A 44,372-nucleotide genomic window follows, 5' to 3' on the forward strand; every position below is an offset into this window, starting at 1 on the left:
ACGCGGCCGGCGAGACCGCCACTTTGGTCAAGCTCATCCGCGTCACCATGCTGGCGCCGGTGGTGCTGGTGTTCACGCTGGTGTTCCGCGCCACCCACAAGAGCGAGGCTGAGGCCGGCAAGCGGCCGCCGCTGATCCCCGGCTTCGTGCTCGGCTTTCTGGCGCTGGCCGCGCTCAACTCCTTCGGCCTGATCCCCAGGCAGGCGGCCGACATTACCGCCGACGTCTCCGGCTGGGCGCTCTTGTTCGGCATCGCCGCCGTCGGCATGAAGACCGCGCTGAAGAGCATCCTCGCCGTCGGCCGCGAGGCCGTCCTCCTCGTCGTCGCCGAGACCGTCTTCCTCGCCGCCTTCATCCTCATCGGCATCAAGTATCTCGGCTGAGCGGACGCCGTGTGCTGAACGGTCGTCACCGACATTTTAAGCCCGATTTATCCCCGCGCCGCCGCGCTCGCTTAGCCTGAACCCGTCACGAGACGGGGAACGGCGCGGATGGAGCAAGGAAACGCATACAGGATCGGCCCGGATTCTCTGGGAGAGCTGCGCCGCGGCTTCGCGGCCTTGCGCCTCCATCTGGCGGCCGCGCGCTTCGCGCTCCGGATCGAGACCCGCTACGATCCGAACCAGCCGCGCGTTCCGGCCGGCAATCCCGACGGCGGTCAGTGGACCCGCATCGGCGAACGCGTCGCGCAGGCGCGCGGGCCGAGAGGTACATCTCCCATTCGCGTCGGGGGACGACTACTCCACGCGACTCCGGCGCAACAGATGCGCCTCGCAGTCACAAACCGAGACCGTTTAGATGCGCTACGCCGACTACGCGGGGTCGATCCAAATTGGCGACCAACGCCGCAGCTCTATGAGACAATCGAAGGGGCGATCGCGGCAAACCATGCCATCGCGCGCGAGGCACGTGAACGATATTTGCTTTTGCGAGGGCAAGGCATTGGGTTTGGGCAATATTACAGAGAATCCAGCCCCGCACGGAATTCCAGTAGGAGTTTCACGCGGACGGAACGGGAGGAGATCAACGATCTTGGGAGGAAGTACGGCTGTCATACCTGCGGGACGAAAGACCCTGGAACCTTGTCAGGTAATTTTTTCATTGATCATCAACTCCCGACAGCTTGGAATCCCGTCGGCCGCCCACAGCGATTAGCGCCACAATGCAAGACCTGTAGCGCGCGACAGGGTGGGTGGCTCAGAAATAACAAGAGGGATCGATAATGACGGATTCCATTCAACTCGCTCCTCCAAACTCCCTCTTTTTTCTGTCGGACATAGAGGATGACGGAGCAGGACCGGAATTCGTCGCGGATCGCCTGATCCTGTCGACCCCATCCTGCATCTCGATCGGATGTCTCGCCTTTGTCGACGGCAAGACGACGTTGACGCTGGCGCCATCGACGGAACTCGATCTGAAGCTGCCGCCAGCGTTCACCGGCTTCCTGAAAACACCCAATCGTGGTGTGCGTATCTCGACGGTCGAGCATCCGTCGCTGCTGAGACTGACAACGGGCACACTGTCGAGCAAAGTCCGAATCTGGGTCAATCGGCCCATCGAACCGGACCGCATTATCATCGGGGTTGGAGCGGCCTCCTGAGAAATGCTCCCCCGCGTGACCCGGCCGCCTTACGTACTCTCCGGCACGAACGCCTGCTCCATTTCGCGGCGCAGGTCATAGGCCCTGGAGCCGGTGGGCGCCTCGATGTCGGCGTAGGTCACCGGCGAGCCCGCATCGACCGGCCGGGTCAGCGTCACGCGATGGGCGAGGCCGATCGGCAGCGCGCCGTTAGCGAAGCTCCGGGCCGCCGGTATAGCCTTGCCGTAGACCGTGTAGCCGCCTTCCCCGTCGAGAACCTCGCCCGCGCGAAGGTCTCGCTTGGCGATCGCCACCGCGTCGCCGCGCCAGGTTTCCGACACGCCGGTCGCCTCGCCGCGCAGCGCCGCGTTGAGCACCGAGATCGACAGCTCCAGTCCGATCAGGTGGAAAGGCTTGTACATCGCGGCGTAGCGGCCGGTGGCGTCGGTCGGCAGCCCATATTGCTTGAAACAGGCGGCGGCGTAGTCATTCGGCGCTTTCAGGACGACATAGACGCCCCAGCGCAGATCCCGATAGACCGGCCGGCCGTCCCGCTCCAGCGAGGAGACGACCTCGACCATTCCGTCGCGGTCGAGTTGCCCGCCAACGTCCCGGGGGCGAAGGATGTGGGCGAGATCGTCGACGCCGCAGGGCGGAAATGTCAGCCCGTCATCAGGCACCGACAGATCGCAGGCATTGGCGATGGCGGCCATCTCGATCGCCGACTTGGTGCCGTCGAGAAAGGAGTTGAACATCTGTGGGTTCATGCCGGCCGCGGCCGCCTCCTCCGGCGACAGACCATAGTGGGTCCAGACGTCGTCGGGCGTCACCTGGTGATAGGCTGGCAGATATTTCGTACCCTTGCCCGCCGCCGCGATGGTGAAGCCGGCCGAGCGCCCCCAGTCGACCATCTCGGCGACCAGCGCCGGTTGGTCGCCATAGGCCATCGAATAGACCACACCGGCCTCGCGGGCGCGCCGGGCCAGAAGCGGACCGCAGAGAACGTCCGTCTCGACATTGACCATGACCAGATGCTTGCCCGCGGCGATACATGCCAGCGCATGGGTAACGCCGGCCTCCGGCATCCCCGTCGCTTCGATCACCACCTCGACCCCCTCGGCCGAACAGGCATCGACGCCGGAATCGACGAACCGCGTTTCGCCGATCCGCGCCTCGTCCCAGCCGACATTCCGGCAGGTCTGACGCGCCCTGTCGGTGTCGAGGTCGGCGATGACCGCGACCTCGAGGCCCGGAATTGTCGGCACCTGCGACAGGAACATCGAGCCGAACTTGCCGGCGCCGATCAGCGCGACCGTAACCGGCCGGCCATCCTCACGGCGGCGGCGAAGCAAATGTTGCAGATTCAAGCGGTCGGCTCCTCTCCTCCCGGCGCGTCTCGACCTCCATCGAACGAAGCGCCTGTCTTCCCCGACCGGACGGTACGCGGAGCTTACGTTTCAGGCAACGGGGCGCGGTCTAGCGGAATCGCGCCGCCAGTTCCGCCGCCAGCGCCGCGTCCTCGGAATCCCGTTCCACGCTATTCGAGCGCACCAGACAGGCTTCCGACTTTAGGATCACCCCATCGGTGAGGATCTTCAGATGGTTGGCGGTCAGCGTCGATCCGGTCGAGGTGATGTCGACGATGATGTCGGCCGAACCTGCCGCCGGCGCACCTTCGGTAGCACCCAGGCTCTCGACGATCCGATAGCTCTGGATGCCATGCAGGCGGGTGAAGAAGCTCTGTGTCAGCCGCCAGTATTTGGTGGCGATCCGCAAGCGCCGCCCATGCCGGGCGCGGTAGGAGCCGGCGACGTCGCTCAGATCCTCCATCGTCTCGACATCGACCCAGGCATCGGGGACGGCGACGACGACGTCGGCATGGCCGAAGCCGAGCCGCGCGACGATCTCGACGGCACTGTCGGGCTCGGCAATCGTCTCGCGGACCAGATCCTCGCCGGTGATGCCGAAATCGATCGCCCCGTCGCGCAGCTCGCGCGCGATCTCCGAGGCCGACAGAAGCAGCACCTCAAGCCCCGGCGCGCCGCTGACCACGGTGCGGTAACTGCGGGCGTTTTCGGCCGTCGCGACGCCGATGCCGGCCGTGCCGAGCGCCGCGATCGCCTTTTCGTTTAACCGCCCCTTGGACGGGATCGCCAGCGATACGGTCATGATTGGCCTCCCGCCTGGCCGGTCGCGGCGCCGATGCGGTCGAGCCAGAGCGCGAAGCCGACGGCCGGGATCGGCGCCGGCGCGCCCAGCATCGTCAGCAGACGATCGTAGCGCCCGCCGCCGGCCAGTGTCTCATCGGAGCCCTTTTGCCGCGCCTCGAAAACCAGCCCGGTATAATAGTCGATCGGCCGGCCAAAGGCGGCGCGATAGCGCACCGACGCCAGATCGACGCCGGCGGCGCGCAGCGCCAGATTGCGGGTCTCGAAGAACACAGCCGCGCGGCCGAGATCGAGATCGGCCGATTCCGCCACACCGCGAAGCCGGTCGCCGGCCTCCCCGAGCGGGCAGTCGATCGCAAGGAACTGCCGCAAAAGGTTCAGCGGCGCGTCGTCGAGCCGCGCCTCGGCGACGGCAAGCTTTTCGATCAGCCGCACCGCGACCTCGCCGGGCGAGCGGCCGGCATGGGGCGGCAGGCCGGCCTCCTCCATCCGCGTGCGGATCGTGCGTGTCAGCGCCCCCTCCTCGCGGCGGCGGGCGAGATCGGCAAGCTCCGGATTGAGCCGCTCCAGCGTGCCGGCACCGCCGGTTGCCAGCGCGTTGAGCGCCGCGTCGAGCAGCCCGTCATGGCCGAAAGTGCGCACCAGCCGGCGCTGCCAACCCTCGGGCAGGCCGAGCGCCTTCAAGAACGCCTCGAACAGACCCTGATCGCCGAGCACGATGTCGAGGTCGGCCGGATCGACGCCGCAGGCGGCAAGCCCCGCCAGCGCATCGGCCAGCGCCCTTGCGTCGGCGGTGGCGCGGTTGGCCTCGCCGAGATCCTCGATGCCGGCCTGGAAGAACTCGCCCGGCCCGCTCGGCCGCTGGCGGAAGACGAGGCCGCAATAGGAATAGCGGCGCGGCAACGCCTCGCCGGCGCCGACATGGCCGAGGCAGACGGGAATGGTGAAGTCGGGGCGCAGGCACAGATGCTCGCCGGCCTCGCCGCGGGTGAGGAAGATGCGGCGGCGCAGCGCCTCGCCGGCGGTGTCGAGATAGGGGTCGGCCGGCTGGATGATCGGCGCATGGACGCGGCGCGCCCCGCGTGCCTCGAACAGGGCGCCGAGCGCGGTCTGGAACGGAGCGGGCGCGGTGTCGCTCACTGGCTCAGGCTCCGGAAGCGCCGGACGCGCGACCTTCGGCGTGGCGCGCGAGAATGCGGCGGACGGCCTCGATCATCTCACCTTCGTCGACCATCTCCTGGCCGGCGCGGGCCTCGCGCCATTCGGCGTTGTCCTCGATGGTTTCGGCGATGCGCTTGCCTTCGATCAGATCCTTGATCTGAACCTTTCCGGCCGCCTTTTCGTCGCCGCCCTGGATGATCACGACGGGCGCGTTGCGGCGGTCGGCATATTGCAGCTGCTTGCCGAACTGTTTGGGGTTGCCCTGGAAGACCTCGACCGGCACCGGCGGCTTCGACGGATCGTCGTTGAGCGCGTCGCGCAGCTTCGTCGCCATGGCCTGATAGTCGGCCATGCGGTCGCGGTCCATCACCGTGACGACCACCGGGCCGGGGCGTTCCGACACGTCGAGACGGCCGAGATTCTTCAGCGCCGTCTGCAGCCGCGAGACGCCGATGGAAAAGCCGGTCGCCGGCACCGGCTGGCTCATGAAGCGCGAGACGAGACCGTCATAGCGCCCGCCGCCGCCGACCGAGCCGAACTGGACCTTCTGGCCCTTGTCATTGACGACGTCGAACAGGAGCTCAGCCTCGAACACCGGGCCGGTGTAGTATTCGAGCCCGCGGACGACGGATGGGTCGATGCGGATGCGGCGGCTTCCATAACCAGCCTTTTTAAGCATAGACGCGATAGATTGAAGCTCCTCTATGCCCGACATACCAGTATGAGAGTGGCCGACGATGTCCTCCACGCTGCCGGCAGCACTGATGTTGTCGTAATACCGGCCAGGTTTGTCGGCCGACGTCCATTCATCAGCGAATTTGTCGGCAGAAAGTGCTGCGATCGCCTCCTGCGTCTGATCCTCGAATGTCTTTCCATCAAGCGCGCCGTCGGCGGTGGATGACCAAGCTCCTTCCAAAGTCAGCAACGTCAGAAGAGGTTTGACTTGGCTATCCGCGAGTCCGGCCCCCGGCGTGAAATCGCCCTCGCCTTCCCTGCCGCCATCCCACCGCCCCGTCCCGAGCAGTAGCCGCACGCCCTCGACACCGAACTTGTCGAGCTTGTCGATCGCCCGGAGCACCGTGAGCCGGCGGCCGGCGTTCTCCTCGCCGCCGAGGCCGATGGCTTCGAGCACGCCATCCAGCACCTTGCGGTTGTTCACCCGGATCACATACTGGCCGCGCGGAATCCCCAGCGCCTCCATCGTGTCGGCCATCATCATCGCCATTTCGGCGTCGGCCGAGACGTTCGGCGCGCCGACGATGTCGGCGTCGAACTGCATGAACTGGCGGAAGCGCCCCGGCCCCGGCTTTTCGTTGCGGAAGACAAGCCCCGCCCGGTAGCTGCGATAGGGTTTCGGCAGGGTCTCGTAATTTTCCGCGACATGGCGGGCGAGCGGCGCGGTGAGGTCGTAGCGCAGGCTCATCCACTGCTCGTCGTCGTCCTGCAGCGAGAACACGCCGGCATTCGGCCGGTCGGCATCGGGCAGGAATTTGCCGAGGGCGTCGGTGTATTCGAATAGCGGGGTCTCGACCGGCTCGAAACCGTAGGTCTCGTAGACCCGCCGGATGGTGGCGAGCATGTCGGCCTCGGCGCGCAGATCGTCGGCGGTCCGATCGACAAAGCCGCGCGGCACCCGCGCCTGCACCCTCGTCGGTTTCTTCTTCTTTTCAGCCATGATGACGCAGCGATCCGGATGGGTTCGATGGGCGCGTGGGGCGCCGACAGTTGCGGGCGTTCCCGTAACCCGTGCTGCAAATTTCGGCAAGGCGACGGGTTTGGGTGGGGGCGCCATCGGGCATGGCTGGGTGACATCGGATGGCTGGACGTCGCCGAGATCGGCGCCTTCTCGCCCCTTGTGGGAGAGAAAGCCTTTTCGCGGCCTTATGTATCAAAAGCACCAACTCTGAAATAGCACAAAAGCCTTGAATCCCATAGCCTAGAGGCATGGGAGAACCACACGTTATATCGGCATTGGTAGCCAAACGAGCCGAACTGGACGGGCAAAGCATTGCCTTTGATAAGCAGAAAGCCAAAATCCGTGCCGACATTCGCCACATCGACAATGCGCTGGCCATATTCGGCTACAGAGACCCGCCAAGAGCAATCAAGCCGAAACAGCACAAGACCTACAGGTTCAAGCGGCGCGAACTGTCTATGCTGATACGTGAGTATGAGGGCGGTACCAATCGGGACGTTGCCTTGAGGATCATCCAGCGCAAGGATTGGGATGCCGAGGACCGAGAGCTTGTCGCAAAGATTTCCGATAGCGTGAAAAGCGCGAAGCAGTATCAGGCGCGGATGGCAAGGTGCCGCCCGTAGGGTGGTTGGCTTAGGCCGCCGCCCGCTGCCAATACCCCTTCCAAACCCGGCTGACACCATGCGCCATCACCTTTCCGAGAACGTCGGCGGCGTTTTCGCCGTTTGAGTTGCGGCGGTTGTCTTCCAACCATGCAGCGTGGTTTGCGTACTGGTGCAGGTACTGCGGCGAAACGTGGTGGTGCTGGCCGGTCACCATGCGGCGAAGGCGCGAGAAATAGCTCTCCACCCAATTGGTGTGCTTGCCGTGGTCGCTGTAGCACTCGGAATGATTGACCCGTTCGGTTTCCCATCCGGCGTGCAACATATCCCAATGGCTCGCCTCGTCGGCGTGCATGATGGCCAGCCGGTCAACGTGACGTTTTGCCAGTGCAACGCCTTCGGCTTCTGACATGGTCACGAAAGGACGGGTGCGGCCAAGGCGCTCACGGAAGGCCACCACAACGCGGCGCTTGCCGGTCTGGTGTTCCGCAAGGCGGCGATCAACGCGGTTTTCCTTGCGGTTCTCAGGGCGGATTTTGCCCCCGAAATATGCGCCATCAACTTCAACTTCACCGTCCAGCGGCGCATTGTCCTGAACTTCCAGCGCCAGAGCTTCACGCAGCTTGTGAGCCAGCACCCATGCGGTCTTGTATTGCACGTCCAGATCGCGGGAAAGCTGGAGGGCCGACAGGCCCTTCACGGCATTGACGAACAGGCAAACCGCGCCAAGCAGATCGACAAAGCCAAGCTTGCGGCTGGCAAAGATCGTGCCAGAGGTCACGCTGAATTGCGAACCGCAAGCGGCGCACTTGAACTTGCGGCGGGTGTTGATTTCGTAATGGTCAAGGCAACCGCACTTCGGGCAAACCGGAGCGCCGTCCGTTGCGGCCCAGCGCAGCTTTTTGAAGACCTGATAAGCCTTGTCCTCACCACCCTTGTAGATTTCCTTGAGGGAGAGTGTGCGGGCTTGAGCCGAGAGAAGAAAGTGTTGTGCCATTGTCATCGTTTCCAGTGCTTATACACTAGATATGATGATTGTGTGTCATCTTGTCAAGGGTTTTAGCATCATATATGATGACAATATCACTATGGAGAATGACAAATGGTAGAGCGGACAGACTGGGAAGCGAAAGCACGCGGTATCTTACGCGCAGAAATGGCAAGGCAGAACGTCAGCTATTTACAATTGGTTGAAAGGCTGGAATCCATTGGTGTCACTGAGGATGAACGCAATCTGAGGAACAAGGTTAGCCGTGGGAAATTCACAGCCGCCTTTATGCTGCAATGTCTAAGCGCTCTTGGTTCGCGGGACTTGCGCTTGGGCTGATATTTCTAGCCTGGCTAGGATACTTCGCTTGGAATGGTTGGAGGGGATATCAAGTCTATCAATTGGAACACGCTGACCAGCGCGACAAAGCCGCCGATTACCAAAATGAAGGTACAGATCAGTATATAAGGGCTTGTTCTGACCATCCCGATTTTTTTCTCAAGATTGCGTGTATTGTTCAAGCCGTAGACGCCAACCGCCAAGCACAAAGAGCCAAATATGATTTGGAGGCACAGCAGGACATGGCGGAATTCGCCTATGGAGGTCTGCTTGTTTCCGTGTTCGGTCTTTTTCTTTCCTTTGTTGGCGTTATTTTCATAGTCATCACACTGCGATCCGCACTCGAGGCGAACCAAATTGCCCGCGAAGAGCAGAGAGCTTGGATTGACTTCGAGTTCGCCGACGAATTGAAACTCCGACATATCCAAACGATCGTTTGGGCAAATTCCGATGGATCTACGTACGAAGAACCGTGGCCAGATCAGCCCGCCTCGATTGATTTCAAAGTTCTTGCCAGAAATATCGGAAAATCTGTAGCCGAAGACATATCTCTCAAGATTCTTGTTTTGAAGGGAGAATGGAACTACGATTACAGCCCTCTCGGCAAAGGACTGTATACAAGGCTCTTCGACAAATTCGCCGGGCAGGGATTTGCTTCGCATGTGTTCCCGGGGCAACCCCTTAGTCTCGCGTCTAGTATAGGCCTTGACCCTGAATCCATTTCTGAGCCGATAGGTGGACACCAGCTTCTCCCTAGGATCGCTGTTTACGCCACCTATCGAACGAGCGGCGACCCCACGATCAGAGAGACCGGCAAGATATTCTTCATGGATGTTGGCCGTGAGAATTTTGATATCACATTCAAATCCGGTGAGAACTACGATGGGCGGGCCGTTTCTCACTCCGCGAATGAAAGCGTCACCTACATTACTTGATGCTGCCCCAATGGGGAGAACAGCAAGGAGTGCTGCGGCCCACGCCGCGCGCGCTCTCACGCCGACGCCCCTACATCACCGCCTCCACCGGTCGGGCTTGGTGCTTTTGATACATAAGACCGGAAAAGTCGCCCAACACCCACCCATCCTTCACCCTCGACGATGAGGGCGCCGGCCTCTGAGCTTCGTCACCCCGGCTCATGGCGGGTATGACGACTGCTTTGAACGATTTCGCCAATCACCGAGGCGAAGGATGATGCTCGGCATATCGGCTCGGCGCCTTCCCTCCCACCCCCTTCGACGGGCTCAGGAGGGCAAGGAGGAGCCCTGGCCTGCAACGTTTCCGGCATCTTGAGGCCCCGAGCCGGGCAAAGAACCAGAACACAGGTCCCCGACATCCGCCTCTTCGCGCCGAACTTATCCCCGTCGTCCCACGGTCCCGTAGCATCGGGACGGTCGGTGGCGAGGGATGGGCATGGGAAGACAGGAGGCCAGGAAGGACAGTGCGGCGACGAGCCTGCCGCTCGCCAGCTTGCGAGCCCAGATCGCCGGACTGCGCGTCACCGTCGCAGTGCTGCGGCTGAAATCGCTGGCCTTCAAGGCCGGCTTCCGCCCCGGTCAGGAACGCCACCCGAAGGGCAGCGGACGCGTCTCCGGCCGTTGGCGGCGCGAAGCTACCCGCAAGCCTTTGGAAGTCGATATCCCCGGCCCCAGGAAGAAACCGGCGGCCGATGGATCGCCGAAGACGCCGCTGAAAAGCCCGCGACTGAAACTGCCGAAGCCCGGCATCGGCCACAATGGCGGCCCGCCGCTGGAGGACCCGCCGACGATTCCCAGGCAGGAACCGCCAACGCGGCGGCTCCGCCATATCGTGGTGAAGGCTGTGGTTCGCTTCGCCGCGCGCGCCTTGAGCCGCGGAGCAGCGGGTCCGATAGGGGTATTGCTGACGGCGATCGAGGTCGCACGGTGGATGCAAACCTACTATTCTTGGATCGAGGCCTATTTCGACGCGCCGAAAACCCTGACAGAACTCCAGCGAGGCGCGACTCGGGGTAAACGCGACGGGTATGATATCCACCATGTCGTTGAGGAGGATGCGGCCCTTAAGGATGGTTTCCCCGACTCGACCGTGAATGGAGCGGCCAACCTCGTTCGCATCTCGCGGCTTAAGCATTGGCAGATCAACAGCTGGTTTCAAAAGCCAAACCTCAATTATGGCGGGCTCACACCTCGACAGTTTCTAAAGGGGAAAAGCTGGGAGGAGCGGTTGAAGATCGGGCTCGACACGCTGAAGAAAGAAGGGATTCTCAAGCCGTGAGACCGATCAATCTGACGACCGCGAGCGTCGACGTTCTCGTCGCCTATTTTGCCGAGCTGGGAGTGGCGGAGGACGAGGCGGAGTTGCGAGCCGTCCAAACGACGATCAACCGGCTGGTGCGGCGGCGATTTGCCGTGGAGAACGAATTGAAGGCGCGCGCCGGCGATCAACGGCGCCAGCTCAGCCGCTATTTCAACCATCCGAATATTCAGGTGCAGCTGAACGCGGCGACCGCGACGCTCGCATTGTTTCCGGCGGAGGCGCGGCGCAAGATCGAGGAGATCGCGAGTTGGAAGGTCGGACCCTATGAGCTGGAGGCTGGCATGCGATTGGCCGCTTTGGACGACGGAACCTTCATCCCGCAGTAGCGATCCTACGTTCGCACCGGCCGCGCGAATGCCGCGCGCTCGGCCTCACAGGCCACACGCACGCAGCAGCCCTCGACATGGTCGTTGACGAAGCCCATCGACTGCATGAAGGCATAGACCGTGGTCGGGCCGACGAAGCTGAACCCGGCCTTCTTCAGAGCCTTGGACAGACGCGTCGAGGCCGGCGTTACCGGGTTGGCGGCAAGCCAGGCGCCGGTCAGGACCTCCGGCCGTTCGTCGGAACCGGGTTCATGCGCCCACAGGAAGGCGGCGAGCGAGCCGTGCTCGGCGCGGATGTCGCGCGCGCGGCGAGCGTTGTTGATCGCCGAGACGATCTTGCCGCGATGCCGGATGATGCGGGCATCGAGAACGAGGCGCTCGATGTCGGTCTCGGTCATCGCCGCGACCCGGTCGATGGAAAAGCCCTGGAAGACTTCGCGGAAGGCATCGCGCTTTCTGAGGATGGTCAGCCAGGAGAGCCCCGCCTGAAACCCTTCCAGGCAAAGCTTTTCGTAAAGCCGGTCGTCGTCGGCCGAGGGGCGGCCCCATTCGCGATCGTGATAGGCGCGATAGGCGGAGTCGCCGCCGTGCCAGGCGCAGCGCAAGAGGCCATCCTCGCCGCGGATCAGGCCGGCGGGAACGGGTGCGTCGAGGGCGGACGGCTGCGAAACGGTGGCGTTCATCGGGGCAGTCATCGCAGCCCTCATTGTGGGGGGCAAGTACGCTCTTGTGCGCTCCTGCCAACCTACGGCGATAAGGAAGCATTAACCCTACCGCGATCTTGCTGAGCGTCCGCATTCGATCCGTCCGCGAATTTACGGTTTTCTCGTTCTTTCCCGCCAGTCTGGGCATCAAGGGGCCTCGTGCCCCGCGACCGATCAACGGAACGAGTCCCATGAAGCGAACGAAAGCCTGCTTGATTCTCGCGGCCTTGGTGGGGGCGTTGGCGGCCCCTTCGGCCAGCCTGGCCCATGACAGCTATCACGATCTGGCCGCCGTGCCGCTGCCGCCGCATCTCAGCGCAGAGCGGGTGTTGCAGCTCACGCCAGGCAGCGGCGTCGTACCGGGCTATTATGGCGCCGCCGTGCGGCGGCCGGACGTCGCCCGCTCCGGCGTCATTCTTGCGACGACGCCGGTGCTGATCGAACAGCCGGTGCGGATACCTACCGTCTACGCCGCGCCGGGGGCGGTCGCCGCTCCGCAGGGCGTGGTTCTAGCGCACGCCCAAGGTCGACCCGTGGCGCCGCAGCGCGCGCTCGACCCCGTGTATTTGCCGCAGGACGTCGCCTATGGCGGCAAGGAGGCGCCCGGCACGATCATCATCGATACGAAATCGAAATTCCTCTATTATGTCGGCAAGAACGGCAAGGCCCGCCGCTATGGCGTCGGGGTCGGCAAGCAGGGCTTTAGCTGGCGCGGCACCGAAAAGATCAGCCGCAGGGCCGAATGGCCGAGTTGGACGCCGCCGAAGGAAATGATCACCCGCGAGCGCAAGAAGGGCCGCATCCTGCCGGCGCGCATGGAAGGCGGCGAGGCCAATCCGCTCGGCGCGCGGGCGCTCTACCTTGGCTCGACGCTCTACCGCATCCACGGCACCAACCAGCCCTGGACCATCGGCCAGGCCGTCTCCTCCGGCTGCATCCGCATGCGCAACCAGGACGTGGTCGAGCTCTACAGCAAGGTAAAGGTCGGCACCAAGGTGATCGTCCGCTGACCGGCCGGGCGGGGCGCAGGCACGAAGTCGTGATGCGGCCTTTCGGAAACAGCACTGAATAACATAACGTAGCGGCAAGATCTGCCTGGGACGCGGCATCCGCGCTGGAAGAGGGAACGCAAGCAATGAACAAATGGACGCAATGGGCGGCGGCCGGCCTGGGAGCGGCCTTGGCGCTGGTGCTGACCGTCGAGGCCGGCGCACAGGAAACCCGGCGCTACGATTACGCCACCAATTCCTGGGTGACGGCAAGCGCCGCCACGCCCCAGGGCCGGCGGCTTTCCCAGCGCCGCCCGGCGGCCAAGTTCGAGCGGACGCAAGTGCGCATCGACACCAAGGAAAAGCCCGGCACGGTGATCGTCGATTCGAGCAAGAAGTATCTGTATTTCGTCGAGGGCAATGGCATGGCGACCCGCTACGGTGTCGGCGTCGGCAAGGAAGGCTTCGGCTGGTCCGGCCGCATGAGCGTCGGCCGCAAGGCGGAATGGCCGGGCTGGACGCCGCCCGCCACGATGATCGCGCGTGAGCGCAAGAAGGGTCGCATCCTGCCTGCCTACATGAAGGGCGGCCCCGGCAACCCGCTTGGCGCGCGGGCGCTGTATCTTTATCGCGGCGGCCGCGATTCGCTGTTCCGCATCCATGGCACCAACCAGCCCTGGACCATCGGCCAGAACATGTCGTCGGGCTGCATCCGGATGATGAACGAAGACGTCGAGCACCTCTACAGCCGGGTGCCGAGCGGCTCGAAGGTGGTGGTCATCGGTCCTCGCGGCGAGGGATCGAAGGGCGTTTATGCCGAGCGCGGCGCGGTCAAGACCGACGTCCTGTCGGCGCTGTTCGGCGGCTGATCGCCGGACCCGATCCCGGCCGGAATATCTCGGCCCGCCGGCAACGGCGGGCCGTTTCGCGTTTGGCGACAACGTTTCTTATTCAGCGGCCTGCAGAGCTGGCTCGACGCGTGGCTCGACGCCGGCAAGGCTGGCCGGCTGCTCGCCGCCGAACGCCCAGTCGAGCAACTCGACCGTATGCAGGATCGGGATTGGCGTCGCCGAGCCGATCTGCGTCATGCAACCGATATTGCCGGTGGCGATCGCTTGCGGTGCGAGACTCTCGATGTTCTTCACCTTGCGGTCGCGCAACGTGGCGGCGATCTCCGGCTGCAGGATGTTGTAGGTGCCGGCCGAGCCACAGCACAGGTGCCCTTCCGGGACATCGCGAACCGTGAAGCCGGCTTGGGCGAGCAGCACCTTGGGCGCCTGGGTGATCTTCTGGCCATGCTGCATCGAGCAGGCCGAGTGGTAGGCGACGACGAGGTCGGTCGCGTTCACCGGCAGCGGCAATGCGAGGTCCGACAGAAATTCGGTGACGTCCTTGGCCAGCGCCGAGACCTTCGCGGCCTTTTCGGCATAGGCGGGGTCGAGCCGGAGCATGTGGCCGTAATCCTTGATCGTCGTGCCGCAACCGGACGCCGTGATCAGCACCGCGTCGAGCCCGTCTTCCTCCGCGGTGCGCGTCCAGACGTCGACATTGCGGCGGGCGAAGCCGAGCGCTTCGTCCTCCTGGCCCATGTGATGGACGAGCGCGCCGCAACAACCCTCCCCCTTCGGCACCACGACCTCGACGCCGAACCGGTTGAGCAGCCGCACCGTCGCCTCGTTGATCTTCGGGTCGAGCACCGACTGAGCGCAGCCGGTGAGCAGCGCGACGCGTTTTTGCCGTGGTCCCTCGGCGGTGTGGACGGCAGGATCGTTGATCGCCGCCTTCGCCGGTACGCTGGATGGCGCGAGCCGGAGCATCGCGGCGAAGGGTTTTAGCGGCTTGATCGCGGCAAAGAGCGGCGCAAGCGGGCGGCCGAGCCGCGCCATCGTCAGGCTGGCGCGGAAGCGCGCCGGATAGGGCAGCGTCATCGCCAGGACGCGGCGGATCATCCGGTCCATGAACGGCCGGCGATAGGTCTTGGCGATATGGACGCGGGCGTGATCGACGAGGTGCATGTAGTTCACATCGGCCGGGCAGGTGGTCATGCAGGCAAGGCAGGACAGGCACCGGTCGATATGGGTGACGGTCTTTGCGTCCGCCGGCCGGTCGTGCTCCAGCATCTCCTTGATCAGGTAGATGCGGCCGCGCGGGCTATCGAGCTCGTTGCCGAGCGTGACATAGGTCGGGCAGGTCGCGGTGCAGAAGCCGCAATGCACGCATTTGCGAATGATCTGTTCGGAATGCGCGACGTCGGGATTGTCGAGCTGGGCGGGTGTGAAGGTGGTTTGCATGGTTATCCCATCTTGCCCGGATTGAGCACGCCCATCGGGTCGAACTGCTCCTTCAGCCGGCGCGACAGCGCGGCGAGCGGACCGGGCTGCGGCTGGAACACCTCTGTCGCGGTCCTGACGCTGTCGGATGCGCGCACCAGCGTCGCGTGACCGCCACCAAAGCGGGCGATTGTCTCGCGCACCAGCGCCGCTGCGGGCTCGCCCTCCAAGCGCATCCAGACGAGACCGCCCTGCCAGTCGTAATAGGCGTCGATGCCAGTTTGCATCCGTAGGCTCATGACGATCTCATGGCCGCGCGTCGGCATGACCGACAGGCGCCAGACCGGCTTGGTCGTGCCGTCGACGAAGGGCCGCACGTCCCGGACGTCGCGCCAGACCGCGCGGGATGCCTCGGCCTCGAGCGTCTCCAACGGCGCCACCTTGGCAAGCGCCGCGCCGAGATAGGCGGCGCGCGCCTTGACCGAAGGGCCGAAGCCCTCGAGCCGGATCAGCGTCGCCGCGTCCTTGCCGAGCGCCCCGCCCGCGACGCGCCCCGCCACATAGGCCGGCAGATGCGCGGCCCCCGATGCCTCGGCGGAGGAGCCCATCGCCGCCGCCATCGCTCCGGCCGCCGCGTCGTCGTCGAGACCGCGCAGCACCAGCGTCGTCTCTGTCTCGGTTTTCGGCAGCACCTTGATCGTCACGTCGGTCAGCACCGCGAGCGTGCCGTAGGAGCCCGTCAGCCCCTTGGACAGATCGTAGCCGGTGACGTTCTTGACCACCCGGCCGCCGGACTTGAACATTTCGGCGCGACCGGAGACCGCGTGAACGCCAAGGATGTGGTCCCGCGCCGCGCCCTGTTTCAGGCGGCGGGGACCGGCAAGATTGCAGGCAATGACGCCGCCGATCGTCCCCTGCCCCGGCTCCAACCCGTGCAGCGGGCCGTAGTCCATCGGCTCGAATTCGAGGCGCTGGTTGTTGTCGTCGAGCAGGCGCTCGATCTCGGCCAGCGGCGTGCCGGCCCTGGCCGACAGCACCAGTTCCTCGGGCTCGTACAAGGTGACGCCGGTCATCCTGGCCAGCGACAGCGTGCGCGCCGCCTGCACGGGACGGCCGAGGCCGCGCTTGGAGCCGGTACCCTCGACGACGAGAGGCGCTTCGGCCGACACCGCCGCGGCGACGATGTCGCGGAGATCGCCGGGCGTTTCGGGGCGCAGAACCCGCTCGTCGGATTGGGAGGCGGATTTCATCTTGCTCATCGGATCGAGGTCCGGGCGTAGAGATCGCCAACGGCGCAGGAAAAGCCGAACTCGGGCAGTTCGATACGATCGTCGGGCGAGCGGAAGATGCGGCCGCGCCAGTCGTCGGACCGAGACCAGACTTCGACGGCCATGTCCGTCTGCGAGAGGATCAGGATGTGCAGACAGTCAGGATGGTCGGCATAGCGCAGGCGCTTCGTGTGGATGTATTCATGTGTATTGGAATCCGACAAGACTTCTGCCACCAAGTGAAAGCGCTCGGCGAAATAGGGGTTGGCGCCGATGTCGTCGATCACCGCTACGTCGGCCTGTGGGCGAAAATTGGGATGCCCCTCGACCGCCAGGCCAATTTCACGGATGGCGAAAAGCTTCGAGCCCTTCGCCTCAAGAGCATCGTTGAGCCGCCGCTCGAGGTTTTGCCCGATCACCTGATGCTTCAAACTCGGCGGATGCATCATCTGGATCGGCTCCCCATCGATCAACTCCCATCGTTCGTCATCCGAGCGTGCCTCGAGAAACTTGAGGAAGCGCGCCTCGTCCATCGGCGGGGCGTCCTTCAGCGACGGCAACATCTCGATCGCGCCCATGATCAGAACCTCGGCAGGTCGGGAAACGCGACCTGCCCCTTGTGAACATGCATGCGGCCGAGTTCGGCGCAGCGGTGAAGAACGGGAAACATCTTGCCTGGATTGAGCAGGTGCTTGTCGTCGAAGGCGCATTTGACCCGCTGCTGGTGCTTCAGATCGTCCTCGGAGAACATCTCCGGCATCAGATCGCGCTTTTCGACCCCGACCCCATGCTCACCGGTCAAGACGCCGCCGACTTCCACACAGAGCCGCAAGATGTCGTTGCCGAATTCCTCGGCCCGGTGCAGTTCGCCCTCCTTGTTGGCGTCGTAGAGGATTAGCGGATGGAGGTTACCGTCGCCGGCGTGGAAGACGTTGGCGACACGCAGATCGTATTTTTCCGACAGCGCCTTCATGCCGGCGAGCACCCTCGGCAGCTGCTTGCGGGGGATGGTGCCGTCCATGCAGTAATAATCCGGCGAAATCCGCCCGACCGCCGGGAAGGCCGCCTTGCGCCCGGCCCAGAAGGCCGTGCGTTCTTCTTCCGACTGCGAGACCTTGGCGGTGACCGCACCATTGGCCTTGGCGATCGCCTCGACCTCGACAAGCAGATGGTCGACCTCGGCGGCGGGACCGTCGAGCTCGACGATCAAGAGCGCCTCGACATCGCGCGGGTAGCCGGCATGGACGAAATCCTCGGCCGCATTGATGGCGAGGCGGTCCATCATCTCCATGCCGCCGGGGATGATGCCCTTGGCGATGATCGCGGCAACGCATTCGCCGGCCTGTTCGGATGTCGGGAAGCCCAGCAGTACCGCCCGCGCCGTCTCCGGGCTTTGCAGGATGCGCACGGTCACCTCGGTGACGACGCCGAGCAGGCCTTCGGAGCCGGTCATCAGGCCGAGCAGATCGTAGCCTTCAGCGTCGAGATGCTTGCCGCCGAGACGCATCACCTCGCCCTCGATGGTGACCAACTCCACCCCGATCACGTTGTTGGCCGTCAGCCCGTATTTCAGGCAGTGGACGCCGCCGGAGTTCTCCGCGACGTTGCCACCGATCGAACAGGCGATCTGCGAGGACGGATCGGGCGCGTAATAGAAGCCCTGGCCCTCCACGGCCTTGGTGATGCCGAGATTGGTCACGCCCGGCTGCACGACTGCGCAGCGATTGTCATAGTCGATCTCGAGGATACGGTTGAACTTCGACAGAACCAGCAGGACGCCGTCCTCGAGCGGCAGCGCGCCGCCGGAGAGCGACGTGCCGGAGCCGCGCGGCACCACCGGGATATCCTCGGCGTGACAATATTTCAGAACCCTGGCGACCTGCTCGACCGTCTCCGGCAGCACCACGACCAGCGGCATCTGGCGATAGGCGGTCAAGCCGTCGCTTTCGAAGACGCGCATCTCGTTCGCTGCATCGACGACGCCTTCGCCGGGCACGATCGCCCTGAGCGACGTAACGATCGCGGCGCGGCGATCGAGGATCGCCTGGCTCGGCTTCGGCATCATGACCGACATGGACGGAACTCCCTAAACTGCGGCCCGAAGGTAAGCCCGCGGCGGCGCCTCGTCCACCGCGGCAGCCTTCCTGTCCCTCGTTCTCAATGATCAGCGGCGGAACGGTTCATATGCCGCTTGCGGATGCGGCGCACGACGAGCCAGACGCCGAGCAGCGCGACCGGCACGAAGGCGGCGATCAACACCGGCTGGGCGATCGGGAAACCTTCGTATTCCAGACCCTTGGCAACATAAGCGAAGAGGCCGACCACGTAATAGCCGATCGCTGCGACCGACAGGCCCTCGACCGTCTGCTGCAGGCGCAGCTGCAGCTGCGCGCGGTTGTCCATCGAGCGCAGGAGATCGCGATTCTGGTGCTCCAGTTCGACGTCGATGCGGGTGCGCAGGAGGTTGGCCGCCCGCGCCAGCTTTTTCGACAGCGTTGCCTGGCGCTCCTCGATGGACCGGCAGGTGCGCATCGCCGGCGCCATGCGCCGTTTGAGAAACGCCGACCAGCTTTCCTGACCCGGGATCGGCTGTTCCACCAGGGCGTTGAGCCTTTCGCGGACGATTTCGTCATAGGCCCGGCTCGCCCCGAATCGGTAGAGAACCGAGGCTGACGACGCTTCGACCTCGGCCGCGGCGAGAGTGATCTCCTGAAGCAGCGAGCGGCTGTCCTCGCCGCCCTCCCGCATCTCCTCGGTAATGCCGGCGAGCCGCGCCTCCAGCTGCGTGACCACCGGGCCGATGGATTGCGCCAGCGGCAGGCCGAGCAGCGCTAAAGTGCGGTAGATCTCGATTTCGACCAGCCGCATGGCGAGCGCCCCGGCGCGTGCGGGCGGCAGGCCGTCGTCGAGCACCAGGATGCGGGTCAGTCCATCGCCGTCCTGACGAAAGTCGGTCGCGGCATGGGCCAGCCCGCCATCCATGATGGAATAGCAAAAGCTCGCCTTGTCGAAGCCGGTCAGCGAGGCCTCGCCGGCCTCGTCATGGGGCCGGATTTCCAGGCGGACGCCGGCGATGAAGGGACCGGGCGCGCGAAACTCGGCGCCGAAAGGATGCCCCTCGAACGGGTCGCCGAAGCGCGCGGGCGGCGGCCCTTCCCAGGAATAGGTCGAGAACTCGGTGTGACGCTCCCAACGCAGCCGGCCCTTGCCGAAGTCGAAGGAGTGAGTTCGGGCACCGGAGGCGGGCGGCGCCACGCCTCGGCGCGTCGACATTTCGGAAAGGATCGCGATGTCGCGTTCGCCTTGATCTTCCATCATGAAAGCCAGAACGATCAGCGCGCCGGGTGTGGCGATCAGCGGGAACGGGCGCGCGTGGAGTTCGCCGAGCACCGCCGCGCGGCGCGGATCAGGCGCGAACGTCTCGAAGGCGCTTTGCTTGAATGTCGTCTTGGCCATCGTCCCTTGCGCCTTTCGTCTCGCGAGCGTGCTAGCCGAAACGAGAGATGAACGGAAGCCGCCGGGCGCGGGAAGATATTGCGGCGCGGGCGAAACGAGCCCAAAAGGAGCGGAATGGGCGCCCCGGCGCCGGGAGCTTGGCAGGCGGCATATGTGCCGCGGGAAATCATCTGGGAGAGGGTATGGCCGACATCGACAGTACAACCGATCAAAACGAAGCGAGGTCCACCACGCCCGAGGTCGCGCTCTTCGTCACTTGCCTCGTTGACCTGTTCCGGCCGAGCGTCGGCTTCGCGGCGATCAAGTTGATCGAGGATTCCGGCTGCCGGGTGAGCGTGCCGACGGCGCAGACATGCTGCGGCCAGCCCGCTTATAATTCCGGCGACCGGGCCGATACGCGCGCGATCGCCGAGCAGGTCATCGCCACGTTCGAGGGCTTCGACTATGTCGTCGCGCCGTCCGGCTCCTGTTCGGCGATGCTGAAGAAGCACTATCCCGAACTCTTCGCCGGCGATGCCGAGTGGGAGGCGCGCGCGGCGGCGTTTTCCGACAAGGTGTACGAACTCGTCAGCTTCCTCGCCGATGTCCGTGGTGTCACCGCCGTCGAAGCCAAGGTCCAGGGCACGGCGACCTATCACGATTCCTGTTCGGGTCTACGCGAACTCGGCGTCAAGGCGCAGCCGCGAAAGCTGCTCGAATCGGTCGACGGGCTCGAACTGACCGAACTGAAGGAAGCCGAGGTCTGCTGCGGCTTCGGCGGGACCTTCTGCGTGAAGTATCCCGATATCTCCAACGCCATCGTCACCAAGAAGGCCAAACATGTCGCCGCCAGCGGCGCCGACATGCTGCTGGCCGGCGATCTCGGCTGCCTGATGAACATGGACGGCAAACTGAAGCGCGAAGGCATCGCCGTGGAAGTGCGCCACGTCGCCGAAGTACTGGCCGGCATGACCGACACGCCGCCGATCGGCGGCAAGCTGTGACACGGATCGTCAACGGCGAAGCCCGCCTGCCCCTTTCCAAATGTCCCACCGACTGCCCCTATACGATCGAGCAATCGCGCGATCACGACTGGATGTCCGAGTAACCGATGCAGATCACTTCACAGACCTTCAAGGCCAATTCCGTCAAGGCGCTCGCCGACGTCGAGCTGCAGCGCGCGCTCGGCAATGTCGAGCGCGGCTTCATCGCCAAGCGACAAAAGGCCGTCGACGCGCTGCCCGAATTCGATGCGCTGCGCGACAAGGCGCGCGAGATCAAGAACCACACGCTGAAGCATCTCGATCTCTACATCGAGGCCTATGTGGCGAAGGTCGAGGCGTCCGGCGGCATCGTGCATTTCGCCGAGGATTCCGAACACGCCCGGCGGATTTTCCTCGACATCGCCAAGCGGCGGAAGGCCAAGACCGTCACCAAGGGCAAGACGATGATCTCCGAGGAGATCGGGCTGAACGAGTTTCTCGAGGCCAATGGCATTACCCCGATCGAGACCGACCTTGGCGAATACATCATCCAGCTTCGCGGCGAGCATCCGAGCCACATCATCGCCCCGGCGGTTCACGTCAACCGCGATCAGGTCGAGGCGGATTTTCGCCGCGTCCATGTCGATCTCGACCCGAAACGCGACCTGACCGCGCCGGAAACGCTGCTCGGCGAGGCCCGGCAGATTCTGCGCCAGAAATACGGCGAGGCCGACATCGGCGTCACCGGCGCGAACTTCCTGATCGCCGAGACCGGTTCCTCGGTGATCGTCACCAACGAGGGCAATGGCGACCTCACCCAGCTTCTGGGCAAATGCCACGTGGTGCTCGCCTCGATCGAGAAGCTGGTGCCGACGCTGGAGGACACCGCCCAGATTCTGCGCGTTCTCGCCCGCTCCGCCACCGGCCAGGACATGAGCGTCTACACCACCCTGTCGACCGGGCCGAAGCGCGCGGAGGACCCGGACGGGCCGGAGGAATACCACGTCATCCTGCTCGACAACGGCCGCTCCAACATGCTCGGCACCGAGTTTGAGGAGATGTTGCGCTGCATCCGCTGCGGTGCCTGCATGAACCACTGCCCGGTCTACCACGCCGTCGGGGGCCACTCCTATGGCTGGGTCTATCCCGGCCCGATGGGCGCCGTGCTCACCCCGTCGCTGATCGGCGTCGACAAGGCCGGGCATCTGCCGAATGCCTCGACCTTCTGCGGCCGCTGCGAGAGCGTCTGCCCGATGCGGATTCCGCTGCCGAAGATGATGCGGCACTGGCGCGAGAAGGAATTCGAAAGCCATCTGCAGCCGACCACCCAGCGCGCCGGCCTTGGCGCCTGGGCGTTTTTGGCGCGGCGGCCGAAGCTCTACCGAGTCGCCGTCTCCGTTGCGATGCCGATGCTGAAAGCGCTCGGCGGAAAGAAGCGCCGCTTTACGTCGCTGCCGCTGGCCGGCGGCTGGACCAAATGGCGCGACCTTCCAGCGCCCGAGGGCCGCACCTTCATGCAGGAATACGCGCAACGAACGGGTAGAGCGGAGGCCAACCGATGAGCGGCTCGACACGCGACGCGGTGCTCGGCCGCATCCGTCGCTCCAACGGCGCCCGGCCCGGCGACCCGGAGCGCCAACGCATTGTCGAGGAGCGGCTGGCCGGCGCGCCGAAGGGCATCGTGCCACAGCGCGGGCAATTGCCCCACGCCGATCAGGTGTCGCTGTTCGTCAAGATGGCCGAGAAGGCTGACGCCACGACGGCGCGGATCGCCAGCTATGGCGATCTGCCCGCCGAAGTCTCGCGCTGGCTGCGCGACAACAATTTTCCCGCAGATCTACGTCTCGCCGAGGATCCGCGCCTCGCCGGCGCCGATTTCGGCGCCACCGCGCTGACCCTGCGACGCGGCGCATCGGACGGCAACGACCTTAACGCCCTCTCCCATGCCGAAAGCGGCATCGCCGAGACCGGCACGCTGGTGCTCGTCTCCGGCGCGGAGAACCCCACTAGCCTCAACTTCCTGCCCGAAAACCACATCGTCGTCGTCAAGGCGGAGGACATCGCCGGCGACATGGAGGCGATCTTTCCCGCGGTCAGGCAGCGTTACGGCAAGGGCGAGATGCCGCGCTCGCTGAACTTCGTCACCGGCCCGTCGCGCTCCGGCGACATCGAGCAAACGCTGCTGCTCGGCGCGCATGGCCCGCGGGCGCTGCACATCATCGTGGTGGGGTGATGGAGGGGCGGCCGGCGATCAATCGAAGCGATTTCCGGCCGACATTCCCTCAGGCGAGATAGGGTCCTGTCGGAAATTCGACGCCGTCGAAAATCTCCGCCAGCGGCAGTTCGATGCCGAGCGCCGGGACCGGCGCGGCCGTGTCCATACCGGCGAGACGGCTCTCGATCCATTCGCCGCCTTCGTTCCGCTCGAAAACGAACACCTCCGGCCGGTTCGGCTCGACATAGAGGATGGTGCGGAGCGAGGCGACAGTCTTGTATTCGGCGAGCTTGCCGGCCGTGTCGAAATCCCGCGTCGTCGGCGAAAACACTTCGACAACCAAGACCGGGTCACTGGCAATGAGCCCGTCGGGATCACGAGGACCGCAATCGACGCCGGCGTCGGGGCGGCGTATTTGGCCCGGCAGGGTCTCGACGCACAGGTCGGCCGTAAAAGGTCGGCACGGTTTTCCACGCTGCCTCTGCCGGAGTTCCGCCAAGATATTCAGAACAATGTCATCATGCCGGATCGTGGCCCCCGTCATCATTTCGACCGGAAATCCGCCGACGAGCTCGAAACGCCCAGGCCGGCCCAACTGCCAGGCGAGAAATTCCTCCACCGACCAGTGACGCGCTGCCGCCTGGCTCATCGTCTCGATGTCTCCCGGGATCGTCGATCTAGGCGGGAAATGTATCACGAAACAAGCTTGCCGCCATAGAACGGGCAAGGCGTCCTGCCCGCATCGCACAGCGATGTCGGTCGGCCCCGCCAAATCGCACGACCGTCTTGGGCCGGAGTCCACCTCTGGACAAAGGCCCCGAAAGCAGGATTTGTGGCGCGGAAATCCATTCCCCGGAGTTTCTGGCCATGCCCGTCGATCCCACCGTCCTCGCCGCCTTCGTCCTCGCCTCGGCGATCCTTGTGGTCATTCCCGGCCCGACCATCGTCATGGTCGTCGGCCAAGCGCTTGCCCATGGCCGGCGCACGGCGCTCGCCAGCGTCGCCGGCGTCGGACTCGGCGATCTGATCGCGGCCAGCCTGTCGCTGGCCGGCGTCGGGGCGCTGCTCGCCACCTCGGCCGGCGCCTTCGCCGCGCTGAAATGGCTGGGCGCGGCCTATCTGATCACTATCGGCATCAGGATGTGGCGCTCCCCGGTGAGCTTTGCCGCCGAAGCGGCGACTATCGTCGAGACGCGCCGACGCCTCGTCTTTCGCGACGCCTTCCTGGTCACCCTGTTCAACCCCAAGGGCATCGTGTTCTTCGTCGCCTTCGTGCCGCAGTTCATCGACCCGGCGAAGCCCTATGCGGCGCAGGCAATGGTCTTCATCGGCATATTCGTGCTGCTTGGCATTGTGAACGCGTATCTCTACGCGCTGCTGGCAACGACGGCCCGCGGCTTCATCCGGCGACCGCGCGTTCTACGGTCGGCGACGCGCACCGGCGCCGCCTGCCTCATCGGCGCGGGCGTTCTCTCCGCCTTCGCGCCCCGGCCGGTTTGAGAAAGGTCCGTCCGCAGATGCCGAGTCATGACTTCCGGAGCCCCCGGCTGTTTGTTGAGAGCGATTTGTCCGAAGGGCAGGCCGTGCCCGCAACGCCGGTGCAGGCGAACTATCTCCACAATGTCATGCGCCTCGGCGAAGGCGATACGGTGCTTGCCTTCAACAGCCGCGACGGCGAATGGCGTTGCGATCTCACCAAGCCGGCCAAGAAGAAGCTCGAACTTTTGCCGCGCGAACGGGTGCGCGACCAGACTCCGCCGGCGGATCTGCATTATCTGTTCGCGCCATTGAAGCACGCCCGCCTCGACTACACGGTGCAAAAGGCCGTCGAAATGGGCGCCGGCGTGCTGCGACCGGTGATGACGCAGCATGTGCAGGCCTCGCGGCTCAATATCGAGCGGATGCGGGCCAATGCCGTCGAGGCGGCCGAGCAGTGCGGCATCCTGTCGATCCCCGAATGCCGCGAGCCGGTGAAGTTCGCCGATTTGATCGCCGGCTGGGACCGCTCCCGGCATCTGGTCTTCTGCGACGAGCGCGAGGAGGCCGAGAGCCCGATCGATACGCTGCGGGCGATACCACAGGGGCCGCTGGCGCTGCTCATCGGCCCCGAGGGCGGCTTTTCGGCGGAGGAACGCCGGGCGCTCCAGGCCGCCGAATTCGTCACCGCCATCTCGCTCGGGCCGCGCATTCTTCGCGCCGACACTGCGGCGGTCGCCGCTCTGGCCGTGCTGCAGGCGAGCATCGGCGACTGGTGTGAGGGTTGATGCCATCCGGAGCTGGCCGCCATTGAGCCACAGATGGCGACGCACAGGCCCGCCTCATTCCTCAGAGGATAGCTTCAATGCCCTTCTTCTGAGCCAGCGAGAGCAGCTTCAGGGAAGGACCACCAGGCCTCTTTTCTCCCTGTTCCCATTTGCTGACCACGGATTTGCTGACATTCAACACCTGCGCAAAAACCGCCTGGCTCATCTGCGCGGTCTCTCGAATCCCCCGGATGTCGTCAGCCGCGAGTTCCTCGACTGTCGTCAGACAGGCGGCGTCAAAGCGTCTCTTGGTTTTTCGATCGACGGCGCCGATCTTGTAAAGACCGGTGACAGCCTCGTGAGCGGAGCGAAGCGCATCACTCCGATAAGCCCGCTTGCTCTTTTCCATGGTCAATCTCTATCCATTCCTTGGTTTCGAGCAGGCGTTCGACTTGCTCGGGGCGAGATCGGCAATGATCTTGGCAAGGTCCCGATAGGTCTCCAATTCCTCGCCGGTAAGGTTCGCTCTCGCGCTCTTTGCAAACAGGTGAACGAAAACGATACGGTCCCCATACTTGTGAACGATGATGGCGCGGTGGCCTCCCGTCCGGCCTCCTTCGCCCTGTGAAACTCTTTGCTTGACGAGGTGCGCTCCAAGATCGGCATCGATCTTTCCCGCCAAGATGCGGGCCACCGATTTCCCCAACTCGGCGTCTGCCACCCCCGCCTTCCGGGCACCGCGGTTAAATGTCTTCGTCTTGAAAACCCGCATTGTAGCCTCGCGATGAACTCGTGATCAAAAACATAGCGTTCTATCCGATTCCAAGGCGACCATTCAAAATGGGCCATTTGGTCGACTGCCCAACCAGCGCTAACCGCACCCCGAAATCTATATCACTTAGTCCTATATTTCAATCGCAATTTCCGAACCCAGGTCTAACTCGGTGCCGGAACCGCAAGCACTGGCCGCACCGTCAACCCGAATTATGTTGCGATCGGGCGAAAAACTGGGCACGTCCCCACCTGAACGATGAACTCGTCCGTGCGGGCGACTCCAGGCGAAGATTTTAGAGGGCTCCTGCATGGCGCGCGACACGACCGATCTGACGCCGGTCACCTCGGTCGAGGATTTGACCGCCTATCTGAAAGGCGGCGAAAAACCGGCGTCGCTCTTCCGGATCGGCACCGAGCACGAAAAGTTCGGCTATTATATCGACGACCTCTCGCCGGTGCCTTACGAGGGCGAGCGCGGCATCGGAAAGCTTCTGGAGAAGATGCAGGCGCTGTCCGGCTGGGAAGCGATCGTCGATGACGGCCGCATCATCGGCCTCTACGGCAGCGATGGCCAGGGCGCGATCTCGCTGGAGCCCGGCGGACAGTTCGAGCTGTCCGGCGCGCCGCTGGAGACCATCCACGCGACCTGTCAGGAATCCAACGGGCACCTGGCCCAGGTCCGCGCGGTCGCCAAGGATCTCGGCATCGGCTTTCTCGGCATCGGTTCCTCGCCGACATGGACGATCGACGAAACCCCGATCATGCCGAAATCGCGCTACGAGATCATGCGACGCTACATGCCGAAGGTCGGCACGCGCGGCCTCGACATGATGTTCCGCACGGCGACGATCCAGGTCAATCTCGACTTCGCGTCGGAAGCCGACATGCGCCGCAAGATGCAGATCGGCATGCGGCTGCAGCCGGTCGCCTCCGCGCTGTTCGCCCATTCGCCCTTCACCGAGGGCAAGCCCAATGGCCTGTGTTCCTGGCGCTCGGAGGTGTGGTCCGACGTCGACAACCAGCGCTCCGGCCTCCTGCCCTTCGTCTTCAAGGACGATTTCACCTACCGGGATTATGCCGAGTGGGCGCTCGACGTGCCGATGTATTTCGTCACCCGCGACGGCCGCTACACCGACGCGACCGACGTCACCTTCCGGCAATTCATGGACGGCGCCCTCAAGGGCCGGGTCAGCGACCCCGAGCCGCAGATGGGCGATTGGGTCAACCATCTGTCGACGCTGTTTCCGGACGTCCGCCTGAAGCGCTTCATCGAAATGCGCGGCGCCGACGGCGGTCCGTGGCGGCGGATCTGCGCCCTGCCCGCCTATTGGGTCGGCCTGCTCTATGACGAAGCGACGCTCGCCGCGGTCGAGGCGCTGACGCGCGACTGGAGCTTTGAAGAAGTGTCGGCCATGCGCGCAGAGGTCCCAAGGAGCGGCTTCCGCACACCGTTCAGGGACGGCACGGTGCTCGATCTCGCCCGCGAGACGCTGAAACTGTCGCGTCAGGGCCTCGTCGCCCGGCGTTGCCTGAACGAGGAAGGCAACGACGAGAGCCATTTTCTCGCGCCGCTCGAGGAAGTGGCCGCCCGTGGCACAACGTCGGGGGAAGAGCTGATCCGGCTTTACGAAGAGCAATGGGACCGTTCGATGGAACGTGTCTTCAAGCACCTCAGCTACTGAGCCGTCGGCGGCCGCGGTCGCACGAGACGCCGCCGGGTCCCGTTCGCGCGACGTTTTGCCGCTGATGGGAGAAGAACCGGTTGCTCCGCTTTGACAGGGAGCGCATGGTGTGCCCGGATGTGGACGGGCACGCTGCGATCGAGGTCACAATGACCGATTTCTTCGACTGGCTGACTGTAGGCGATTCCGGCCTTGGCGCCGATCGTCTGGCGGATGCTTTCAAGCTCAGCCATCGGGAGATGCGAGAGACGACCGAGGCGCTGGCCCCCGCCTTCACCCTGGCGCTGCAACGCGCGATGTTGGATCCCGCCGCCTGGACTGAGCTCTCGCACCGGTTCCTGCCGTTCATGGACGGCACCACCATGCCGGGACCGGAAACCGCCAGGAGCCCGGCTGCGAAGGATCTGGCCAACGCGCTGTTCGGCTCGCGCGACATTTCCAACGCGGTGGCGCGGAAGGTCTCGCTTGCCAGCGGAATCGCTCCGGACACGGTCGAGAAGCTGATGCGCAACCTCTCGATCATGACCATGCAGACCATGGTCAAGATGATGCTCGCCAATGTCGCGCGAAATCAGCCCGCGGGGCTGGCCGACGGCAATTATCCCGGGGCGATCGCGGAAATGATGCGGCGCGGCGCCAATGCGATGGAAGCCATGGGGCGCCCATCCGACAGTCCGCAGCGCCGGCAGCCGAGCTTCCCGGGCGCGGCCGGATCGGATTATCTCGCCGGTCTTTTCGCCGATGCGCTGAATGGCAAGCTGCCCCTCATGCCGCCGGTCGCCGAGGCAACCGAGCGCCCGCCTTCGGCAAGCCGGCGCACAAGCGACGACGCCCCGCCAGCGTCAGATTTCATCCCCTTCCAGCCCTTCGAGGCTATGATGGAAGGCTTCGCGCGCGGGCTGCAATCCGGCGACGGTGCCGCGACGGACGAACCCGAAAGTCAGGCGCCCGCTCCGGAGCCCGAAGCCACCGCCGCCAGTACCTTCGACGATCTGGCCCGCGCCGGCCAGAAAATGCAGGACGACTACGCCCGCCAGATGACCGAGCTGTTCCAGCGCTTCCAGGGTGGGCTCGGAAACGACAAGGACCACTGATCGTCCGCGCTCGGGCCGGGACGAGCGCCAGTATCGTGATGCGGCAACGGGGGACGGGCGCCATGCCCGTTTGCGAACCGCGCCTCGCGCCGAGCGGCGGCTGAATGCCTTGCCGCTTGCTTCGGGTCGTCGCGCCTCCATCTTCAAGCGCCGGTCCCGCATCCACCTCAAGGTCGCCTTTTGCTCCTCACCAAATTCCTGATCATCCTCCTGCTCATCGTCCTCAACGGCTTCTTCGCCATGTCGGAGATCGCCATCGTCTCGGCGCGCAAATCGCGTCTGGAACAAATGCGGAAGGAAGGGCGACGCGGCGCGGCCAGCGCCATCCGTCTGATGGAGGACCCGACGGGATTCCTGTCGACCGTCCAGATCGGCATCACCCTCGTCGGCATCTTCGCCGGCGCTTATGGCGGATCGGTCTTCGCCGCGCCGTTGGCCGAAATGATACGGGACTGGCCGGTGGTCGGCCCCTATGCGGGCACCGTCGCCTTCGTTCTTGTCGTCGTCGTCATCACCTATCTGTCGCTGATCATCGGCGAGCTGGCGCCCAAGCGCTTCGCGCTGAGCCGTGCCGAGGCGATCGCCGTCAAGGTCGCGCCGGTGATGGCGCTGATCGCAAAGGCCGGCGCACCGCTGGTCTGGTTGCTGCGGGTCTCGACCAACGCGGTGATCCTGCTGCTGGGCGGCGATCGCGAGGACGGCGACGGCGTCACCGAGGAAGACGTCCGGGCGATGATCGCCGAGGGGACGCAGACCGGCGTCTTCAAGCCGAAGGAACGAGAGATGCTGGAAGGCGTCATCCGGATCGCCGATCGCACCGTTCGCTCGATCATGGTGCCGCGTCCGGACACGACATGGCTCGACCGGCGGGACGACGCCGACACACTTTTCGACAAGATCCTGAAGTCCGGCCATTCGCGCTATCCGGTAATCGACACCGACACCGACACGGTCGTTGGCATCGTCCAGACCAAGGATCTGCTCGAACAACAGCGCCGCACTGGCACGATCGACCTAGCCGAGGCGATGCGCGAGCCGCTCTACGTCCATGAGACGATGCCGATCCTCAAACTGCTGGAGCGGTTTCGCGCCGCCGCGATTCATATCGCGATCGTGCTCGACGAATACGGCTCCTTCGAGGGCGTTGCGACGCCGACAGACATTCTGCAAGGGATCGCCGGAGCTTTGCCGGAAGGCGAGGATGACGATCCGCGCGTGATCGCGCGCGACGACGGCTCCTGGCTGATCGACGCGGCGATGCCGATCGACGCTGTTGGAAACGCCGTGCCCGGCCTGCTCTTTCCCTCCGAGCGAGATTACGAGACCGCCGCCGGTTTCGTCCTCAATCATCTGGGGCACATTCCCGGAGTCGGCGAACGCTTCCGTTGGCAACGCTGGGACTTCGAAATCATGGATATGGACGGCCGGCGGATCGACAAGCTGCTCGTCACGGAGGCGCCGGCGGAACCCACCGCGGGACCGGGAAGCGTTGCTCCGCGTGACGCGCGATACGACGGCTGACGTCGGGATTTTATCCGCCACAACGCGAACGACCGAATGTCTGGACCTTCGGTCGTTCGCTCCGATATCACGATGGGAACGCGGGGTTGAGGCCGCTTCGGTCGTCAGTAGCAGCGGGAGTTGCGACGGCGCGCCGCGGTGAGCGCCAACCGATAGGTCGGGTCCTGGCGCCAATCGCCGCGCAGGGCGTCGTCGATGTCGCCGCGGCGAATGCCGATGTCTTTCAGCATATAATCGGGCAACTCGGTCATGGCGCGCGCATGGCGGCGATTGGCCATGGTTTTGACCATCGCACGGGCCGCTACGAGCGAAAGACGGATCGCCTGGAGGGGATGGGCGAGCGGTGTGCCGGGCCGGGGCTTGCTGATGATCGTCATGGCTGTTGTCCTTTCATAGCCATCGGTTTCAGGAAAAAAGCGGGAGCGCCGACGCGACGCCGTTTGCGACAGTGCCGAAACGCTCCCGAGTGGTTCCTGACACGATGAAAGCTATGCGATCCGAATTGATCATTCCAACGAATGTTGGTAATGTCTCGCATCGCTTTCGTTGATGGACAATCTGATGAACACACCCCTCGATCTCGATCATCTGCGGACCTTCGTCGCCATCGTCGATGCCGGCAGCTTCACCCGCGCGGCGGAGGACGTCTTCAAGACCCAATCTGCGGTGTCTATGCAGATGCGGCGACTGGAGGATCGGCTCGGCGCAACGCTGTTCGAGCGCACGGGGCGGACAATCCGGATCACCGACGACGGCTCGCGGCTCCTGGCCTATGCGCGGCGTATGTTGGCACTCAGCCAAGAGACCCTGTCGGCCTTCGACGAGGAGGCGATGCAGGGCCATGTGCGGATCGGCCTACCGGACGACTATGCCGAACGCTTCTTGCCGGAAATCCTCGCCCGCTTCTCGCGCTCCAATCCGCTGGTCGAACTTCAGATCGCCTGCGAGCCTTCGTCCAACCTGGCCGAGCACATCGACAAGGGTCGGCTCGACGTCGCGTTGGTTTCCGACTGCTTTCCCGGCGCGACACTCAGCGAAGTGGTACGGCGCGAACCGTTGCATTTCGTCACGTCGGCCTCGCACGACGTCCACAATGAAGCGGTGCTGCCGCTGGCGCTCGGTCGGCCAGATTGCGTCTGGCGGACCGAAGGTTGCAAAGCACTCGACCGCATCGGGCGGCGCTACAAAGTGCTGTTCACCTCATGGTCGGCGCAGATCGTCACCTCGGCGGTACTGTCCGGACTGGCGGTGAGCGTCCTGCCGGAATGCGCGCTGCGGCCGGGCATGCGGGTGCTCGGCGAGTTCGACGATTTTCCGGTGCTGCAAGATACCGAGATCGGCGTGCTCAGATCGCGCAACGCCGACGGGCCGGTGGTCAGCGCGCTGGTCGAGCATATCCGCGACAGTTTGGCGAACCTGTCGCCGGCGACGCAGGCCGCGCCGACGCATCTGCCGGAGACCCGGACGCCGCGTCCGCAGCGGGTGCGCGGGGCAATGGTCGCGGCGGAGTAGACCGTCGGCAATCCATGCGACCGCATCGACCGGATGGAGGCTTGCGCCTCCACCGGGACGACCTTCACGCCCGAGCCGGGCAAGACCATTGAGGATTACCTGAAATTTGTCGCAACCCAAATGGATCGAGAGTGATGCTGTCCATGAGCATCTAATTTCTGAACTCGGTGGCGTCGTTCCGAGAGCTGCCTGGGGCGAGATGGCGTACTTTTACAATCCTGGTTCTCGGTTCTCACGGGGCACCTATTTCGCTACGATCAAGGATCGGAACGGCGAGAATGATCGCGCCTCCGATCTTGATCGAACCGAGGTTTGGCGGCTTAATATCGGAGTTTCAAAAAAGACCTATCAGAGCCTCTTCGGCCCGCCTCCGCCGCGTCCTGACAAGGGCGGCATAATCGATGGTCCTTGGGACTTTATCGAGCGCGATGTCTTGATGCCGCATCCCATCTACGGATGGATGTCATGGATCGCTGTATTGTCCCCGTCCGAAAAGACATGGATGCAATGCATCCCGCTTCTGGCCGACGCGCACGGGCGAGCGCAAGAGACATTCACCAAGAGATTGCGGCACAGGAACGCCGCCCGTTCCGGCGCGATCGATACCGCCTGAAAGTTCTGAATTGTGACCGCCCAGCAAGTAAATTCCCCCGGCTTGAAATACGAGCGTGTTGATCCCATATATTCCGAGTTGGCAATAATTTATGCGCGCTAGGGTTTTCAGGATTTTTTCTCGCAATCTTTAGTATTCGCCATCGACCACAAAATACCGTAGCGTTTAGCGTTGCGAGTTTCAGACTTCATTCTAGAAAGGTTTTCCCATGGCTACGGGAACAGTGAAATGGTTCAACGCTCAAAAGGGCTTTGGCTTCATCGCGCCGGATGACGGCGGCGCCGATGCATTCGTTCATATCAGCGCGGTCGAGCGCTCCGGTCTCAACGGATTGGACGAGGGCCAGAAGGTCAGCTTCGAGCTCATGTCCGATCAAAAGAGCGGCAAGATGTCGGCCGAAAATCTGAAGACGATCGCCTGATCATTCGAGCAGGATAAAACCGCAGGCCCGCCGCGAGGATTGAGTCTTCGCGGCGGGCCTGCAAGCGCAAGCGCCCGGAGGCTTTGGATACGGCGATATCTCGTCAGGCCGCCGAATGCCGCGGCGAAAGGGGAAACCGAGCATGCCGATCATCAATTTCGATCTGCCGGCAGATCTTTTCTGGGCCAGATCCGCGCGTCGCGTGGTGCCGAAGGGTGGCGTGGCCCACCGGCGTTTCGAGACGCTCGCCGAGGGCATATGTTTCGTGGTCGAAGAGGATCAGGCCGAGCGCTACGGCGTATCGATCGACACGGACGAAAATTCTTTCTCCAAGGACGAAATCGAAGCCCTGTATCGAAGCGAGGGTTTTTCGGCCTATCGGGAGAAATCTCAGGGATCGCCGTCGGCGAAACCATAAGCCCCTCGCGGGCTCGCGCACGTCACCTGATGCCGAACGCCCTTGTGCCCCGTTCCTCAGGGGACACCTTCCTCGTCATTGAGCGGCCGCAGGAGTTCGGCAATGCCCCGCGCATCCGTCGGTGCGCCGACGCGTTGGACGCCCGGCGCTGACACCCCTATCGTTCCAAATTCTTCGCCGTGCCCTTGGCCTTGTCGAGCTTGGCGGACTGCAAGTCGGCGTCGGCGAAATCCGCCCCCTCGAGATTGGCGCCGTCGAAGCGGGCTCCCGCTGCCTCCATGCGCCGCATGTCCGCGCCTTCGAAATTGGCATCGGTGAAATTGGCGAACTCGCCGGCTGCGCGCGACAGGTTGGCGCCGGAAAAATCCGCGCCGCTCAGATCGGCCGAGTTCAAGACGCCGCGCATCATGCCCATCGACTGATTGCGCATGTCGGCGGAAAAATCCGCGCCGCTCATGTTCGCGCCGACCATCGAGGCGCGGGTGAAATCGCTGGCCAGCCGCGCGCCCGCCAGGTCGGCGCCATCGAAATTGGCGTCGATCATCTGCGCCTGAAACAGATTGGCCCCGGACAGATTCGCGTCGGTGAAGACGGCCTTCAGCCCCCAGGCCTGATCGAGCTTGGCGCCAACGAGACTGGCGTCGGACAAATCCGTGCCGTTGAGATAGGCGCTGGTCATGTCGGCGCCGTCGAAATTCAGCCCCGAGAGATCGAGGCCGTTCAGCGCCTTGCGGTTGAGATCGGCGGGCCTGTCGGGCGTCGCCTGGCTCAGCAGTGCCTCGACCTCGGCCCGGCTCATCTCCGCTTCGGTCATGCGCGGCGAGGTCAGGTCGAGCCCGCTCATCATGCCCTGCGCGGCCGCCGGCGCAGCGAGCAGCATCAAGGCCAGCAGCGTGAAACCAAGCGTTTCCACGAATTTCCGCATGGACATCCTCCTGGATGGTCGGGCACCCGGCTCCCAGCTTGCACCGGAATGGCGCGCCGTCAAAACGCATCCGATTGATCAGCATCGCTTGGCATCGCCGGGTTTCGCCTTGACCCGTGCGCGCGGCTCACCAAGATTGCGGCCATGAGCCGTCTCGACGAATCCCCCGCCGCCTCGAATGTCGCCGAATACAGCGTCTCGGAAATCTCCGGCGCGCTGAAGCGAACCGTCGAGGACGCCTTCGGCCATGTCCGGGTGCGCGGCGAGGTGTCCGGCTATCGGGGTCCGCATTCCTCCGGCCACGCCTATTTCTGCCTCAAGGATGACAGGGCCCGCATCGACGCCGTGGTCTGGCGTACCGCCTTCGCCAAGCTCGCCTTCAAGCCAGAGGAAGGGCTGGAGGTGATCGCCACCGGCAAGCTGACCACCTATCCCGGCTCGTCGAAATACCAGATCGTCATCGAGACCATCGAGCCGGCCGGCGCCGGGGCGCTGATGGCGCTTTTGAACGAGCGCAAGCGCAAGCTGGAGGCCGAAGGGCTGTTTTCGCCCGACCGCAAGCAGCGCCTGCCCTACCTGCCGCGCGTCATCGGCATCGTCACCTCACCGACCGGCGCGGTCATCCGCGACATCCATCACCGCATCGCCGACCGCTTTCCGGTGCGGCTGATCGTCTGGCCGGTGCGGGTCCAGGGCGAGACGTCGGGAGACGAGGTCGCGCGCGGCATCGACGGCTTCAACGCGCTGGAGCCGGACGGCGCGATACCCCGCCCGGACCTGATCATCGTCGCGCGCGGCGGCGGTAGCCTGGAAGATCTGTGGGGCTTCAACGACGAGGTGGTGGTGCGCGCGGCGGCCTGCTCAACGATCCCGCTGATCTCGGCGGTGGGGCACGAGACCGACTGGACGCTGATCGACCATGCCGCCGACCGGCGCGCGCCGACGCCGACCGGTGCCGCCGAGATCGCCGTGCCGGTGCGGGCCGAACTGCTGGCCAATCTGGCCGGTCTTCACGCCCGGCAGGCCGGCGCGATCTCGCGGCGTCTGGAGCAGGAGCGCAAGTCCGTCGCCGCGACCGCCCGCGCCCTGCCCTCGCCCGACATGCTGCTGGCACTGCCCCGGCGACGGCTCGACGAGGCCACCACCGCGCTCGGCCAATGCCTGCGCGTGGCGATTTCGGAAAAGCGCCGCCACTACGGCGACATCGCGAGCCGGCTGTCACCGTCGCGCCTCGGCAGCCTGGTTCGGGACAAGCGCGCGGATCTGCGCCATCACGAGACCCGTGCCGCCCATGCCTTGGAGATCAAGCTTCATGATTTGCGGCAGCGTTTCGAGCGGACGGCGGCGGGGCTGCAGCCGCATCAGATCAAGGCCCGCAGCGAGGCGGCGCGGTTGCGGCTGGACACGCTCGGCGAGCGGCTGTCGACGGCGCAGGCACAGGCGACGGAAGCCCGCCGCCAGCGGATCGCTGCGGCCTGGCGCATGGCGGACAGTCTCAATCCGCTGCGGGTGCTGGAACGCGGCTATGCGATCATTCGCGGCGACGACGACCGGCCGATCGTGCGCGCCGCCGGCCTGACGCCCGGCATGGCCTTCACGGTCCAGTTTGCTGAAAACGAGCGGCGCTCGGCCGTCGCGACCGGCGACGGCGAATTGGGCGCGAGACCCGCGGCCGCGACGAGCAGCGCGATGGTACAGGACAAGCCAGGCCCGCGCCGCCGCGCAGCGGCAAAAAAGCCCGCGGAGGGACAGGGCTCGCTATTTTGACATTCGTATCAGGGAAGAAATGGTACGGTTGGGTGGTCTCGAACCACCGACCTCCGGAGCCACAATCCGACGCTCTAACCAACTGAGCTACAACCGCACGGCGGACTCTCGTCCGCGCCAAGGTGCAGATAAAATCTTTCGCCGTCCTACGCAAGCCCGGATCGTCGATCGATCACGGCAAAACCCGGCTGCCGAGACAGGCCGGGTCTTCCTGGTGCGCATAGCGGCGGCGGGGCGACAGGCGTCCCGCCAGCATTTCGACGGCCTGATTACTTGGCGTTCTTCTGGGCCTTCTGGAAGGCATCGCGACCAGGCTTCATCATGTCCTGCGCGACCGACTGGGTCAGCGCCTGCATGTCCTTGCTCTGGTCCGTGGCCAGTTCGATCTGCTTGCGGACGTAAGCCGTCTGCATCTCGATGACCTCGGCGAACGACTTGGCCGACATCATCTTGTCGAGATGCTGGAAGCCCGTCTCGGCATTGCTGCGCAGGGCGTCGATGGCCTTTTTCGACAGCTGGAGCGAACCCTGATGGGCGTTCTCCATCGTCGATTCCAGCGCCTTGGTCGCTTCGTCCGCGGCGGACTTCATGCGGCTGTAGGCTTCCTTGGACTGCTCCATCGACTTCTGCGTCATGGCGCGGAAGGTTTCGGACATCTGCGACGGGTCCATGCCCATCATCGACTGGGTGTTCGGCATCGCGAACGGATCCTGGTTGGTTTTCGAGTCGGCCATGTGACAGTCTCCTGTTGTTGAATGTCGCCCGAAAGAGTGCCGGCGACTGCTTATTTATATAGCAAGTGATTTTGTGCAGTGCAACATAATGGGCGAATCTTTTTCGCATTTGCGAAGACATTAACCCTTAAACACGACGAACGACCCCAAAAGCCGGAAGATTCTGGATTCGGCGGGAAGGCCCTATTATGAATCCTTTCTTAAGATCGGCTCTGGAACCGTGCATGATGCGTTAAGGCGTGGAGGCGCGGCAAGCTTGAAAGCGTTGCCCATGGCGACATCGATAGTGCCCGTCGCGATAGCGATCATGGCGCATCCGCATGTCCGCGAAGCCAATATTGCTTCGACGGCTCTGGCCGTCTTCTCGTCCGATCTCACGCAACTCCTTTGGGTCAATACCGCCGGGGCGCGCCTCCTGCAACTCGACGCGGCTGGGCCGCAGCCGGCGGATACGCCGTTGAACACCGCGCCGATCCGCCAAATTCGCGCCGCGGGCCGCATGCTGGCAGCCGCTGGCCGCGCCAAGGCGCTGGTTCGTCGGCCCGGCGGCGGGCTAGGCCCCCCGGCGAGCGCCGAACTCACGCTGGTTTCCGGCGGCGAAACACTCAGCGATGTCGTTCTCGTCACCGTGGCGGGCCCGCAAGACCAGACGGAGGCGGCCGAAGCGGCCAACCAGCGGCTTCTTGCTGAAGCCGGCCCCGGGATTGTCGCGATCTGCTCCACGGATGGCGATGTGATCATCGACGATGCCGCGGAATCTGCGGGCGAAACGCCCGATCCGGAGACGCTCGCCGCCTTCCGCGCCTCGGGAGAGGCGCATCGCGTGGTCGCCCGCGAGGACGGCGGCGTCCTGATTCTGGCAAAGCTTGCCGACGAGCGTGTGCTGGTTTGGGCCGGCACCATACCGGAACGGCAGGAGACGGTGGCCGATGCGCGAACCGGCGATGACGCGCCGGACACTGGCGTGGCGGAGAAATCCTCATCTCCGACCCCCGCACCTGAGCCTGCGCCTCAGGCCGATCCGGAGAACGACCGATCCCATCAGATCGGCAAGACGGGGATGAGCGCGCTGCTCCAGCGCTGGTACTTCAGGAACCGCGATGGCGAAGCGTCGTCGCCGGAGCCGGAAACGGCGGCGGAACCGAGCGAAGTCGACATCGCCGAAAATACTATCGACGCGGCGGCAGAAGAAGGCGAAGACACCGCCGGACAGGCCGGTGATGAGCGCATTATCGCGACCTCCGATGCCGATGGCCCGACGACAGAGCAAAAGGACGAGCCCACCGCCACCGATGGCTACTCCTCCCAAGATGGGAATGCCCAGACCGCCACTAGCGAAAGCACGCTCATGCCATCGCCGGGTCCGCAGCAGCCCTACGACGCCCATGCGGCGGCGGCTTCCGCTCCCCACCCGCTGCGATCCAGTTGGGGCACGCGGGTGCTCCCGGAACCGGAAGCGGCGTCGACGGATCAGGCACCGAAGAGCGACAGTGGCGTCGATGAAGGACAATTGTCCCCGCCCGAACCGGTGACCGACACCACCGGATCGCCGCGCCGTGAGCTGACAGGATCGATGCCCTTCGGCGACGGACCGGAAAGCCGACCTGTTGCCTTGACCGGTGAACTGGAGGGGCCGGACCACCGCGATGCGGAAGCGCCGTTCGTGCCCCGCCTCGATGTCGTTTCGGTCCGCTTCGTCTGGCGCATCGACAGTGACGGGCGGTTCCGCTCCCTGTCGCCGGAATTTGCCGCCGCCGTCGGCCCGCGTTCCTCCGACGTCATCGACCGCAGCTTTCACGACGTTGCCGCGGCCTACCGGATGGATGCCGATGGCGAGGTCCGACGGCTCCTCGATCGCCGCGACACCTGGTCCGGCCGCACCGTCTTCTGGCCGCTGGAAAACACCGACAAGCGGGTTCCTATCGATCTCGCGGCGCTTCCCGTCTATGCTCGCGACCGCAGCTTCGACGGCTTCCGCGGCTTCGGCATTGCCCGCCTGGCCGACTCCGTCGAGGATCCCGAAGCGATTGGACTGCGTCTGGGCGCCGTCTCCGGTCTGGCCGACGAAGCACTTGAAGAATCACTCGCCGACGAAGCCGTGGGCAGATCGCGCGAGATCGGCGGACGCGCCCTGCTGAAGCGGTTTCCGTCGGAGGAGCGGGATGTCTCCTTCGGGCGCCGCGATCCGGCCGATCGACCGGACGCGGGCGCCGAACGCGATGTGCCGAAGATCATCCGCCTAGAGGAGCGCCGGCGCCCCAAGGACGGTGATCTTAGCCAGGACGAAGAAGCGGCGTTCCGCGCGATCGGCCAGACCCTGGCCCACGAAGACGCGCCCAATCGACTCGAGCAGGCGATCCAGACGGCGACACGGCGCATCGACGAGTTGGAGAATGCTCGCGCCAACGGGCAGGCATCCGCCGAGGCGGCAAACGATGCCGGCGGAGCGTCCGATCCCGAAGACACGATGATGTCCCCGATCCCGAAGGCGCCGGTCGAGGACGCAGGCGATCCAGGCCAGACGCCGGTCGAGGCGGTCGTCGATCCCAGCGGTGACGACGGTGACGATCCCGACTCCGCCGATATGCTGCCGTCGGACAAATCCGCCCTGCTCGCGGAGCTGGCCACCGTCTACGCGGAGCTGCCGCTGCCTGTCCTGGTGCAGGTCCGCGAGGACCTCATCTATGGGAACCGCGAATTCCTCGATCTGACCGGCTACGAAACCGTCACGGCGCTGGGCGACGCCGGCGGGCTTGCTCATCTGTTTACCGATAGCCCGGAGCCGGACTCGGAGAATGAGGCGCTCACGATCCGGCGCGCGAGCGAAGAGACGATCGCCGTTCGCACGCACATGCAGCGCTCGACGATCACCGGGCGCTCCTGTCTGGTGATGTCCTTCTTCACCTCACAGCACGTCAGCGCGGCCACCATGCGGCACGATTCAGCCGGGGTGATCGAGCCGGACACGGCGACCGACGACCGCGAACACGAGACGCTGCGCCAGGAGGTCGAGGACCTGAAGGCCGTCATCGACACGGCGGCGGACGGGTTGGTTCTGCTCGATGTCGCGGGCAACATCCGCTCCATGAACGGCTCCGCCCATAAGCTCTTCGCGATCGCCGAGGGTGACAGCGCGGGACGCCCCTTCATCACGCTCTTCGCCCACAAGAGCCAGAAGGCGACCAACGATTATCTGGAGAATCTGCGGCACGACGAGGCTCCGTCTGCCGACGACGAAGGTCGCGAGGTCATCGGCCGCGTCGCGGAGGGTGGCTTCGTTCCGCTGCTGCTGCACTTCGGCCAACTGCCGGGCGGACGCGGCTGGTACGCCGTCGTTCGGGACATCTCGCATCGCAAGCGGGTCGAGGAGGAATTGACCAACGCAAGGCGCGAAGCCGAGGCCGCGAGCCTTCAGAAGAGCCAGTTCCTCGCCAATATCAGCCATGAGCTGCGCACCCCGCTCAACGCCATCATCGGCTTTGCCGACGTCATGGCGACGGAATGCTTCGGTCCGATCGGCAATGAGCGCTATCTGGAATATCTCGACGACATCAAGCGGTCCGGCCACCACGTGCTCGATCTCGTCAACGATCTGCTCGACATCACCAAGATCGAGGCCGGCAAGCTCGATCTCGCCTTCGAGGCGGTCTCACTGACCGAAGTGATCTCCGATGTCGTGGCGCTGATGCAGCCGCAGGCGAACCGCGAGCGCGTCATCGTGCGCTCCAACCTGCCCTCGTCGGTGCCGCCGGTGGTCGCCGACAACCGCTCGATCCGCCAGATCGCCATGAACCTCGTCTCGAATGCTATCCACTTCACCCCGGCCGGCGGTCAGATCATCGTGTCGACCAGCTATTCGCCTGGCGGCGACGTCGCCCTCAGGTTCCGCGACAGCGGGATCGGCATGAGCGAACGCGAGATCGAAATCGCCATGATGCCATTCCGGCAGGTCAATCCGGGCGCGCGCCGACGCGGGGAAGGCACCGGCCTCGGCCTGCCGCTGACCAAGGCGTTGGTCGAAGCCAACCGCGCCGCATTCGCGATTTCCTCGACCCCAGGCGAAGGGACTCTGGTCGAAATTCTGTTTCCGCCACAAAGAGTTCTGACCGACTGAGCCGCTTCACGACCCTCCCGCTTTAGAATGATTCAACATTAGAATACTTCTAAACCATTGATTTTATTCATTATTTTTACCCAAACCTCTTGTGTTGACCAAGCCCATGCGGCATGAGTGCGCCGGGTCGCATCCCCAGGCGGCTCTTTCACCGCAAACGGGCGGGTCCGGTCGCGTCGATAGGATCTGCCCGTTCCGACCAGCCCAAGCCGCGTGAGGCGATCGCCTCCGCGGATCGAGGAGAGTTTTGATGACGAAGCGTTGTTTGCCGCGACTCGCGCGCGCCCTGACCCTGTCCGCCGGCTTCATCGCCGTGTCCTTCGCCGCGGCGACCGCCAACGCTGCGGACGTCAACATCTATACCGCGCGCCAGCCGGAGCTGATCCAGCCGCTGCTCGACGCCTTCACCGAGGAGACGGGCCTGACGACGGCGACAATCTTTCTCGACAAGGGTCTGGAAGAGCGCATCGCCGCCGAGGGGGCCAATTCCCCGGCCGATCTCATCATGACCGTCGACATCGGCCGGCTCGATGCCGCCAAGCAGGCCGGCGTGGTGCAGCCTGTGGACCACGCGGCGCTGGCTGAGAACATTCCGGCCGAATTCCGCGACGCCGGGAACGAATGGTTCGGGCTCACCGCCCGCGGCCGGGTCGTCTATGCCTCCAAGGAGCGGGTCGACGTGGACCAGATCACCTACAAGGACCTCGCCGATCCGAAGTGGAAGGGGCGTCTGTGCGTGCGCTCGGGCCAACACCCCTACAATGTCGCGCTGATCGCCGCCTATGTCGCCCATTACGGTGAGGACGCTGCGCGCGAATGGGCCGCGGGCCTGCGTGACAACCTGGCCCGTCGCCCCGAGGGCGGCGACCGCGACCAGGCCAAGGCGATCTTCGCCGGCGAATGCGACATCGCGCTCGGCAACACCTATTACGTCGGCAAGATGATGACCAACGACAAGGAGCCGGAGCAGAAGGACTGGGCCAACGCCATCAAGGTGATCATGCCGACCTTCGATAACGGCCTGACCCATGTGAACCTGTCCGGCGTCGCGCTGGCCAAGAACGCGCCGAACAAGGACAACGCCCTGAAGTTGATGGAATTCCTGTCGGGCGACGAGGCGCAGCAGATCTATGCCGAGCTCAACTACGAATATCCGGTCAAGCCGGGCATCGCGACCTCCGAACTAGTCACGTCCTTCGGCGACATGAAGCCGGACGACATGCCGCTCGCCGAGATTGCCAAATTCCGGGCCAAGGCATCCGAGATCGTCGACGAGGTCGGCTTCGACAACGGGCCGCAGAGCTAGACGCGAAGCTAAAACCGGTCACAACGAGCACCCGGCGCCCGGGCGGATTTCCGCTTCGGGCGCCCAGCCGTTTCTTCGCCGGCGAGCGCCTGCTAAGCCCTGTGGCCAGTCGCGATCGATTCCGGTTTTGCCGGGCCGATCGCGGTTCGATCGTTCATCGCAGGATTGACCTTCCCGCCGCATGTCAAACGCCGCGCCACTCTTAAAGCCGATCATCCGGCACCGCCTGCGTCTCAAGCGCGGGCGCGACCGAGGTTACCTCGTCGGCGCGACGGCGGTGGCGCTGACGGTGATCCTGCCGCTGGTCGCGCTGGCGGTCATCGCGCTGTCGGGAACATCGACCAACTGGCGGCATCTGGCCGAGACGATCTTGCCCGAGGCCAGCCGGATAACGCTGCTCCTGATGCTGGGAATCGCCCTCGTCGCCGGCTCGATCGGCGTGGTGACGGCCTGGCTCGTCGCCAGCTTCCAGTTTCCCGGAAGGCGGATTTTCGCCTGGGCGCTGGTGCTGCCGTTGGCGGTGCCGACCTATATCGCCGCCTACAGCGTCGTCGAGTTTCTGCATTTCGCCGGCCCGGTACAGACCGCGATCCGCGACATCTTCGGCTTTCAAAGCTCGCGGGAATACTGGTTCCCCGAGATCCGCTCGCTCGGCGGCGCGATCCTGATCCTATCCTCGGTGCTCTACCCTTACATCTTTCTGACCGTGCGGCTGGTGTTCGTCATGCAGGGCCGCAAGGCCGGCGACGTGGCGCGCACCCTCGGCGCCTCGCGGGCCGCCGTGTTCGTCAAGATCCTGCTGCCGATGGCGCGGCCGGCGATCGCGATCGGCGTCGCGCTAGCGCTGATGGAAGCGGTCAACGACATCGGCGCGGTGGAGTTTCTCGGCGTCCGCACGCTGACCTTCGCCGTCTATTCGACCTGGCTCAACCGCGGCGATCTCTATGGCGCGACGCAGATCGCGCTGTTCATGCTCGCCGTCATCGTCTTCCTCGTCCTGATCGAGCGCTTCGCCCGGCGCCAGCAGCGCTTCACCATTCATCGCGGCGACCGTCCGCAGGAAGGCCATGAGCCATTGCGCGGCTGGCGCGGCGCGCTTGCCGCCCTCGCCTGTGCCGTCCCCATCGCGGTCGGCTTCGGCGTCCCGGTTCTGGTCCTCGGCGGCTTCGCCTTGCGGCGGCTCGATCAACTGGCCGATCCACAGCTGTGGCGGGCGCTCCAGCATACCGTCGTCATCGCCACGGCGGCGGGGCTGGCGACTGTCGGCGCGGGTTTCGCGATGGCCTACGGCATCCGCCTCACCGGCAGCCGACGGCTGGCGGCGCTGGTGCGGGTCGCCGCCCTCGGCTACGCGGTGCCGGGCACCGTGCTTGCCATCGGCATCCTGATCCCGCTCGCCGCCTTCGACAACGCCGTCGACGCCGTGATGCGCGACTGGTTCGGCATCTCGACCGGGCTGCTGCTGTCGGGCTCGGGCTTTGCCATCGTCTATGCCTGTTTCGTGCGGTTCATGGCGATGGGCCACGGCGCCATCGAGAGCGGCTTTTCCAAGCTGTCACCACATCTCGACATGGCCGCGCGCACGCTCGGACGCGGCCCCGGCGGGACGCTTCGGCAGATCCTGCTGCCGCTGATGCAGCCGGCGCTGCTGACCGCGTTCCTCCTAGTCTTCGTCGATGCGACCAAGGAACTGTCGGCGACGATCCTCCTGCGCCCCTTCGACTTCGAGACGCTGGCGACCTTCGTCTACGCGCAGACATCGCGCGCGGCCTTCGAGGACGGCGCCCTGGCGGCGCTGATGATCGTCATGGTCGGGATCGTGCCGGTGGTGCTCTTGACCCGCTCGATCCTCAAGGAGACCGAGCGGGCGTGAGGGCGCGGCCGATCGGCGGCGTCGAACCGCGCAGCTTGCCGCTTCCCTTTCGCCTTATACCAACCTGCGGTGATAGGAACCCATTCGACCGGCCATTCTCCGCACCTTGGCGCCGATGCGTGGCGAGGAACGGGACGACGCGCGATGCGGCGCATCGGGCGAGGCCCGCGACGAACCCAGGCGCGGCGAGCGCCCGGCCATAGGTGGGCTGGTCGGGCTTGCCGGACGGCGCCATCGAATAGGTCCCTATCGCCGCAGGTTGGTATTAGAGCATCCGGCGAATAATTTGAATCGACGGGTTCCCATTTGATGTTCGGTTTGATTCTCTGTGAGCAGGAGGTGCTTCATGGGAAAGGC

At 64.6% G+C, this 44,372-nt stretch carries 42 protein-coding genes and 1 tRNA gene; 25 read left to right on the forward strand and 18 right to left on the reverse strand.

The genetic code is table 11. The annotated features are described in order from the left end of the window. Positions 1 to 383 (forward strand): putative sulfate exporter family transporter (locus VSX60_RS16685; RefSeq protein WP_327625390.1); only part of this gene is annotated, 383 nt, incomplete at its 5' end. An 839-nt stretch (positions 384 to 1,222) separates the two neighbouring features. Continuing rightward, complete coding sequence (locus VSX60_RS16690) at positions 1,223 to 1,600, forward strand: hypothetical protein (protein ID WP_327625391.1); 378 nt, start codon at positions 1,223 to 1,225, stop codon at positions 1,598 to 1,600. Positions 1,601 to 1,629: 29 nt separating this feature from the next. Here the strand turns inward: VSX60_RS16690 and VSX60_RS16695 are convergent, their stop codons facing one another. From VSX60_RS16695 to hisS, 4 genes are all read right to left on the reverse strand, one after another. Further along, positions 1,630 to 2,946 carry an NAD(P)H-dependent oxidoreductase gene (locus VSX60_RS16695; RefSeq protein ID WP_327625392.1) on the reverse strand — a complete coding sequence of 439 codons (1,317 nt, stop codon included), beginning with the start codon at positions 2,944 to 2,946 and terminating at the stop codon, positions 1,630 to 1,632. Between the two features lie 109 nt (positions 2,947 to 3,055). Continuing rightward, positions 3,056 to 3,748 (reverse strand): ATP phosphoribosyltransferase, encoded by a 693-nt coding sequence (gene hisG / locus VSX60_RS16700; RefSeq protein ID WP_327625393.1) that lies wholly within the window; start codon positions 3,746 to 3,748, stop codon positions 3,056 to 3,058. Continuing rightward, positions 3,745 to 4,887 (reverse strand): ATP phosphoribosyltransferase regulatory subunit, encoded by a 1,143-nt coding sequence (locus VSX60_RS16705; protein WP_327625394.1) that lies wholly within the window; start codon positions 4,885 to 4,887, stop codon positions 3,745 to 3,747. The genes hisG and VSX60_RS16705 overlap by 4 nt, the downstream gene beginning before the upstream one ends. 4 nt (positions 4,888 to 4,891) lie before the next feature. Beyond that, entirely contained in the window at positions 4,892 to 6,583 is a 1,692-nt protein-coding gene (gene hisS, locus VSX60_RS16710) for a histidine--tRNA ligase (RefSeq protein WP_327625395.1), read from the reverse strand. Positions 6,584 to 6,852: 269 nt separating this feature from the next. On the opposite strand from hisS, the gene VSX60_RS16715 reads away from it, so the two are divergent. Beyond that, the gene (locus VSX60_RS16715) at positions 6,853 to 7,227 is read left to right on the forward strand and encodes a hypothetical protein (RefSeq protein WP_327625396.1); all 375 of its coding nucleotides are present in this window, start codon (positions 6,853 to 6,855) and stop codon (positions 7,225 to 7,227) included. Positions 7,228 to 7,237: 10 nt separating this feature from the next. Here VSX60_RS16715 and VSX60_RS16720 read toward each other — a convergent pair whose 3' ends face one another. Then, the gene (locus VSX60_RS16720) at positions 7,238 to 8,203 is read right to left on the reverse strand and encodes an IS1595 family transposase (protein ID WP_327625397.1); all 966 of its coding nucleotides are present in this window, start codon (positions 8,201 to 8,203) and stop codon (positions 7,238 to 7,240) included. 105 nt (positions 8,204 to 8,308) lie between these two features. Between VSX60_RS16720 and VSX60_RS16725 the strand changes: the two genes are divergently transcribed. The 4 genes from VSX60_RS16725 (at position 8,309) to VSX60_RS16740 (ending at position 11,154) form a co-directional block, all read left to right on the forward strand. Continuing rightward, positions 8,309 to 8,533 (forward strand): DUF6471 domain-containing protein, encoded by a 225-nt coding sequence (locus tag VSX60_RS16725; protein ID WP_327625398.1) that lies wholly within the window; start codon positions 8,309 to 8,311, stop codon positions 8,531 to 8,533. A gap of 62 nt (positions 8,534 to 8,595) precedes the next feature. After that, entirely contained in the window at positions 8,596 to 9,468 is an 873-nt protein-coding gene (locus VSX60_RS16730; protein ID WP_327625399.1) for a hypothetical protein, read from the forward strand. A gap of 571 nt (positions 9,469 to 10,039) precedes the next feature. Continuing rightward, the gene (locus tag VSX60_RS16735) at positions 10,040 to 10,786 is read left to right on the forward strand and encodes a hypothetical protein (RefSeq protein ID WP_327625400.1); all 747 of its coding nucleotides are present in this window, start codon (positions 10,040 to 10,042) and stop codon (positions 10,784 to 10,786) included. After that, on the forward strand, positions 10,783 to 11,154 hold the full coding sequence (locus VSX60_RS16740) for a DUF2019 domain-containing protein (protein WP_327625401.1): 372 nt from the start codon (positions 10,783 to 10,785) through the stop codon (positions 11,152 to 11,154). The genes VSX60_RS16735 and VSX60_RS16740 overlap by 4 nt, the downstream gene beginning before the upstream one ends. Positions 11,155 to 11,159: 5 nt before the next feature. On the opposite strand, the gene VSX60_RS16745 is transcribed toward VSX60_RS16740, so the two are convergent. Beyond that, positions 11,160 to 11,837, reverse strand: a complete 678-nt coding sequence (locus tag VSX60_RS16745; protein ID WP_327625431.1) for a DNA-3-methyladenine glycosylase I — start codon at positions 11,835 to 11,837, stop codon at positions 11,160 to 11,162. A 212-nt stretch (positions 11,838 to 12,049) separates the two neighbouring features. Between VSX60_RS16745 and VSX60_RS16750 the strand changes: the two genes are divergently transcribed. Together VSX60_RS16750 and VSX60_RS16755 are read left to right on the forward strand one after the other, a co-directional pair. Further along, on the forward strand, positions 12,050 to 12,868 hold the full coding sequence (locus tag VSX60_RS16750; protein WP_327625402.1) for a L,D-transpeptidase: 819 nt from the start codon (positions 12,050 to 12,052) through the stop codon (positions 12,866 to 12,868). A 125-nt stretch (positions 12,869 to 12,993) separates the two neighbouring features. Further along, positions 12,994 to 13,716 (forward strand): L,D-transpeptidase, encoded by a 723-nt coding sequence (locus VSX60_RS16755; protein ID WP_327625403.1) that lies wholly within the window; start codon positions 12,994 to 12,996, stop codon positions 13,714 to 13,716. Between the two features lie 78 nt (positions 13,717 to 13,794). Here the strand turns inward: VSX60_RS16755 and glcF are convergent, their stop codons facing one another. The 5 genes from glcF to VSX60_RS16780 all read right to left on the reverse strand — a co-directional run bounded on the left by glcF (position 13,795) and on the right by VSX60_RS16780 (position 19,841). After that, on the reverse strand, positions 13,795 to 15,138 hold the full coding sequence (gene glcF, locus VSX60_RS16760) for a glycolate oxidase subunit GlcF (RefSeq protein ID WP_327625405.1): 1,344 nt from the start codon (positions 15,136 to 15,138) through the stop codon (positions 13,795 to 13,797). A gap of 2 nt (positions 15,139 to 15,140) precedes the next feature. Beyond that, positions 15,141 to 16,376: a glycolate oxidase subunit GlcE gene (glcE, locus tag VSX60_RS16765; RefSeq protein WP_327625406.1), complete on the reverse strand. Its 1,236-nt coding sequence runs from the start codon at positions 16,374 to 16,376 to the stop codon at positions 15,141 to 15,143. Continuing rightward, positions 16,373 to 16,963 (reverse strand): Uma2 family endonuclease, encoded by a 591-nt coding sequence (locus tag VSX60_RS16770; RefSeq protein ID WP_327625407.1) that lies wholly within the window; start codon positions 16,961 to 16,963, stop codon positions 16,373 to 16,375. Before VSX60_RS16770 ends, glcE begins: the two co-directional genes overlap by 4 nt. A 2-nt stretch (positions 16,964 to 16,965) precedes the next feature. Next, entirely contained in the window at positions 16,966 to 18,459 is a 1,494-nt protein-coding gene (locus VSX60_RS16775) for an FAD-linked oxidase C-terminal domain-containing protein (protein WP_327625408.1), read from the reverse strand. 83 nt (positions 18,460 to 18,542) lie between these two features. Next, positions 18,543 to 19,841, reverse strand: a complete 1,299-nt coding sequence (locus tag VSX60_RS16780) for a DUF3422 family protein (protein ID WP_327625409.1) — start codon at positions 19,839 to 19,841, stop codon at positions 18,543 to 18,545. Between the two features lie 182 nt (positions 19,842 to 20,023). On the opposite strand from VSX60_RS16780, the gene VSX60_RS16785 reads away from it, so the two are divergent. The 3 genes from VSX60_RS16785 to VSX60_RS16795 all read left to right on the forward strand — a co-directional run bounded on the left by VSX60_RS16785 (position 20,024) and on the right by VSX60_RS16795 (position 23,036). Continuing rightward, positions 20,024 to 20,824, forward strand: a complete 801-nt coding sequence (locus tag VSX60_RS16785) for a (Fe-S)-binding protein (RefSeq protein ID WP_327625410.1) — start codon at positions 20,024 to 20,026, stop codon at positions 20,822 to 20,824. A 107-nt stretch (positions 20,825 to 20,931) separates the two neighbouring features. Next, positions 20,932 to 22,365, forward strand: coding sequence for a LutB/LldF family L-lactate oxidation iron-sulfur protein (locus VSX60_RS16790; protein ID WP_327625411.1), 1,434 nt, complete (start codon positions 20,932 to 20,934; stop codon positions 22,363 to 22,365). Further along, positions 22,362 to 23,036, forward strand: a complete 675-nt coding sequence (locus tag VSX60_RS16795) for a LutC/YkgG family protein (RefSeq protein ID WP_327625412.1) — start codon at positions 22,362 to 22,364, stop codon at positions 23,034 to 23,036. The genes VSX60_RS16790 and VSX60_RS16795 overlap by 4 nt, the downstream gene beginning before the upstream one ends. Before the next feature lie 49 nt (positions 23,037 to 23,085). Here VSX60_RS16795 and VSX60_RS16800 read toward each other — a convergent pair whose 3' ends face one another. Then, positions 23,086 to 23,667 carry a Uma2 family endonuclease gene (locus VSX60_RS16800; protein ID WP_327625413.1) on the reverse strand — a complete coding sequence of 194 codons (582 nt, stop codon included), beginning with the start codon at positions 23,665 to 23,667 and terminating at the stop codon, positions 23,086 to 23,088. 218 nt (positions 23,668 to 23,885) lie between these two features. On the opposite strand from VSX60_RS16800, the gene VSX60_RS16805 reads away from it, so the two are divergent. After that, on the forward strand, positions 23,886 to 24,518 hold the full coding sequence (locus tag VSX60_RS16805) for a LysE family translocator (RefSeq protein ID WP_327625414.1): 633 nt from the start codon (positions 23,886 to 23,888) through the stop codon (positions 24,516 to 24,518). A 17-nt stretch (positions 24,519 to 24,535) separates the two neighbouring features. Beyond that, positions 24,536 to 25,282 carry a 16S rRNA (uracil(1498)-N(3))-methyltransferase gene (locus VSX60_RS16810; protein ID WP_327625415.1) on the forward strand — a complete coding sequence of 249 codons (747 nt, stop codon included), beginning with the start codon at positions 24,536 to 24,538 and terminating at the stop codon, positions 25,280 to 25,282. A 61-nt stretch (positions 25,283 to 25,343) separates the two neighbouring features. On the opposite strand, the gene VSX60_RS16815 is transcribed toward VSX60_RS16810, so the two are convergent. Both VSX60_RS16815 and VSX60_RS16820 read right to left on the reverse strand, forming a co-directional pair. Then, positions 25,344 to 25,670, reverse strand: coding sequence for a helix-turn-helix domain-containing protein (locus VSX60_RS16815; protein ID WP_327625416.1), 327 nt, complete (start codon positions 25,668 to 25,670; stop codon positions 25,344 to 25,346). Between the two features lie 9 nt (positions 25,671 to 25,679). Then, the gene (locus VSX60_RS16820; RefSeq protein ID WP_327625417.1) at positions 25,680 to 26,033 is read right to left on the reverse strand and encodes a type II toxin-antitoxin system RelE/ParE family toxin; all 354 of its coding nucleotides are present in this window, start codon (positions 26,031 to 26,033) and stop codon (positions 25,680 to 25,682) included. 310 nt (positions 26,034 to 26,343) lie between these two features. On the opposite strand from VSX60_RS16820, the gene VSX60_RS16825 reads away from it, so the two are divergent. The 3 genes from VSX60_RS16825 (at position 26,344) to VSX60_RS16835 (ending at position 30,332) form a co-directional block, all read left to right on the forward strand. After that, on the forward strand, positions 26,344 to 27,717 hold the full coding sequence (locus VSX60_RS16825; protein ID WP_327625418.1) for a glutamate--cysteine ligase: 1,374 nt from the start codon (positions 26,344 to 26,346) through the stop codon (positions 27,715 to 27,717). A gap of 149 nt (positions 27,718 to 27,866) precedes the next feature. Further along, positions 27,867 to 28,811, forward strand: coding sequence for a hypothetical protein (locus tag VSX60_RS16830; protein WP_327625419.1), 945 nt, complete (start codon positions 27,867 to 27,869; stop codon positions 28,809 to 28,811). 180 nt (positions 28,812 to 28,991) lie between these two features. Then, positions 28,992 to 30,332, forward strand: coding sequence for a hemolysin family protein (locus VSX60_RS16835; RefSeq protein WP_327625420.1), 1,341 nt, complete (start codon positions 28,992 to 28,994; stop codon positions 30,330 to 30,332). A 104-nt stretch (positions 30,333 to 30,436) separates the two neighbouring features. On the opposite strand, the gene VSX60_RS16840 is transcribed toward VSX60_RS16835, so the two are convergent. Further along, positions 30,437 to 30,709, reverse strand: a complete 273-nt coding sequence (locus tag VSX60_RS16840; protein ID WP_327625421.1) for a DUF1127 domain-containing protein — start codon at positions 30,707 to 30,709, stop codon at positions 30,437 to 30,439. A 184-nt stretch (positions 30,710 to 30,893) separates the two neighbouring features. Between VSX60_RS16840 and VSX60_RS16845 the strand changes: the two genes are divergently transcribed. From VSX60_RS16845 to VSX60_RS16860, 4 genes are all read left to right on the forward strand, one after another. Beyond that, positions 30,894 to 31,844 carry a LysR family transcriptional regulator gene (locus tag VSX60_RS16845; RefSeq protein WP_327625422.1) on the forward strand — a complete coding sequence of 317 codons (951 nt, stop codon included), beginning with the start codon at positions 30,894 to 30,896 and terminating at the stop codon, positions 31,842 to 31,844. A 106-nt stretch (positions 31,845 to 31,950) separates the two neighbouring features. Beyond that, positions 31,951 to 32,457 carry a DUF6194 family protein gene (locus tag VSX60_RS16850; RefSeq protein WP_327625423.1) on the forward strand — a complete coding sequence of 169 codons (507 nt, stop codon included), beginning with the start codon at positions 31,951 to 31,953 and terminating at the stop codon, positions 32,455 to 32,457. A 208-nt stretch (positions 32,458 to 32,665) separates the two neighbouring features. Beyond that, positions 32,666 to 32,878: a cold-shock protein gene (locus VSX60_RS16855; RefSeq protein WP_206452965.1), complete on the forward strand. Its 213-nt coding sequence runs from the start codon at positions 32,666 to 32,668 to the stop codon at positions 32,876 to 32,878. A gap of 142 nt (positions 32,879 to 33,020) precedes the next feature. Further along, positions 33,021 to 33,296, forward strand: coding sequence for a hypothetical protein (locus VSX60_RS16860; protein WP_327625424.1), 276 nt, complete (start codon positions 33,021 to 33,023; stop codon positions 33,294 to 33,296). Between the two features lie 157 nt (positions 33,297 to 33,453). On the opposite strand, the gene VSX60_RS16865 is transcribed toward VSX60_RS16860, so the two are convergent. Further along, positions 33,454 to 34,221: a pentapeptide repeat-containing protein gene (locus VSX60_RS16865; RefSeq protein ID WP_327625425.1), complete on the reverse strand. Its 768-nt coding sequence runs from the start codon at positions 34,219 to 34,221 to the stop codon at positions 33,454 to 33,456. 144 nt (positions 34,222 to 34,365) lie between these two features. Here VSX60_RS16865 and xseA point away from each other — a divergent pair, with 144 nt between their 5' ends. Beyond that, complete coding sequence (gene xseA / locus VSX60_RS16870; protein WP_327625426.1) at positions 34,366 to 35,988, forward strand: exodeoxyribonuclease VII large subunit; 1,623 nt, start codon at positions 34,366 to 34,368, stop codon at positions 35,986 to 35,988. 20 nt (positions 35,989 to 36,008) lie between these two features. Here the strand turns inward: xseA and VSX60_RS16875 are convergent. Together VSX60_RS16875 and VSX60_RS16880 are read right to left on the reverse strand one after the other, a co-directional pair. Then, positions 36,009 to 36,085 (reverse strand) — tRNA-His (locus VSX60_RS16875). A gap of 172 nt (positions 36,086 to 36,257) precedes the next feature. Further along, complete coding sequence (locus VSX60_RS16880; protein ID WP_327625427.1) at positions 36,258 to 36,722, reverse strand: phasin; 465 nt, start codon at positions 36,720 to 36,722, stop codon at positions 36,258 to 36,260. 271 nt (positions 36,723 to 36,993) lie between these two features. Between VSX60_RS16880 and VSX60_RS16885 the strand changes: the two genes are divergently transcribed. The 3 genes from VSX60_RS16885 to VSX60_RS16895 all read left to right on the forward strand — a co-directional run bounded on the left by VSX60_RS16885 (position 36,994) and on the right by VSX60_RS16895 (position 44,015). After that, a complete protein-coding gene (locus VSX60_RS16885; protein ID WP_327625428.1) occupies positions 36,994 to 40,836 on the forward strand; it encodes a histidine kinase dimerization/phospho-acceptor domain-containing protein in 3,843 nt (1,280 codons plus the stop codon). Positions 40,837 to 41,086: 250 nt separating this feature from the next. Beyond that, on the forward strand, positions 41,087 to 42,142 hold the full coding sequence (locus tag VSX60_RS16890; RefSeq protein WP_327625429.1) for a Fe(3+) ABC transporter substrate-binding protein: 1,056 nt from the start codon (positions 41,087 to 41,089) through the stop codon (positions 42,140 to 42,142). A 181-nt stretch (positions 42,143 to 42,323) separates the two neighbouring features. Further along, positions 42,324 to 44,015 carry an ABC transporter permease gene (locus VSX60_RS16895; protein WP_327625430.1) on the forward strand — a complete coding sequence of 564 codons (1,692 nt, stop codon included), beginning with the start codon at positions 42,324 to 42,326 and terminating at the stop codon, positions 44,013 to 44,015. Positions 44,016 to 44,372 lie beyond the last annotated feature (357 nt).

It is taken from the genome of Aurantimonas sp. A3-2-R12 (genome assembly GCF_036016755.1).
Taxonomy (GTDB): domain Bacteria; phylum Pseudomonadota; class Alphaproteobacteria; order Rhizobiales; family Rhizobiaceae; genus Aurantimonas; species Aurantimonas coralicida_A.

Bases quoted from the DNA above. Each gene is read 5' to 3' on its own strand.
- VSX60_RS16755 (WP_327625403.1), top strand. From the start codon at position 12,994: ATGAACAAATGGACGCAATGGGCGGCGGCCGGCCTGGGAGCGGCCTTG.
- VSX60_RS16745 (WP_327625431.1), bottom strand. From the start codon at position 11,837: ATGAACGCCACCGTTTCGCAGCCGTCCGCCCTCGACGCACCCGTTCCC.
- VSX60_RS16790 (WP_327625411.1), top strand. From the start codon at position 20,932: ATGCAGATCACTTCACAGACCTTCAAGGCCAATTCCGTCAAGGCGCTC.
- VSX60_RS16830 (WP_327625419.1), top strand. From the start codon at position 27,867: ATGACCGATTTCTTCGACTGGCTGACTGTAGGCGATTCCGGCCTTGGC.
- VSX60_RS16865 (WP_327625425.1), bottom strand. From the start codon at position 34,221: ATGCGGAAATTCGTGGAAACGCTTGGTTTCACGCTGCTGGCCTTGATG.
- VSX60_RS16895 (WP_327625430.1), top strand. From the start codon at position 42,324: ATGTCAAACGCCGCGCCACTCTTAAAGCCGATCATCCGGCACCGCCTG.
- VSX60_RS16715 (WP_327625396.1), top strand. From the start codon at position 6,853: ATGGGAGAACCACACGTTATATCGGCATTGGTAGCCAAACGAGCCGAA.
- hisG (WP_327625393.1), bottom strand. From the start codon at position 3,748: ATGACCGTATCGCTGGCGATCCCGTCCAAGGGGCGGTTAAACGAAAAG.
- VSX60_RS16820 (WP_327625417.1), bottom strand. From the start codon at position 26,033: ATGCGGGTTTTCAAGACGAAGACATTTAACCGCGGTGCCCGGAAGGCG.
- VSX60_RS16810 (WP_327625415.1), top strand. From the start codon at position 24,536: ATGCCGAGTCATGACTTCCGGAGCCCCCGGCTGTTTGTTGAGAGCGAT.
- VSX60_RS16885 (WP_327625428.1), top strand. From the start codon at position 36,994: ATGGCGACATCGATAGTGCCCGTCGCGATAGCGATCATGGCGCATCCG.
- glcF (WP_327625405.1), bottom strand. From the start codon at position 15,138: ATGCAAACCACCTTCACACCCGCCCAGCTCGACAATCCCGACGTCGCG.
- VSX60_RS16785 (WP_327625410.1), top strand. From the start codon at position 20,024: ATGGCCGACATCGACAGTACAACCGATCAAAACGAAGCGAGGTCCACC.
- VSX60_RS16800 (WP_327625413.1), bottom strand. From the start codon at position 23,667: ATGAGCCAGGCGGCAGCGCGTCACTGGTCGGTGGAGGAATTTCTCGCC.
- VSX60_RS16805 (WP_327625414.1), top strand. From the start codon at position 23,886: ATGCCCGTCGATCCCACCGTCCTCGCCGCCTTCGTCCTCGCCTCGGCG.
- VSX60_RS16855 (WP_206452965.1), top strand. From the start codon at position 32,666: ATGGCTACGGGAACAGTGAAATGGTTCAACGCTCAAAAGGGCTTTGGC.
- VSX60_RS16880 (WP_327625427.1), bottom strand. From the start codon at position 36,722: ATGGCCGACTCGAAAACCAACCAGGATCCGTTCGCGATGCCGAACACC.
- VSX60_RS16780 (WP_327625409.1), bottom strand. From the start codon at position 19,841: ATGGCCAAGACGACATTCAAGCAAAGCGCCTTCGAGACGTTCGCGCCT.
- VSX60_RS16845 (WP_327625422.1), top strand. From the start codon at position 30,894: ATGAACACACCCCTCGATCTCGATCATCTGCGGACCTTCGTCGCCATC.
- VSX60_RS16720 (WP_327625397.1), bottom strand. From the start codon at position 8,203: ATGGCACAACACTTTCTTCTCTCGGCTCAAGCCCGCACACTCTCCCTC.
- VSX60_RS16690 (WP_327625391.1), top strand. From the start codon at position 1,223: ATGACGGATTCCATTCAACTCGCTCCTCCAAACTCCCTCTTTTTTCTG.
- VSX60_RS16815 (WP_327625416.1), bottom strand. From the start codon at position 25,670: ATGGAAAAGAGCAAGCGGGCTTATCGGAGTGATGCGCTTCGCTCCGCT.
- hisS (WP_327625395.1), bottom strand. From the start codon at position 6,583: ATGGCTGAAAAGAAGAAGAAACCGACGAGGGTGCAGGCGCGGGTGCCG.
- VSX60_RS16775 (WP_327625408.1), bottom strand. From the start codon at position 18,459: ATGTCGGTCATGATGCCGAAGCCGAGCCAGGCGATCCTCGATCGCCGC.
- VSX60_RS16770 (WP_327625407.1), bottom strand. From the start codon at position 16,963: ATGGGCGCGATCGAGATGTTGCCGTCGCTGAAGGACGCCCCGCCGATG.
- VSX60_RS16825 (WP_327625418.1), top strand. From the start codon at position 26,344: ATGGCGCGCGACACGACCGATCTGACGCCGGTCACCTCGGTCGAGGAT.
- xseA (WP_327625426.1), top strand. From the start codon at position 34,366: ATGAGCCGTCTCGACGAATCCCCCGCCGCCTCGAATGTCGCCGAATAC.
- VSX60_RS16725 (WP_327625398.1), top strand. From the start codon at position 8,309: ATGGTAGAGCGGACAGACTGGGAAGCGAAAGCACGCGGTATCTTACGC.
- glcE (WP_327625406.1), bottom strand. From the start codon at position 16,376: ATGAGCAAGATGAAATCCGCCTCCCAATCCGACGAGCGGGTTCTGCGC.
- VSX60_RS16795 (WP_327625412.1), top strand. From the start codon at position 22,362: ATGAGCGGCTCGACACGCGACGCGGTGCTCGGCCGCATCCGTCGCTCC.
- VSX60_RS16860 (WP_327625424.1), top strand. From the start codon at position 33,021: ATGCCGATCATCAATTTCGATCTGCCGGCAGATCTTTTCTGGGCCAGA.
- VSX60_RS16840 (WP_327625421.1), bottom strand. From the start codon at position 30,709: ATGACGATCATCAGCAAGCCCCGGCCCGGCACACCGCTCGCCCATCCC.
- VSX60_RS16890 (WP_327625429.1), top strand. From the start codon at position 41,087: ATGACGAAGCGTTGTTTGCCGCGACTCGCGCGCGCCCTGACCCTGTCC.
- VSX60_RS16750 (WP_327625402.1), top strand. From the start codon at position 12,050: ATGAAGCGAACGAAAGCCTGCTTGATTCTCGCGGCCTTGGTGGGGGCG.